The organism is Pseudomonas frederiksbergensis (assembly GCF_017114915.1).
In the GTDB taxonomy this organism is placed as follows: Bacteria; Pseudomonadota; Gammaproteobacteria; order Pseudomonadales; family Pseudomonadaceae; genus Aquipseudomonas; species Aquipseudomonas frederiksbergensis_I.
In genome coordinates, this window is sequence record NZ_JAAUOE010000001.1 from 1 (window position 1) to 53,592 (window position 53,592).

Sequence of the window (53,592 nt, forward strand, 5' to 3'; positions counted from 1 at the left end):
CTTGCGGCCGGTGTGGAAGTGCAGATCAGCCTCGGCTAAGACTCGGTCTTAGTCGTGTAACGCTCTGAAATGGGCGGCCATAGCGGGTGAAAGCCCCGTACACTCATGAGGTTTACAACATGACTATTGGTGTAGTCGGTCGTAAATGCGGTATGACCCGTATTTTCACCGAAGAAGGTGTCTCCATTCCGGTCACGGTCATTGAGATCGAGCCGAATCGCGTCACCCAGTTCAAAACTGAAGAGACCGATGGCTATCGTGCAGTGCAAGTCACTGTCGGCGAGCGTCGTGCTTCGCGTGTTACAGCTGCTCAGGCTGGTCACTTCGCCAAGGCGAACGTTGCCGCTGGTCGTACCGTAATGGAATTCCGTCTTGAAGAAGGCGAGTACCAGGCCGGCGATCTGATCAACGCTGAAATCTTCGCTGCTGGTCAACTGGTTGATGTAACCGGTCAGTCCAAAGGTAAAGGCTTCCAGGGTACGATCAAGCGTTGGAATTTCCGCGGGCAAGATAACACCCACGGTAACTCCGTATCCCACCGCGTTCCAGGCTCTATCGGCCAGTGCCAGACTCCTGGTCGTGTATTCAAGGGCAAAAAAATGTCCGGTCATATGGGCGCTGAGCGCGTGACCGTGCAGTCCCTCGAAGTAGTGCGCGTGGACGCTGAACGCAATCTGTTGTTGGTCAAGGGCGCTGTTCCTGGCGCTACTGGCGGCAACCTGGTTGTACGTCCAGCAGCCAAGGCTCGCGGTTAAGGGGAAGCTGACATGCAATTAAATGTAAATGACGCTCAAGCGATCGAAGTTTCCGAACTGACATTTGGCGGCGAATTCAACGAGACGCTGGTTCACCAAGCAGTCGTGGCCTACATGGCTGGCGGCCGTCAAGGTAGCAAGCAGCAAAAGACCCGTTCCGACGTTTCTGGTGGCGGTAAGCGCCCATGGCGTCAGAAAGGTACTGGCCGTGCTCGTGCCGGTACTATCCGTAGCCCAATCTGGCGCGGCGGCGGTACCACTTTCGCAGCTCGTCCTCAGGATCACTCCCAGAAGCTGAACAAGAAGATGTATCGCGCAGCAATGCGTTCCATCCTTGCTGAGCTGGTGCGTACTGATCGTCTGGTCGTGGTTCAGGATTTCGCTGTTGAAGCACCGAAAACCAAAGATCTGCTGAACAAGCTGAACGGCATGGGCCTGACTGACGTCCTGATCGTGTCTGACGCTGTTGATCAGAACCTGTACCTGGCTGCTCGTAACCTGCCACACGTTGATGTACGTGACGTGCAAGGTTCCGATCCAGTTAGTCTGATCGCATACGACAAGGTGTTGATCACCGTGTCGGCCGTGAAGAAATTCGAGGAGCTGCTGGGATGAACCAGGAACGCGTATTTAAAGTTCTGCTTGGCCCGCACGTTTCCGAGAAGGCTACGGTTCTGGCAGACAAGAAAGGCCAGTTCGTTTTCAAGGTTGCTACTGACGCAACCAAGCTGGAAATCAAGAAGGCCGTCGAAAGCCTGTTCAGCGTGAAAGTTGAGCGTGTTACTACCCTGAACGTTTTGGGTAAGAGCAAGCGCACCGCTCGCGGTCTGGGCAAGCGTAATGACTGGAAGAAGGCAGTTATCTCCCTTCAGCCAGGCCAAGATCTCGATTTCAGCAGCAGTGCTGAGTAAGGAAGGGGTGCATCATGGCAATCGTTAAATGCAAACCGACTTCCCCTGGCCGCCGTTTTGTGGTCAAGGTGGTCAACCAGGAGCTGCATAAAGGCGCTCCTCACGCACCGCTGCTCGAGAAAAAATCGAAGTCTGGTGGTCGTAACAACAATGGTCGTATTACCACTCGTCACATCGGTGGTGGCCATAAGCAGCACTATCGTCTGGTCGAGGCGTTGGACATCGCCCGTCAGACTCGCCACATCGCCCGTCAAGGCGTATTGGCCGGCATGGGCATGTCGGTGCTGGCCATGGGGGTAGCCGCCTTCGGCTACCTGCCGCCGCTGGTCGGTGCCGTGGTGCAGGAGGGCATCGACGTGGTGATCATCTTCAATGCCTTGCGTGCATTGGGNTCATCGCCCCTAAAGGCGTGAGCGCTGGCGACCAGCTGATCGCAGGTGCTCTGGCACCGATCAAGCCGGGTAACGCTCTGCAACTGCGTAACATTCCAGTTGGTAGCACCGTACACGGCATCGAATTGAAGCCAGGTAAAGGCGCACAGATCGCTCGTTCCGCTGGTGCTTCGGCTCAGCTGATCGCTCGTGAAGGTGTCTACGTGACCCTGCGTCTGCGTTCTGGTGAGATGCGTAAAGTGCTGGCTGAATGCCGCGCGACCCTGGGCGAAGTCTCGAACTCCGAGCACAGCCTGCGTTCGCTGGGTAAAGCTGGTGCCAAACGCTGGCGTGGCGTTCGCCCAACCGTTCGTGGTGTTGCCATGAACCCGGTTGACCACCCACATGGTGGTGGTGAAGGTCGTACCTCTGGTGGTCGTCATCCGGTATCGCCATGGGGCTTCCCGACTAAGGGCGCGAAGACTCGTGGTAATAAGCGTACCGACAAAATGATCGTCCGTCGTCGCAAGTAAATAGAGGGATACGACAGTGCCACGTTCTCTGAAAAAAGGTCCTTTTATTGATCTTCACCTACTGAAGAAGATCGAAGTGGCGGCGGAAAAGAACGATCGCAAACCAGTTAAGACCTGGTCGCGTCGTTCGATGATCCTGCCACAAATGGTCGGTCTGACCATTGCAGTGCATAACGGTCGTCAACATGTTCCAGTTCTCGTGAACGAAGACATGGTCGGCCACAAACTGGGCGAGTTTGCCGGTACCCGCACATATCGTGGGCACGTGGCAGACAAGAAAGCCAAGCGTTAAGGGGTAAGGAACGATGGAAGTAGCCGCTAAGTTGTCGGGCGCTCGAATCTCCGCCCAGAAAGCCCGCTTGGTCGCCGACCAGATCCGCGGGAAGAAGGTGGGCGAAGCGCTCAACCTGTTGGCTTTCAGCAGTAAGAAAGCCGCCGAGATCATGAAGAAAGTGCTGGAGTCGGCCGTAGCCAACGCCGAGCATAACGAAGGCGCGGACGTTGATGACCTGAAGGTCAGCACCGTTTTCGTCAACGAAGGGCGTTCGCTGAAGCGCATCATGCCACGTGCCAAAGGCCGTGCTGATCGCATCGTCAAGCGGTCTTGCCATATCACTGTCAAGGTTGCTGACAAGTAACGGAGTCGAAGAGATGGGTCAGAAAGTACATCCCATTGGCATTCGCCTGGGAATCGTCAAGGAGCACACCTCCGTCTGGTACGCAGACGGTCGGACTTATGCGGACTATTTGTTCGCTGATCTGAAGGTGCGTGAGTATCTCCAAGACAAACTAAAAAGCGCGTCCGTAAGCCGTATCGATATCCATCGTCCGGCTCAGACTGCACGCATCACCATCCACACCGCTCGTCCAGGTATCGTTATCGGGAAGAAAGGTGAAGATGTTGAGAAGCTGCGTCAGGACCTGACCAAGCAAATGGGTGTGCCTGTGCACATCAATATCGAAGAGATCCGCAAGCCGGAGCTCGACGGTATGCTGGTTGCGCAGAGCGTAGCTCAGCAGCTGGAGCGTCGCGTAATGTTCCGTCGCGCTATGAAGCGCGCTGTACAGAACGCCATGCGCATTGGTGCCAAAGGCATCAAAATCCAAGTGAGCGGTCGTCTCGGCGGTGCTGAAATCGCACGTACTGAATGGTATCGCGAAGGTCGTGTGCCACTGCACACCCTGCGTGCCGACATCGACTATGCCAACTACGAAGCTCACACCACTTATGGTGTGATCGGTGTAAAGGTTTGGATCTTCAAAGGCGAAGTAATTGGTGGTCGCCAAGAAGAGCTGAAACCACAAGCACCAGCGCCTCGTAAAAAAGCTGCTAAGTAAGGGGTACGCCAAATGTTGCAACCAAAGCGTACGAAGTTCCGCAAGCAAATGACTGGTCACAACCGTGGCCTGGCATTGCGCGGTAGCAAAGTCAGCTTCGGCGAGTTCGCGCTGAAGTCTGTAGCTCGTGGTCGTCTCACCGCTCGTCAGATCGAGTCAGCGCGTCGTGCACTGACCCGTCACGTTAAACGTGGCGGCAAGATCTGGATCCGTGTATTCCCGGACAAGCCTATTTCCAAAAAGCCACTCGAAGTTCGGATGGGTAAAGGTAAGGGTAACGTGGAGTACTGGGTTGCCCAGATTCAGCCAGGCAAAGTCCTGTATGAAATCGAGGGTGTTTCTGAAGAGCTGGCGCGTGAGGCTTTCGCCCTGGCTGCTGCAAAGCTGCCGCTCGCCACCTCCTTTGTTAAACGGACGGTGATGTGATGAAAGCGAATGAACTTCGTGAAAAATCCGCACAGCAGCTGAACGAGCAACTGCTCGGCCTGCTGCGCGACCAGTTCAATCTGCGTATGCAGAAAGCAACTGGCCAGTTGGGGCAGTCTCATCTGCTCTCGCAAGTTAAACGTGACATCGCTCGCGTGAAGACTGTGCTCAACCAGCAGGCAGGTAAGTAATCATGGCTGAAGCCGAAAAAACTGTCCGTACGCTGACTGGCCGTGTTGTCAGCGACAAGATGGACAAAACCATCACCGTTCTGATCGAGCGTCGCGTTAAGCACCCGATCTACGGTAAATACGTTAAGCGTTCGACTAAGCTGCACGCGCACGACGAAACCAATCAGTGCCACATCGGCGACAAAGTCACTATTCGTGAAACTCGTCCGATGGCCAAGACCAAGTCTTGGGCGCTGGTTGATGTTCTCGAACGCGCTGTGGAAGTCTAAGGGCTAGGGGTCGGAGAAATTATATGATTCAGACTCAATCCATGCTCGATGTGGCCGATAACAGCGGCGCTCGCCGTGTTATGTGCATCAAGGTGCTGGGTGGCTCCCATCGTCGTTACGCTGGTATCGGTGACATCATCAAAGTTACCGTGAAGGAAGCAATTCCTCGCGGTAAGGTAAAAAAGGGTCAAGTGATGACTGCTGTTGTAGTCCGCACTCGTCACGGCGTACGTCGTGCTGATGGCTCCATTATCCGCTTTGATGGCAACGCTGCTGTTCTTCTGAACAACAAGCAAGAGCCGATCGGCACCCGTATCTTTGGGCCAGTGACCCGTGAACTTCGTACTGAGAAGTTCATGAAGATCGTCTCGCTCGCCCCAGAAGTGCTGTAAGGAGATCCGACATGCAAAAGATTCGTCGTGACGACGAGATCATCGTGATCGCCGGCAAAGACAAAGGTAAGCGCGGTAAGGTGCTGAAGGTTCTCNTATGTCGGGCGTACAGGGCGGTATCGTCGAGAAAGAAGCGCCACTGCACGCTTCCAACGTCGCCATCTTCAACGGCGAAACCAACAAGGCTGACCGCGTTGGTTTCAAAGTAGAAGACGGTAAGAAAATTCGTGTCTTCAAGTCGACCCAAAAAGCGGTTGATGCTTGAACACTGCTAGGTAGATAAGACCATGGCACGACTACAAGAGATTTACCGGAAGGAAATCGCCCCCAAGCTTAAGGAAGAACTTAAGCTCGGGAACGTGATGGAAGTTCCGCGCGTTACCAAAATCACCCTGAACATGGGTCTGGGCGAAGCGATTGGTGACAAGAAAGTCATCGAGCACGCTGTTGCTGACCTGGAAAAGATCACCGGCCAGAAAGTCGTTGTGACCTACGCTCGTAAATCCATCGCAGGCTTTAAAGTCCGTGAAGGTTGGCCGATCGGCGTCAAAGTGACCCTGCGCCGTGAGCGTATGTATGAATTCCTGGATCGTCTGCTGTCGATCTCCCTGCCTCGGGTTCGCGACTTCCGCGGCCTGAATGCCAAGTCCTTCGATGGTCGTGGTAACTACAGCATGGGCGTGAAAGAGCAGATCATTTTCCCGGAAATTGATTACGACAAGATCGATGCTCTCCGCGGTCTGGACATTACCCTGACCACCACTGCCAAGAACGATGACGAAGGCCGCGCTCTGCTGCGTGCTTTCAAATTCCCGTTCCGCAACTGATTGGAGTAGGAAAATGGCCAAGAAGAGCATGAAAAACCGTGAGTTGAAGCGTCAGCTCACCGTTGCCAAGTACGCCACCAAGCGTGCAGCGCTGAAAGCTATCATCGTCGATCTGAACGCAAGTCCAGAAGCGCGTTGGGAAGCTACTGTAGCTCTGCAGAAGCAGCCACGTGATGCAAGCGCCTCGCGCATGCGTAACCGCTGCCGCCTGACTGGTCGTCCGCACGGCGTTTACCGCAAGTTCGGCCTGGGCCGTAACAAGCTGCGTGAAGCGGCAATGCGTGGTGACGTACCAGGTCTGGTTAAAGCCAGCTGGTAAGTACTGTCAAAGTCTCGATGTTCGGGGTCGCAAGATCCTGACCATCGGTGGCCTTGAATCTGAATCAAGCCCCTTTTGGGGCTTGATTCATTTCTGGGGTGTGTCTAGAATGACCGGCTCGCCTGAGCCCGTGTTTTTCATGCCCGGAGTTTCTCGGCGACAAGTAATAGCCGCAAGGCTAATTTTTTTGTATTAGGAGCGTCTAGCCCATGAGTATGCAGGACCCGTTAGCGGACATGCTAACTCGAATCCGTAATGCCCAGATGGCTGAAAAGTCCGTCGTAAGCATGCCGTCTTCCACGTTGAAGGTGGCTGTAGCAAAAGTCCTGAAGGACGAAGGTTACATCGCGGGTTATCAGATCAGCAGCGAAATCAAGCCACTGCTGTCCATCGAGCTGAAATACTTCGAAGGCCGTCCGGTCATCGAGGAAGTGAAGCGCGTTAGCCGTCCAGGCCTGCGTCAGTACAAGTCCGTCGAAGATCTGCCGAAAGTTCGTGGCGGTCTCGGTGTGTCTATCGTCTCCACCAACAAAGGTGTGATGACGGATCGTGCTGCGCGCGCTGCCGGTGTCGGCGGCGAAGTTCTTTGCACTGTGTTCTAAGGGGGGATAAGCATGTCTCGCGTCGCTAAGAACCCCGTTAAGCTGCCAGCCGGTGTCGAAGTAAAATTCGCAGGTCAACAGCTTTCGGTGAAGGGTGCCAAGGGTACTCTTGAACTGAACGTCCATTCGTCCGTTGAGATCGTTGAAGAAGCTGGTGAGCTGCGTTTTGCTGCTCGCAATGGCGATCAACAGACTCGCGCAATGGCCGGTACCACTCGTGCGTTGGTAAACAACATGGTCCAGGGCGTAAGCCAAGGCTTCGAGCGCAAGCTCCAGCTGGTCGGTGTTGGTTACAAAGCGCAAGCAAAAGGCACGGTGCTGAACCTGGCTCTTGGCTTCTCGCACCCAGTGGATTACGAACTGCCGGAAGGCATCACCGCTGAGACTCCTAGCCAAACCGATATCCTGATCAAGGGCATCGATAAGCAGCTAGTAGGTCAAGTGGCCGCCGAAATCCGCGACTTCCGTCCACCAGAGCCTTACAAAGGTAAAGGTGTGCGCTACGCGGACGAAGTCGTCCGTCGTAAAGAAGCCAAGAAGAAGTAGGGCATAGCAAATGACCGACAAAAAAGTTACTCGCCTGCGTCGCGCTCGCAAAGCACGCCTGAAAATGCACGAACTCGAAGTCGTGCGTCTCTGCGTGTTCCGCTCGTCGCAGCACATCTACGCCCAGGTCATTTCGGCCGACGGCAACAAAGTCCTGGCGAGCGCCTCGACTTTGGATAAAGAACTGCGTGATGGCGCCACTGGCAACATCGACGCGGCCACTAAGGTTGGCCAGCTGGTCGCTACGCGTGCTAAAGCCGCTGGCGTCTCGCAGGTGGCTTTCGACCGCTCTGGCTTCAAGTACCACGGCCGCGTCAAGGCGCTGGCTGATGCTGCTCGTGAAGCTGGGCTGGAGTTCTAAGTTATGTCAAATAACGACCAAAAGCGCGACGAAGGCTACATCGAGAAGCTGGTTCAAGTTAACCGCGTAGCCAAAACCGTTAAAGGCGGCCGTATCTTCACTTTCACCGCGTTGACCGTGGTAGGTGATGGTAAAGGGCGTGTTGGCTTCGGCCGTGGCAAGTCGCGTGAAGTGCCTGCTGCGATCCAGAAGGCAATGGAAGCTGCTCGCCGCAACATGATCCAGGTTGATCTGAACGGCACCACTCTGCAGTATGCAATGAAGTCCGCTCACGGCGCTTCGAAGGTGTACATGCAGCCTGCTTCTGAAGGTACCGGTATCATCGCTGGCGGCGCTATGCGTGCTGTCCTCGAGGTTGCTGGCGTTCAGAACGTTCTGGCCAAGTGCTACGGCTCGACTAACCCGGTAAACGTGGTTCACGCCACTTTCAAAGGTTTGAAGGCTATGCAGTCTCCTGAATCCATTGCCGCCAAGCGTGGCAAAAGCGTCAAGGAGATCTTCTGATCATGGCTACCGTTAAAGTTACGCTGATCAAAAGCATGACCGGCCGCATCCCTAACCACAAACTGTGCGTTAAGGGTCTGGGTCTGCGTCGCATCGGTCACACTGTAGAAGTCCAGGATACTCCCGAGAATCGCGGGATGATCAACAAGGCTTACTACATGCTGCGTGTCGAGGGTTAATCGATGAAACTCAATGATCTGAGTCCAGCGCCGGGTTCCCGCCGCGAAAAGCATCGTCCGGGCCGTGGTATCGGTAGTGGTTTGGGTAAGACTGGTGGCCGTGGTCACAAAGGTCAGACTTCCCGCTCCGGTGGCACCATTGCTCCAGGCTTTGAAGGCGGTCAACAGCCGCTGCATCGTCGCCTGCCGAAGTTCGGTTTCGTTTCCCTGAAAGCCATGGATCGCGCTGAAGTGCGTCTGTCCGAGCTGGCTAAAGTGGAAGGCGACATCGTCACCGTGCAGTCCCTGAAAGATGCCAACGTGATCAACGTCAACGTTCAGCGCGTGAAAATCATGCTGTCCGGCGAAGTTACTCGCGCTGTCACCATCGGAAAGGGAATCGGCGCCACCAAAGGTGCGCGTGCGGCTATCGAAGCAGCTGGCGGCAAGTTCGAGGAATAAATGGCTAAGCAAGGTGCTCTCTCTGCGCTCGGCAAAGGCGGTATGTCTGAACTCTGGGCTCGTCTGCGTTTTCTGTTCCTGGCGATTATCGTCTACCGAATAGGCGCACACATCCCGGTTCCAGGTATCAACCCAGACCGACTCGCGGACCTGTTTCGACAGAATGAGGGGACCATTCTTAGCTTGTTCAACATGTTTTCCGGCGGCGCGCTGGAGCGGATGAGCATCTTTGCACTGGGGATCATGCCGTACATTTCGGCATCGATCATCATGCAGCTGATGACCGCCGTCAGCCCGCAGCTGGAGCAGTTGAAGAAGGAAGGTGAAGCTGGCCGTCGCAAGATCAGCCAGTACACCCGCTACGGCACTGTCGTCCTCGCTCTCGTTCAGGCCATTGGCATGTCCATTGGTCTGGCGGGGCAGGGCGTTGCGTTCACTGGTGACTTTGGCTTCCATTTCGTCGCGGTATCCACTTTTGTGGCAGGTGCGATGTTCATGATGTGGCTGGGTGAGCAGATTACTGAGCGTGGTGTTGGCAACGGTATCTCGATGTTGATTTTTTCGGGTATCGTCGCCGGTCTTCCGAGAGCGATCGGGCAGTCTTTCGAGTCTGCGCGTCAGGGTGATATCAACATCTTCGCCCTGGTTGCCATCGGTTTGCTGGCAGTAGCGATTATCGGTTTCGTGGTGTTCATTGAGCGTGGTCAGCGTCGTATTGCTGTTCACTACGCCAAGCGTCAGCAGGGTCGTAAGGTCTTCGCTGCGCAGACCAGCCACTTGCCGCTGAAGGTGAACATGGCCGGTGTTATTCCGGCTATTTTCGCGAGCAGCATTTTGCTGTTCCCGGCTTCGTTGGGTGCCTGGTTCGGTCAGTCTGAAGGTATGGGCTGGTTGCAGGACATCTCGCAGTCGATCGCTCCTGGTCAGCCGTTGAATATTCTGCTGTTTAGTGCAGGGATTATTTTCTTCTGCTTCTTCTATACGGCGTTGATGTTCAATCCGAAAGACGTAGCGGAAAACCTGAAGAAGTCCGGTGCCTTTATTCCGGGCATCCGTCCAGGTGAGCAGTCTGCGCGCTACATTGATGGCGTTCTGACTCGCTTGACCATGTTCGGTGCTCTTTACATGACGGCCGTCTGCCTGTTGCCCCAGTTCCTGGTGGTTGCAGCAAACGTACCGTTCTACCTTGGCGGGACCTCGTTGCTGATCGTGGTCGTGGTTGTGATGGACTTCATGTCCCAAGTACAATCGCACCTCGTTTCGCACCAGTACGAATCCCTGATGAAGAAAGCCAACCTGAAGGGTTACGGCAGCGGCATGTTGCGCTGAGTACCCATAAGGTTCGAGGAGTTGGTGATGAAAGTTCGTGCATCGGTGAAAAAGCTGTGCCGTAACTGCAAGATTATTCGCCGCGAAGGTGTTGTTCGAGTAATTTGCAGCGCGGAACCGCGTCACAAACAGCGCCAAGGCTGAGTGTGATTGTGCTTCAAGCCCGGCAGCTAGTGCGCTGCCGGGTTGATTATTTGTTATTACAGCGATATTATCTCGCGCCCTATTTCTTGGCTTCCGGGGCGTAGGTAGCTGTCAATTGGAGTCCCACTGAATGGCCCGTATTGCAGGCGTTAACATTCCAGATAACAAGCATACTGTTATCTCGCTGACCTACATCTATGGTGTTGGTCGCACTACTGCACAGAAAATTTGTGCAGTGACTGGGGTCAACCCAGCGGCAAAGATCAAAGATCTGAGCGACGAGCAGATTGAACAGCTGCGTGGCGAAGTGGCGAAGTTCACCACTGAAGGTGACCTGCGTCGCGAAATCAACATGAAAATCAAGCGTTTGATGGACCTCGGTTGCTATCGCGGTCTGCGTCATCGTCGTGGTCTTCCAGTACGCGGTCAGCGTACCAAGACCAACGCGCGTACCCGTAAAGGTCCGCGTAAGCCGATCCGCAAGTAATCGCCCCAGCGAATCGACAGGAAATTAATCATGGCAAAACCTGCTGCTCGTCCTCGTAAAAAAGTTAAAAAGACAGTGGTTGATGGCATCGCCCACATCCATGCTTCTTTTAACAACACCATCGTGACCATTACCGACCGTCAAGGTAACGCTCTTTCCTGGGCTACCTCCGGTGGTTCGGGTTTCCGCGGTTCCCGCAAGTCCACCCCGTTCGCTGCTCAAGTAGCTGCTGAACGTGCTGGTCAAGCTGCGCTGGAATATGGCCTGAAAAACCTCGACGTTAACGTCAAAGGTCCAGGTCCAGGTCGTGAATCCGCAGTCCGCGCTTTGAACGGCTGTGGCTACAAGATCGCCAGCATCACCGACGTGACGCCAATCCCGCACAACGGGTGCCGTCCGCCGAAGAAGCGCCGCGTGTAATCCAGGAGATTGTAAAGAATGGCTCGTTACATTGGTCCAAAATGCAAACTCGCTCGTCGCGAAGGCACCGATCTCTTCCTGAAGAGCGGCGTGCGCGCGATCGAATCGAAGTGCAACATCGAAGCAGCACCTGGTATCCACGGCCAACGCCGCGGTCGCCAATCCGATTACGGCACCCAACTGCGTGAAAAGCAGAAGGTCCGTCGTATCTACGGCGTTCTCGAGCGTCAATTCAGCGGCTACTACAAAGAAGCTGCTGGCAAGAAAGGCGCAACTGGCGAAAACCTGTTGCAACTGCTCGAATGCCGTCTGGACAACGTTGTATACCGTATGGGTTTTGGCTCTACTCGTGCCGAATCCCGTCAGCTGGTATCGCACAAGTCGATCAGCGTTAACGGTCAGACCGTAAACGTTCCGTCTTACCAGGTTCGTGCTGGTGACGTGGTCGCAGTTCGCGAGAAAGCAAAGAACCAACTTCGCATTGTCCAAGCTCTCGATCTGTGTGCCCAACGTGGCCGCGTAGAATGGGTAGAAGTAGACACTGAGAAGAAGTCGGGCGTTTTCAAGAACGTTCCTGCTCGCAGTGATCTGTCCGCCGACATCAACGAAAGCCTGATTGTCGAGCTCTACTCCAAGTAAGGGCTAGAAAATAGGTGCATCCATGCAGATTTCGGTAAATGAGTTCCTGACACCCCGCCATATTGATGTGCAGGTTGTCAGTCCAACCCGCGCCAAGATCACTCTCGAGCCTCTCGAGCGTGGTTTCGGCCACACCCTGGGCAACGCGCTGCGCCGCATCCTGTTGTCCTCAATGCCCGGCTGTGCAGTAGTCGAGGCCGAGATTGACGGTGTGCTCCACGAGTACAGCGCCATCGAAGGTGTACAGGAAGACGTAATTGAAATCCTGTTGAACCTTAAAGGTCTGGCTATCAAGCTGCACGGTCGAGACGAAGTTACGCTGACCTTGTCGAAGAAGGGTTCGGGGGTGGTTACCGCTGCCGATATTCAGCTGGATCATGATGTCGAGATCGTTAACCCCGATCACGTAATCGCTAACCTGGCGTCTAACGGCGCCCTGAACATGAAGCTCACCGTAGCTCGTGGTCGTGGTTATGAACCGGCAGACTCGCGTCAGAGCGATGAAGACGAAAGCCGCAGCATCGGTCGCTTGCAGCTTGACTCTTCGTTCAGCCCGGTTCGCCGTATTGCATACGTGGTGGAAAACGCCCGTGTCGAACAGCGTACTAACCTGGACAAGCTGGTTATTGATCTGGAAACCAACGGTACCCTGGATCCTGAAGAGGCTATCCGCCGTGCTGCAACCATCCTGCAACAGCAGTTGGCTGCGTTCGTCGATCTCAAAGGTGACAGTGAGCCAGTGGTTGTCGAGCAGGAAGACGAGATCGATCCGATCCTGCTTCGCCCGGTTGACGATCTGGAACTGACTGTACGTTCGGCTAACTGCCTTAAGGCGGAAAACATCTACTACATCGGTGACCTGATTCAGCGTACCGAAGTAGAGCTGTTGAAGACTCCGAACCTGGGCAAGAAATCCTTGACTGAAATCAAGGACGTTCTGGCCTCCCGCGGTCTGTCCCTCGGCATGCGCCTCGACAACTGGCCGCCTGCAAGTCTTAAGAAGGACGACAAGGCGACAGCCTGATCGTCGTAATCACCGAACGTTGTGTTTGGTAAGGAATGAACCATGCGTCATCGTAAAAGTGGTCGTCACCTGAGCCGCACCAGCTCGCACCGCAAGGCCATGTTTCAAAACATGGCGGTGTCGCTGTTCGAGCACGAGCTGATCAAAACTACTCTGCCAAAAGCCAAAGAACTGCGCCGCGTTGCCGAGCCGCTGATCACTCTGGCCAAGACAGACAGCCTGGCTAACCGCCGTCTGGCTTTCGACCGTACTCGTTCGAAAGCTATCGTTGGTAAGCTCTTCAACGACCTGGGCAAGCGTTACGCTACCCGTGAGGGTGGCTACCTGCGCATCCTCAAGTGCGGTTTCCGCGCTGGCGACAACGCGCCTATGGCGTACGTCGAGTTGGTTGATCGTGCTGTCGGCGGTGAAGCTGTATCCGCTGAGTAAGACGTCAGTCTGAAACAAGGAACCGGGCCTAGTGCCCGGTTTTTTGTGCCTGTAAGAAATGCGCTGTACGTACAAGCTTCTAACCGTTTCCTGTCTGCACTATATGGGTGGATTGATCATTAGTAATTTTCTATTGGTGCCTGCAAATTAATGAATTTGAGGCTGTCATAGTGATGATCAATACTTCCCACCAAGCCGATTAGCCGGCAGTTCAAGACTGACAGAGGAAGAAGATCGCATGAGCCAGAACAAAACGCTTACGACCGCCAGTGGCGCTCCTGTTGCCGACAACCAGAACTCCCGCTCCGCCGGCCCTCGTGGCCCTTTGCTGCTCGACGACTTCCACCTGATCGAGAAGCTTGCCCACTTCAACCGTGAAAACATCCCTGAGCGCCGTGTACACGCCAAAGGCTCTGGTGCTTACGGCACGTTCACTGTGACTCGCGATATCACTCAATACACCAGTGCCAAGCTGTTTGAGTCCGTCGGCAAACAAACTCCGACCTTCCTGCGATTCTCCACCGTGGGCGGCGAACGCGGTTCGGCTGACACTGAACGCGATCCACGCGGTTTTGCCCTGAAGTTCTACACAGAAGAAGGCAACTGGGACATCGTCGGTAACAACACACCGGTGTTCTTCATTCGCGACCCGCTGAAATTCCCGGACTTTATCCACACCCAAAAGCGCCTTCCACAAAGCAATCTGAAAAGCGCGCAGATGATGTGGGATTTCTGGTCGCATTCGCCTGAGGCGTTGCACCAGGTCACTATCCTGTTCTCTGATCGCGGCATCCCTGACGGTTACCGTCACATGCATGGTTTCGGCAGCCACACCTACAGCTTGATCAACGCCAATGGCGAGCGTCACTGGGTGAAGTGGCACTACAAGACCAAACAAGGGATCAAGAACCTCGCTCCGGCAGAGGCCGCGCGCTTGGCCGGTACCGATCCGGATTACGCACAACGTGACCTGTTCGGCGCCATTGAGCGCGGTGACTTCCCGAAATGGAGTGTCAACATCCAGATCATGACCGAAGCCCAGGCTGCGGCTCACTACGAGAACCCGTTCGACGTGACCAAGACCTGGTCGCAGAAAGAGTTCCCGTTGATCGAGGTGGGCGAGCTTGAGCTCAACCGCAATCCGCTGAACTACTTCGCTGAAGTCGAGCAAGCAGCGTTCGGTCCGAGCAACATGGTCCCGGGTGTTGGCCTTTCGCCTGACCGCATGCTGCAAGGTCGCGTGTTCGCCTACGCCGATGCTCACCGCTACCGTGTGGGCACCAATCACCAGCAACTGCCGGTGAACGCACCTCGCAGCCCGGTCAACACTTACCAGCGCGACGGTTCGATGGCATTTGGCAGCAATGGTGGTGCGGCGCCGAACTATGAGCCGAACAGCTATGTGGAATCACCGAAACAGGCACCGCGCTATGCGGAGCCCGCATTGGCCTTGAGCGGCGCGGCCGATCGTTACGATCATCGCGAAGACACCGACTACTACAGTCACGCCGGTGCGCTGTTCCGTCTGATGAACGATGAGCAGAAAGCCCTGCTGATCAATAATATCGCCGGTGCGATGGCCGGGGTGTCCAGTGATGTAGTTGATCGTCAATTGCAGCATTTCTTCAGGGCTGACCCGGCTTATGGAGAAGGTATCGCAAAGGCGTTGGGCGTACAGCTTAACTAAGTCTAAACGATAAGCAGAACCGCCCTCATTTGGGCGGTTTTTGCGTTATTTAAACCGATTTTCTCAGAATATCTTCGCTTTTATCGCGTCGGGCGAGTGACCTTCCGGTCAGGTTGGTTCAAACTACAGACTTTCAAGCAGGGAGATGTAGGGCGATGCAAGGTCACCCAGACGTAATCGATTACCTCAACACATTGCTGACAGGCGAACTGGCCGCCCGTGATCAATATTTCATCCATTCGCGGATGTACGAGGACTGGGGGTTCACCGAGCTCTACGAACGTATCAACCACGAGATGGAAGAGGAGGCGCAACACGCTGACGCGCTGATGCGGCGGATCCTGATGCTCGAAGGTACGCCACGTATGCGTCCGGATGATCTTGATGTCGGCACCACTGTGCCGGACATGCTCGCCGCTGACCTGCGACTGGAATACAAAGTCCGCGCTGCCCTATGCAAGGGTATCGAGCTTTGCGAGCTGCACAAGGATTACGTCACTCGCGAGATCCTGCGCATTCAGCTGAACGACACTGAAGAAGATCACACCTACTGGCTGGAGAAGCAGCTGGGTTTGATCAAGTTGATCGGTCTGGAGAATTACCTGCAATCGCAGTTCTGATCTTTCATAAAAAGGCCCCTGTCACCGACAAAGTGACAGGGGCTTTTTCATGGGCCCGATTCAGGCCTTGTCGCGAGCCAACAGCGGTTTGAGATAGAAGCCAGTATGAGACTGCTTCATCTCGGATACTTCCTCCGGTGTACCGACGGCAATGATCTGCCCACCTTTGGAACCACCTTCCGGGCCCAGGTCCACCAACCAGTCGGCAGTCTTGATCACGTCCAGGTTGTGCTCGATCACCACCACGGTATTGCCGTGGTCGCGCAGACGATGCAGCACGTCGAGCAGTTGCTGGATATCGGCGAAGTGCAGACCGGTGGTGGGTTCGTCGAGGATATACAGTGTCTTGCCGGTATCGCGTTTGGACAGCTCGCGAGACAGTTTCACCCGTTGGGCTTCACCGCCCGACAGCGTCGTCGCCGATTGTCCCAGTTTGATGTAGGAAAGGCCTACGTCCATCAACGTCTGAAGCTTGCGGGCCAAGGCTGGAACCGCGTCGAAGAACACCCGCGCTTCCTCGATGGTCATCTCGAGGGTCTCGTGGATGCTCTTGCCCTTGTACTTGATCTCCAGTGTCTCACGGTTGTAGCGCTTGCTCTTGCAGACATCGCACGGGACATAAATGTCCGGCAGGAAGTGCATTTCCACCTTGATCAGGCCATCACCCTGACAGGCCTCGCAGCGTCCGCCCTTCACGTTGAAGGAGAAACGCCCCGGCCCGTAACCGCGGGAGCGGGATTCCGGCACGCCGGCGAACAACTCGCGAATCGGCGTGAACAGCCCGGTATAGGTCGCCGGGTTGGAGCGCGGCGTGCGACCGATCGGGCTCTGATCGATATCGACGACTTTATCCAGGTGCTCAAGGCCTTTGATGCTGTCGTGAGCCGCCGCTTCCAGAGTTGTTGCGCCATTGAGTGCGGTAGCGCTCAACGGGAACAGCGTGTTGTTGATCAGCGTCGATTTGCCTGAACCGGACACGCCGGTCACGCAGGTCAGCAGACCGATCGGAATCTCCAGATCGACGTTGCGCAAATTGTTGCCGCGAGCGCCCTTGAGAGACAACGCCAGCTTCTTGTTGCGCGGCGTGCGTTTGGCTGGAACTTCGATCTTCACTCGGCCCGACAAATACTTGCCGGTCAGCGAATCGGGGTGCGCCATGACCTCGGCCGGCGAACCTTCGGCGACGATATGCCCGCCATGAACACCCGCGCCCGGGCCGATATCCACCACATAGTCGGCCAGACGAATCGCGTCTTCATCGTGCTCGACGACGATCACCGTGTTGCCGATATCGCGCAGGTGCTTGAGGGTGCCCAATAACCGGTCGTTGTCCCGTTGGTGCAGGCCAATCGACGGTTCATCGAGGATGTACAGAACCCCTACCAGGCCGGCGCCAATCTGACTGGCCAGACGGATACGCTGGGCTTCACCGCCGGACAGTGTGTCGGCACTGCGATCCAGCGACAGGTAGTCGAGACCGACGTTGACCAGGAATTGCAGGCGTTCGCGGATTTCCTTGAGGATCTTGTCGGCAATTTCGCCACGGCGGCCGGTCAGTTTCAGCACGCCGAAGTATTCGCAGGCATCACCGATTGGCAAGTTGGTCACCGCCGGCAAGGTCTTCTCGCCAACCCACACATGTCGCGCCTCGCGACGCAGACGGGTGCCACGGCAATCCGGGCAGGGCTGGGTGCTGAGGAACTTGGCCAGTTCTTCCCGGACCGAAGCCGATTCGGTTTCGCGGTAGCGGCGTTCCAGGTTCGGCACGATGCCTTCGAACGGGTGCGAGCGTTTGACGATATCGCCACGGTCGTTCAAGTACTTGAAGTCGACATTCTGCGAGCCGCTGCCATGCAGGATGAATTTCTGCTGATCGACCGGCAGTTCGTTGAACGGCACTTCGAGGCTGAACTTGTAATGGGCGGCCAGTGAGCCAAGCATCTGGAAGTAATAGACGTTGCGCCTGTCCCAGCCGCGGATCGCGCCTTCGGCCAGGGTCAATTCACTGTTCACCAAGCGTTTGGTGTCGAAGAACTGTTTAACCCCCAGGCCGTCACAAGTCGGGCAGGCGCCGGCCGGGTTGTTGAAGGAAAACAGCTTGGGTTCCAGCTCGCTGATGGCGTGGCCGCAGATCGGACAGGCAAAACGCGCGGAGAAGATGATTTCTTCGCCGGGCTCGTCGTCCATTGGCGCCACCAGCGCAATACCGTCCGCCAGTTTCAGCGCGGTCTCGAACGATTCGGCCAGGCGCTGCTGCAGGTCGGCGCGGACCTTGAAGCGGTCGACCACGACATCGATCGAGTGCTTCTTCTGTTTATCCAGCTTGGGCAACTCGTCCAGCTCGCAGAGCTTGCCGTTGACCCGTGCCCGCACGAAACCCTGGGCGCGCAGTTCTTCGAACACCGAGAGATGCTCGCCCTTACGCTCACGAATCACTGGCGCCAGCAGCATCAATTTGCTGCCCTCCGGTTGCGCCAGCACCAGGTCGACCATCTGGCTGACGGTCTGGGCTTCCAGCGGAATATCGTGGTCCGGGCAGCGAGGAATACCGACGCGAGCGTAAAGCAGGCGCAGGTAGTCGTAGATTTCGGTGATGGTGCCGACCGTCGAGCGCGGGTTGTGCGAGGTCGACTTCTGTTCGATGGAAATCGCTGGCGACAGACCTTCGATGGTGTCGACGTCAGGTTTTTCCATCATCGACAGGAACTGCCGGGCGTAGGCCGACAGCGATTCGACATATCGGCGCTGGCCTTCGGCGTACAGCGTGTCGAAGGCCAGGGACGACTTGCCGGATCCGGACAGGCCGGTGATAACGATCAGTTTGTCCCGTGGCAGGGTCAGGTCGATGTTCTTCAGGTTGTGGGTTCGGGCCCCACGAATCAGGATCTTGTCCAAAGTGGCCTCGCTCGGCGGGCGTCGAAAACGTAGGAGTATACGGCCAAATACTGGATGGATGCACACTATCGAATGAGGGCGTCGCAGCCATACATGAAAGCTGCGCGTCAAAGCGTCGCGATGTACCCCGTCAATCGATGGGACTGGTAGAATCGCCGCCGGTTCACATGAGGTTTTTCCATGCACGATCCCCACAGCGAACGCATGAGTGGCAGTGAGACGCGCGCAGCAAGCGGTCTGGCCCTGGTGTTCGCCTTCCGTATGCTTGGCATGTTCATGGTGTTGCCGGTACTGGCGACCTATGGGATGGACCTGGCAGGCGCGACCCCGGCCCTCATCGGGTTGGCGATTGGCGCTTACGGCCTGACCCAGGCGATCTTTCAGATTCCTTTCGGCTTCATTTCCGACCGCATCGGTCGACGTCCGGTGATTTACCTGGGGCTGATTGTCTTTGCCCTGGGGAGCGTGCTGGCGGCCAATGCCGATTCGATCTGGGGCGTCATTGCCGGACGCATCCTGCAGGGCGCCGGGGCGATTTCCGCGGCGGTCATGGCGTTGCTGTCGGACCTGACCCGGGAGCAGCATCGGACCAAAGCCATGGCCATGATCGGCATGACGATCGGTCTGTCGTTCGCGGTCGCCATGGTTGCGGGACCGTTGCTGACCCGTGCCTTCGGCCTGTCCGGGTTGTTCTTCGCCACCGGCGGTATGGCGCTGGTCGGTATCGTCATCGTGATGTTCATGGTGCCGCGCGCCACCGGGCCGTTGCAGCACCGCGAGTCCGGCGTCGCGCGTCAGGCGCTGATACCGACGCTCAAGCACCCGGACCTGCTGCGCCTGGACCTGGGCATTTTTGTGTTGCACGCGATGTTGATGTCGAGCTTCGTGGCATTGCCCCTGGCCCTGGTCGAAAAAGCCGGTTTGCCCAAAGAGCAGCATTGGTGGGTGTACCTGACCGCGCTGCTGATTTCCTTCTTCGCCATGATCCCGTTCATTATCTACGGCGAGAAGCGACGCAAAATGAAACGAGTTTTACTCGGCTCCGTCGTGACGCTAATGCTCACTGAGCTATTCTTCTGGCAGTTCGGCGACAGCTTGCGGGCTCTGGTAATCGGCACGGTGGTGTTCTTCACCGCATTCAATCTGCTGGAAGCCTCCTTGCCATCGCTGATCAGTAAGGTTTCACCGGCAGGCGGCAAAGGCACGGCGATGGGGGTTTATTCCACCAGTCAGTTCCTCGGTTCGGCACTGGGCGGGATCCTCGGCGGCTGGCTGTTCCAGCACGGCGGTTTGTCGGTTGTGTTCCTGGGATGTGCCGGGCTGGCTGCACTTTGGCTGGCCTTTGCTGTTACCATGGGCGAACCACCTTACGTCACGAGCCTGCGCTTGCCGTTGTCGCCCGAAGCGATCCGCGAAGCGGGTCTGGTTGAGCGCCTGAAGGCCGTCGTAGGGGTAACAGATGCAGTGATCGTTGCTGATGAAGCGGCGATTTACATCAAATTGGACACCGAACTATTGGATCGCACAACCCTTGAGCGCCTGGTGAACAACCCGGCCGAGGCAGCGTGCGTAGCCTAGGAGAACGTTATGGCCCGTGGGGTTAACAAAGTCATATTGGTCGGCACTTGCGGCCAGGATCCCGAAGTTCGCTACTTGCCTAACGGTAACGCCGTGACCAACCTGAGTCTGGCGACCAGCGAACAGTGGACCGACAAGCAAACTGGTCAGAAGGTCGAGAAGACCGAATGGCACCGTGTGTCGATGTTCGGCAAGGTTGCGGAAATCGCCGGCGAATACCTGCGTAAAGGTTCGCAGGTCTACATCGAAGGCAAGCTGCAGACCCGCGAGTGGGAAAAAGACGGTATCAAGCGTTACACCACTGAAATCGTGGTCGACATGCAAGGCACCATGCAACTGCTGGGCGGCCGTCCACAACAGGGCGATCAACAAGGCGGGGGCAATAACTACCAGCAATCTGCTCCACGCCAACAGGCTCCGCGCCCGCAGCAGTCGGCGCCGCAACAGTCGCGTCCGGCTCCACCGCAGGCCGCACCGCAACCGGCTCCGGATTTCGACAGCTTTGATGACGATATTCCGTTCTAAGAAGCAGCTATCCAGTCAGTAATAAAAAAAGCGAAGCCATCTGGCTTCGCTTTTTTGTGGGCGCTGTTAACGGGATAAAGTAGTCATGCTGGCCCGCGCCATGTGCAGTTTTTTGTAGCTGTCGATCAGGCGCAGGTGTCTATCGAGCCCCTCCAGTTTCATGCTGGTCGGCGTCAAGCCATGGAAGCGCACGCTGCCGTCCACTGATCCGATCGCTGCATCCATTCGCTCGTTGCCAAACATCCGGCGGAAATTGGCCTCGTAATCCTCCAGTTCCAGGTCTTCGTCCAGTTTCATCTCCAGCACCACGTTCACGGCCTGATAGAACAAGCCACGTTCAACGGTGTTGTCGTTGTACTGCAGGAACATTTCCACCGCCTCTTTCGCCTCTTCAAATTGCTGCAAGGCGAGATAGATCAGCAGCTTCAACTCCAGGATCGTTAACTGACCCCAGGCCGTATTGTCGTCAAATTCGATGCCGATCAAGGTGGTGATGTCGGTGTAGTCATCCAGCTCACTTTCCACCAGACGCTCAACCAGCGATTGCAGTTCGTCCTCGTCCAGGCGATGCAGGTTCAGGATATCGGCACGGAAAAACAGCGCTTTGTTGGTGTTATCCCAGATCAGATCGTCTACCGGATAAATTTCCGAATAGTCCGGCACCAGGATGCGGCAGGCCGTTGCGCCGATATGCTCGTAGACTGCCATGTACACTTCCTTGCCCATGCCTTCGAGAATGCCGAACAAGGTTGCGGCTTCCTCGGCATTCGAGTTTTCACCCTGGCCGGAGAAGTCCCACTCCACGAACTCATAATCCGACTTGGCGCTGAAGAAGCGCCACGACACCACGCCGCTGGAGTCGATAAAGTGCTCGACGAAGTTATTGGGCTCGGTCACCGCATGGCCTTCAAAAGTCGGCAGGGGCAGGTCGTTGAGACCTTCGAAGCTGCGGCCCTGCAACAATTCGGTCAGGCTGCGTTCCAGCGCCACTTCCAGGCTCGGATGCGCGCCGAACGAGGCGAACACACCGCCGGTACGCGGGTTCATCAACGTGACGCACATCACCGGGAATTCACCCCCCAGGGACGCATCCTTCACCAACACGGGGAACCCCTGTTCTTCCAGCGCCTGAATACCGGCCAGTATCCCGGGGTACTTCGCCAGCACGTGAGCCGGCACATCCGGCAGGGCAAATTCACCTTCGATGATTTCGCGTTTTACCGCGCGCTCGAAGATTTCCGACAGGCATTGCACCTGGGCTTCGGCCAGCGTGTTACCGGCACTCATGCCGTTGCTCAGGAAAAGGTTTTCAATCAGGTTGGACGGGAAATACACCACTTCGCCGTCCGACTGGCGCACGTACGGCAGCGAGCAGATGCCGCGCTCTTCATTGCCCGAGTTGGTGTCGATCAGATGGGAACCACGCAGCTCGCCGTCGCGGTTGTAAATCTTCAGGCAGTACTCGTCGAGAATTTCGGCCGGCAGTGCATCTTTGCGGCCAGGCTTGAACCAGCGTTCGTCCGGGTAATGCACAAACGCTGCGTTGGCGATGTGTTCGCCCCAGAACTGGTCGTTGTAGAAGAAGTTGCAGTTGAGTCGCTCGATAAACTCGCCCAGCGCCGACGCCAGCGCGCCTTCCTTGGTCGCACCCTTGCCGTTGGTAAAGCACATCGGCGAGTGCGCATCGCGGATATGCAGCGACCACACATTGGGCACGATATTGCGCCACGAGGCGATTTCAATCTTCATGCCCAGGTCCGCCAGAATGGCCGACATATTGGCGATGGTTTGCTCCAGCGGCAGATCCTTGCCGGCGATATAGGTGCTCGCCTCTGAGTGGGAAGCAGGCATCAGCAAAGCCTGGGCATCGGCATCGAGGTTGTCCACTTCTTCGATCACAAACTCAGGCCCGGCTTGCACCACTTTTTTCACGGTGCAACGGTCGATGGAACGCAGGATGCCCTGGCGGTCCTTGTCGGAGAGGTCCGCCGGCAACTCGACCTGGATCTTGAAAATCTGGTTGTAGCGGTTTTCCGGGTCAACAATATTGTTCTGCGACAGGCGGATGTTATCCGTGGGGATATTGCGCGTGTTGCAGTACAACTTCACAAAATACGCTGCACACAGCGCCGACGAAGCCAGGAAGTAGTCGAACGGACCCGGTGCCGAGCCATCGCCCTTGTAGCGGATAGGTTGATCGGCCACCACCGTGAAGTCATCGAACTTGGCTTCAAGTCGAAGGTTGTCGAGAAAGTTGACCTTGATTTCCATGGGGGATTACCAGAATAACGGCTAAACGAATGGCCGCCATTATCCGGCATTTCAGCCGTAAGTCTTGTGGGTGTCTTGATATATGTCCGCATCGGCGATGGATGGGTCAATCGAGTATCAGGTGTGGCAAGAACCGGCTCGAATCCTTGGTGATCAGACTATTGTCTTCCCGCACGCCGATCCCCGCCGCCTGATCCCCGATTACCCAGGAGCCGATCAGCGTGTAGCTGTCGCCAAACTTCGGCAGCGGGGCAAACTCCTGAAGGATGAACGGCGCATCGGTGTAGGGGCCGTCCTCTTTTACGATCAGACCTTCAGCGGTTTGCAGCTCAATGTTGGCGCCTTCCCGTGAGAAAAATGGCTTGCGCACCCAACCCTTGGGCACGGCTTTGCCCGGGTCGGCATCCAGGTGCGCCGCGAGCAGGTTCGGGTGACCTTTGTTGAACTCCCACAACAACGGCAGGATACCCTTGTTGGAGATGATCGATTTCCAGGCCGGCTCGAAAAATTGTGTATCGCTCTGGGCAATCGCAGCGCCGAAGGGTTCGTGGAAGATGAACTCCCAGGCATGCAGCTTGAACAGGTGAGGGATCCAGCGATCTTCGAGGTCGACGAAACGTCCGTCACGGGTGAGGCCAATGTCCTCGATATCAATGTGCCGAGATTCGATGCCGACTTTTTCCGCGACCAGGCGCAGGTAATCGGTGGTGCCCTTGTCTTCGACCGAGTCTTTCATCGAAGCGAAATAGAAGGGCTGTTTGAGCTGCAGTTGGGCAAAGGTCTGATGCAGCTTGGTGTCGATGCTGTTGAACTGGTCGGCCTGCCTGGGCAGCAAGCCGCGTTCGATGCACTGCTCCAGCCAGCCCCACTGAAACGCCGCGGCCTCATACAGGCTGGTCGGCGTGTCGTAATTGAGTTCCAGCAGCTTGGCGGGCCCGGTGCCGTTGTAGGAGAAGTCCATGCGCCCATACAGGTGCGGGTGGCCTTCGAGCCATGATGTGCGAACCATGTCGTAGAACGGCGCGGGAATGCTCAGGCGATCCAGCAACTCCTCGCTCTGCACCACGCGGGCCACCAGGTCCATGCACATCTCATGAACCTCGGTGGTCGGGTCTTCGAGATCGTTCTCGATCTGCTTGAGCGTGAACTGGTAGTACGCGCTCTCGTCCCAATAGGGCTCATCGTCGATGGTATGGAACAGAAAGCCGAGGCTTTCGGCGGTCTGTTTCCAGTCATGACGTTCTGCGCAGAGGATTTTCTTCATGGCGCTCGTTCCTTAACTGCTCGATCGGCCAGCGCTGCTCGAACCGCCCCAACCGCTGCGGGCACTGGCTTTGCTGCCGAAGCCGCCACGGGAGGTGGATGAGTCCACGGACATCGGCTTGCTGGCGGAACGGATTGAATCGGCGTAGCTGCTGGTGCCGTACCTCACCTGATTGGACTTGGTAAAGGTTGAGCCCTTCGATATCCGCTGGTTAAGCGTTGAGGAGGCGTAGTTGCCGCGATCATCGCGGTAGCGGTAGACCGGTTCGGAGTAATAGCTGTTGCGGTTACTGCTCAGCATGTTGCCGATCAGCAGTCCGGTCAGCAGGCTGCCGGTGGAAAAGCCCGAACCGCCAGTGTTCGCTTCCGAGGCGGGCAATTGTGCCTTGGCGGCGTCCACCTGGGATTGCGTGACCTCGCCATCGGCGGTCAGTTCGAAACCACCCAGCTTGGGGATGAACTTGCCGGCGGAATCCTGCTGGCACCAGTCGGCGACAAAGTCGGCATCGCAATCGGCCTGGTTGTCGTACACCGGCGCGATGCGGCGATGCTGGGCCATGGCGGTCATGTAGGCGTCAGAGCAGACGTCCACCGGGAGCTTTTCATCGGCGCATTGCTGAACGGACTGGAAATTGTACTTCTTCTGCACCGGGTAGGTTTTTTCCGCCTGCCCGCAGCCTGATATCGCCATGGCGACCGACGCTGCCAGCGAGAGCTGAACGTACTTGCTTCGTTTCATCGCAATCTCCGTGGCGCAATCAGTTCTGGGAAGGGGTCATGCACGCGGCGTTCAACATGCCGACGCTGATGGCCACTGCCGCGATATAGATGCCCGCTGCGATTTCGCCTTGCTTGATGCGCTCAGAGGCGCCTTTGAGCACCAGGCTGGTCACCAGAAACGCCAGCAGTTGAACGAACGCGGCGATCACTGCCCAGACAACGAAATCCAGAATGCTGATCGAGTAGGCAATCACATTACTGGCCGGAATGGCGAAACCGATGATGGCGCCCCCCAGCGCGATTGCGGCGGCAACGTTGCCCGAACGGATCAGTTCGAACTCCCGGTGCGGTGTGATTCGGGTGTAGATGAACTGGAACAGCGCGAACAGCACGGCGGCGCCGAGGATGTACAAGACAAACCCGAGCACGGCGGCTTTGTTCAGGGAGATGGAGAGCGCTTCAAGCATGGACTTCTTCCTTTTTTAAAAAGTGTTCAGGTCAGTGGTGTACAGCGAAATGCCCAGCGAAGTGCTCAAACTGATGGTGCCTTCGGCGTCTTCTTCAACGGAAAACAGCAGGAATTCCCGGCGATCGGTCAGGCCGGTTTCGCGGGCGTACAGCATCGAACGGTGCTCGATACTGTAGGACTCATCCGGATTTTTCAGGTGTTCGCTCAACGCCACCAGTTCCGTCTGACCGTCTTCGGTGCCCCACTCGCGGGTGTATTCGACACCGTTGTGGGTGTAGGTCGGCAGGCCGATCAGGCTTTGAGGGCCGGCCAGCCGACGCAGCTCAGTTTCACTGTTGATGGTGATGTAGCTGAGGTAGTTGAACAGGATTACCGACTCGACTTGCCCGGCGATGTCGCCAGTGGTGTGCACTTGCAGCCAGTGGTCTTCGTCGTTCATGTAATAACGCGACAGCCAGGTCGACTGCCCGAGATCAATGGTGCCGACGCTCCATATTTGCTGAGAGCCCGGGATGACCACAGCGGTTTTTTCGTCGAGCAACAACTTCAGGGTTGTATCGAACATCACGCCCTTGCCCATTGCCAGGCCCAGCGGACCGATGACGGGCAGGGTTTCGTTGGCTGTCCACTTCGATTCCGTATTCGCTTTCGGGGCCTCAAGCCCCATCAACTGTTTAAACCATCCCATTGGAGATTTCCTTGAGGCGCGTGGAAGCGATGTAGAAGAGTTCGCCGCCCTTGACGCGAGTGGCGCCGGGCGGGTTGATCGAAGGTTGTCGGGCGCCTTTGGCGCGGTAGCCGATAAGGGTCGCGTTGTGCTGTTCTTTCATCTGAGCGTACAGATCGCCGAAGGTTGCTTCGAAGGTCTCGGGCAGCTTCATCAGGTATTGGGTGGCGCCTTGACCCACGCACAGCAATTCATTAATGACCGCTGACGAGCCCGGATCCTGAGAGGCGCGCACCAGCATCTCGATGGCCATGCTTGAGGTGCATTCCAGGCTGGGTGCGTAGGCGCTGGCGAGCGCCGCGATTTCACTTTCATTGAAGTGGGCGACCACATGCCCGGCAGGGCCCAGTTGATTGACCGCCAGCACAGTGGCCAGGGTCAGATCGTCTGAATGGGTTCGCACCAGGACGCGCTCGGCGCCGGGAACGCCGGCGCGCAGTAACAATGCACTGGAGGACAGGCTTTCGCCTTTGATAAAGGACGCTTTACCCGGCATGGGGTTTTCGTCGAGGTCGCAATCGCAAATGACGATCAGGTTGTCATTGGACGTTTCGTCCTGCAGCAACAACTCAATGACCCGCTCGCTGGACGCGCCTTCCCAGCCGATGAGAACTGTGTGGCCGACCTGGTCGGTGAAATCGCCTTTGCCCTTCATGCCTTTTCTCCATACATCGATGACGCTGCTGGTGGTTTTGCCGATGGCTGCCGTCAGCAGCGCAATGCCGCCGAGCATGACCCAGGTCGCCACGAAAATTCGTCCGGCTGCTGTCTGTGGCGCAAGATCGCCGTAGCCGACGGTGAGCGTAGTGGTGAGATAGAAGTAGGTAAACGTGGCGGGGGCGATGAGGTGTTGTTCGCCCAGAAGCACCAGGCCCAGCCAGGCTGTGGTCAGATGTACGCCCAACGCAATGGCCAGGCCTGCCCAGCCGAAGCGATGGAAGAACGACGAGACGTATGTGCGCAACAAAAGGAAAATCGACATGACATCCCTGACTCCGTGGGGGCTCGTTCCTGGCGACTGTGGCGAGGGAGCAAGCGCCCTCGCCACAGGTTCGATGCGCTTGACTGACTGGCATCAGGACAATAAATGCCCTTCCTTCTGCACGGTGACCAGGTTACTCAGCCGATTTTTTCTTCAGGCGTTCCAGGATCGCATTGGCGCTGCCTTCGTTCGGCGTGATGCCGGCTTCGCGCAGCTTGCGCTCCAGGTCGGTGCCGGTCGACGCGTCGGTCAGTTCGTCCTGGGCTTGCAGTTCAGCGGCGCGTTGCTGCTGCTTGGCCTGCAAACGATTCAGCGTACCGACGGCGGTTTCCAGCTTGCCGTTGGCGCCGCCACTGGCGATCGAAGCGCTGACCTGAGCTTTCTGCACGCTTTCACGGGCCTTGGCCATGTCCACTTGCTGGCGCAGGCTTTTGATGCGGTTTTCGGCTTTGGTGATGTCTTTGCGCATGTTGTCAGCATAACCGCCGAATTCGGTGGCCTGCTTTTGCTCGACATCCAGTTCATTGGTCAGGGTCGAAATGGCTTCGGCCACTTCCAGTGCCAGGTCTTCGCGGTTGGCCTGGATCGCGGCCAGGGCCTTGGATTCCAGGTCCTTGATCTTGGCGTTGTATTCGTTGACGCGGTCAGTCGACAGTTTGTGCTTGGCCATGATGGTGACCAGCTCACGCTTGGCGTTGGCCAGCGCGCTGTCAGCATCGCGAATTTCCTGGTCGAGGATGCGCAGGGCCTGTTGGTCGACGATCGATTCGCCGACTTCATTGGCACCGCCACGCAGCGCGGTGAACAATTTGCTCCAGATGGACTGAGTCATTGGATATTTCCTGTTCCCGAGAAATTAAATGAAGAAACGTTCGAAGGCTTCGCTGGCGCGCTGGACGTTGTCGACGAGGGTTTTGACCTCGGTCACGACGTTGGTCAGGCTGGAGTCTGCGCTCAGTGCGCCGAACATGTTGTAAACGATCTGCCCGTTAGGCATGGACTCGATACCGATCGAGGACAGCGGGAACATTTCCCGGCTGCGCAGAACGGCATCGTTGAAGGCCGGTACGTCGTTGATCGACTCGACATCGACCAGCACGGTATCGACGATGATCTGATCGCCAACCACTGCGATGTAAATCGGCAAGCCACCGAAGTCGTTCATTTCCAGCTTGATGCTGGACTCGGCGCCTTGAACGAGGGAGAGGGTGATTTCGTTCGCAACCACTTCGTCGAGGGCCTGAAGGGCGCTGTAGAGGCGATCGATGTTCCAGTTATTACCTGCGCTCATGTAATTCTCCGACATGAATGAGCCAGCCAGAATCGGTTGGCGTAGCTGTTTCTCCATCTGCTTGAGCAGGCTTCGATTTTCGGGAAGCACCCAAGTCTCGTGTTTCACATAACCGGCGGCACCCAGGCCCGCGCGCATCTGCTTCATGTAGAAGCTGGATGGTTTTTTCGCGGAGGGTTTCGAGCGCTCTCCCTTGCGGCTCGCTGAATCGGTAACAGACCCGGCAGGCGGATCTGATGGCGAGCTGCTTTGCATGGCACTGACCTCGTAGTGAAAAAAGCTCACGCGTGATAACACTACAGGCAATTTTTGCAGCCCTCAATAGCTCACGCGTGAGATTTTTTCGACTGTCGACCTGTGGGGGCGGGCAAGCCCGTTCCCACAGTTCCTCACCTTAACCAGCCAGAAAGTCGTCGGCAGACACCACGCTTGCATAAGCAAAACCCAACGCCGACATGAAGGCGGCGTGCACATGAGCTGCGGGAACCGTCAGACCATTGAACTCCAGGTCAAGGGTGGCGCAGGCATCGTGGACGACAGTGACGGTATAGCCCAGATCGGCCGCAGCGCGAGTGATGCCGTCGATGCACATGTGGCTCATGCTGCCGACGATCACCAGATGTTCGATGCCTTGCTGGTCGAGGATCGACTCCAGCTCTGTTTCACGGAACGAGTTGACGAAATGTTTGAGCACTACCGGTTCGTCGGCGCGGTTGAGGACTTTGGGGTGCAGCTTCGCGCCGTCGGAGCCCGGAGTGAAGAACGGTGCGGCATCGGAGGTGAATTCGTGACGGATGTGCACCACCGGATCACCGGCTTCGCGAAACGCCTGAATCAACCGTGCGGCGTTGTCCGCTGCGGCGTCGGCGCCCACCAGCGGCCACTTGCCCTGGGGGAAGTAATCGTTCTGGATGTCGACTACGATGAGTGCTTGCTTGGCCATGACTGTTTCCTTGAGTGTGTGTTGGTGTGGAATGCAGTATTGGCGCTGGCCCTCTGTTCGAGGATTGGCCGCACCGACAATAGAAGGGGGAAAACTGACAATGGGCGTGGAAAGGGCAGTCGCCGAACTGGGGGTGTTGATCTATCCCGGTGCGCAGATGGCGGCAGTGCATGGGTTGACGGATCTGTTCGGCGTGGCCAACCGGATCGCTGCCGAGCATCAGGCGGCACAGCTGCCGTTGCTGCGGGTCAGTCACTGGCAGGTCGACGGCGATCAAATGCCAGAGCGGGTCTACGACAGTCATCCTGGCCCGGTCGGCGCGCTGGTCGCGGTGTTGATCCCGCCGTCGATCGCCGGTTTTTCCGAGGGGCAGGCGCCCCAGGGCCTGATTCGCTGGATTCGTCAGCAACACGCCAACGGCGCGACCCTCGGCGGGGTTTGCGTGGGGTCTATTCTGTTGGCCGAAAGCGGCTTGCTCGACGGCCGTAGCGCCACTACTCACTGGACCTCGGCCAAGACCTTCGCCGAGCGTTACCCGGCGATCAGGCTCAAGGCCGACACGCCCATCGTCGACGACGGTGACCTGATCACCACCGCCGGGCTGATGGCCTGGTCAGCGCTGGGGTTACGGCTGGTGGACCGTTTGCTGGGGCCGAGTATCGCCACTGGCACGGCACGGTTTCTGGTGTTGGAACACAGCGACAGTGCGAGCGAGTGCGGCAGTAACTTTTCGCCGATTCTCAGCCACGGCGATGGGTCGATTCTCAAGGTTCAGCATTGGCTGCAAAGCACTGGGGCGGTCGATGTTTCGCTGGCGGCGATGGCCGAACGGGCGGGGCTGGAAGAACGCACCTTCCTGCGACGATTCCGCGCGGCGACCGGGTTGAAACCCACCGAGTACTGCCAGCACCTGCGCGTCGGCAAGGCGCGGGAGATGCTCGAGTTCACCAATAGCACCATCGATCACATTGCCTGGACCGTGGGCTATCAAGACCCGAGTGCGTTTCGCGCGACATTCAAAAAGATTACCGGGTTGGCGCCGAGTGACTATCGGGCACGGTTTGGGGGGACGCCAAACGCAGGCGTGGCTCGTTCATAAGCTCTATTCCACATGGAGCAGGTGACAGGTTTGAATCGTGCAAAATGCCGGAGGTCGTGCAGAATAAAACAGGCCTGGTGCCATCATGCATTTCGCAACCAGCTGATTTGAAAACCATTTCTCTCCGGTCATCGTTGGCCTGATCCCTGCACGCCTCCAGCTACATTTATCAAGCGCAGATTGAAGGGGAACGCATGACCCCAACAAACCGCAAGAAACTGGTACTCGCCCATTCGGTGCGACCCGATGCCCCGCTGCACGAAGTCGAAACCAATCGCGCGCTGGCCCGTTGGCTGGCGCGGATCGTCGGGCTTGAATACGGCGGCAGTTTCGATCCGCAACTGCATAGCGGCCGCGACCTTTATCTGTTGCCGACCCAGACGCTGGTGGGCGCCGCTGCCGCCCGGCAGCTGGGCGTCAAAGGACCGGAGGATTTGTGGGGCGGTTACGTCGACCACGCATTCATCTGCACCAAAGCCATCAGTCATGGGCTGTTGAACCGCTATGCGTTCGCGCCCGAAGGCTGGGCGCCGTTGTTTTCCGAACGGGTACGCAGTGTCGTGCTCGATGGCCTCAGCGTGTTCTCCCTGGACGATGCGCGCCCGGCAGCGGAGCACCTGCTCTACAGCGGCCCGATCCGCGTCAAGCCGATTCATGCCTGCGCCGGGCGCGGTCAGGAGGTGATCAAAAGCCTCGACCAGTTCGACGCTGTCCTCGCTCGCCCCGATGCCAAAACACTGTTCACCGAAGGCGTAGTACTGGAGCAGGACTTGACCGAGGTGATCACCCATAGCGTCGGCCAAAGCTTCATCGGCGACAAAGTGTTGAGTTATTGCGGTGATCAATACTTGACCGAAGACGGGGAGGGCGAGCAGGTTTATGGAGGGTCCAATCTGTTGGTGGTGCAGGGTTATTACGAGGACCTGCTGGCGCTGGCGCTGCCGGATGACGTGAGGCTGGCGATCCAGCAGGCGCAGGTGTTCGACAGCGCGGCGGATGAAGCCTACCCCGGTTTCTACGCCTCGCGGCGCAACTACGATATTGCCCAGGGGCTGGACTGCAACGGCCAACAACGCAGCGGCGTGCTCGAACAGTCCTGGCGTCTGGGCGGTGCCAGCAGTGCCGAAGTCGCGGCGCTGCAAAGCTTCGTCAACGACCCCGGACTGCGCGCGATTCGCGTGTCGTCGGTCGAAACCTATAGCGATCAACCGCTGCCGGAGAACGCCATCGAGATCTACCGTGGTCCGGCGCAACACAGTGACTTTCTTCTCAAGTACGTAACGGTCAACACCTATGACGGCTAGAAGCGAAACCATTCAGATCGACATCGACGATGAACAGATGAGCGGGACCTTTCTCAGCCCCAAATCGAAAGTCCCGGGTGTGCTTTTCGTCCACGGTTGGGGCGGTAGTCAGGAACGCGACCTGGAGCGCGCCAAAGGCATCGCCGGGTTGGGTTGTGTGTGCCTGACGTTCGACTTGCGCGGCCACACCGGCGGGACCGGTATTCCGTTGTCCCGGGTCACCCGCGAAGACAACCTGCGCGACCTGCTGGCGGCCTACGACCGCTTGCTCGCCCACCCGGCGCTCGACACGTCCGCGATCGCGGTGGTCGGCACCAGTTATGGCGGTTATCTGGCGGCGATTCTGACGACGTTGCGCCCGGTGCGTTGGCTGGCCTTGCGGGTGCCGGCGCTGTATCGCGACGATTTGTGGCACACGCCCAAGCGTGAACTGGACAAGGTCGATCTACGCGATTACCGCAATACGCGGGTCCGCGCCGACAGCAATCGCGCACTGCATGCCTGTTCGCAATTTACCGGGGATGTGTTGCTGGTCGAGTCCGAAACCGACGCCTATGTACCCCCACGCGACCATCATGAGTTACCGCGCCGCGTGTCAGCAGACCCACTCGCTGACCCACCGGATCATCGACGGTGCCGATCACGCCTTGAGCGACCCGGTCTCGCAACAGGCGTACACCTCGATCCTCGTGGGCTGGGTCACCGAGATGGTGGTGGGCGAGCGGTTGAGTCTTATTCAGTCATCGTAGAAAGATCGCATTTTAATCCCGAGGTTTTTTCGAGATCCGCAACGACTTGGCCCTGGCTTCCACCACCAGATACATGACTACGGTTATCAACAGCGGCAGGATGAAATAGATCGCCCGATAAGCAATCAACCCCGCCACCAGGCTTCCCCGGGAAACCTGGTGTTGCAGCAGCGCCACGAACACCGCCTCCAACACACCGAGCCCGGCCGGAATGTGGGTGAGGACCCCGGCAATGGCGCTGATCAGCAACACACCCAGCACCAGCGGATAGTCCAGTTTGCTCGGCAGCAACGTGAAGATCACCGCCGCCATCAGTGACCAGTTCAGCGCACCAAGGGCCAGTTGCAGGATCGCCATGCGCAGCGACGGCAGGTCGATTTCCACGCCGCGAATCGACCATTCCCGGCGCCTGGAAAACCGACAGGCCGCCAGGTACCCCGCGCTCAACAGCAGCAACAACACGCCCACGCCTTGCAGCGCGTCGCTGCTCAGTTTCCAGCCCGGCGGCATTCGCACCAGGCCGCTGCTGAACACCGCGCCGGCAATGACCATGTAGCCGAACCAGTTGGTCGCCAGGCTCAGCCCGAGGATTTTCGCGATGTTGCCTTTGCTCACGCCGAGCCGCGAATACAGCCGATAACGCATGGCGACGCCACCGACCCAGGCGCTCAGGTTGAGATTGAAGGCATAGCTGATGATCCCCACCGGGAGGATCTGCCGCCAGGACAGGTTTTGCCGGATGTAGGTGCGCCCGATCAGGTCAAAACAGGCGTAGACCAGAAAACTCGCCAGGGTCACTCCTGACGCGATGATCAGCGTGCGCACCTTGAAATCGGCCAGGGTATCGAACACTTCACCCCATTCGATGCGCTGGGCGAGCATCGTGAACAGCACGATCAACGCCAGGAAAAACAGCATCGTCAGCGGTCTTTTCCAGCGGCGCCAGTGGTGTTTGCCCGGCGTGTCGGAGTGCGGGGCAGGCTGCGCATCGGAATGGCTCATGCCTTGGCGCTCCCGGTCGGATGGGTGAAAGGTTTCAGACGCGCTTTGTGCGCGGGTAGCCAGCCGGCCCACGCCGGGAAATGCCGCAGGAAGTGAAACACCAGAAAGCCGATGGTCATGTCCCAGACGCGTCCGCGAGGGGCCGTGTCCGCTGACATGACCTTGCAGTGGTGGCTGCTCAACTCGTCGAGACGCTCGAACAGGTCACGGTTGAAGGCGCGGTCGCGGATCAACACGTTGGCCTCCAGGTTCAGCGACAGGCTCAGCGGGTCGAGATTGCTTGAGCCGACGGTGCTCCAGTCTTCGTCAACCAGGGCAACTTTGCCATGCAGCGGGCGGTCGCAATATTCGTAGATCACCACCCCGGCCCGCAGCAGGTAGTCGTAGGTCATGCGCGCGGCGAGTCTGGCCACCCGCAAATCCGGCTGCCCCTGAAGAATCAGGCGCACCTCGACCCCTCGGCGCGCCGCATTGCGGATCTCGCGCAGCAACCGATAGCCGGGAAAGAAGTAGGCGTTGGCGATCACCACGCGCCGCCGGGCACTGCGCAGTACCTGCAAATACGCTTCTTCGATATCGCTCTGGTGTTCTGCGTTGTCGCGATACACCAGCCGCACCTGACCATCGTGATCGTTGACCGCCAGTTCCGCGCGCCGTTGCCGACGGCGTTGCCACCAGTACTTGGCCCGGGCCGGGCGACCGCTTTGCCGTAGGGCGTAGTGATGAATGTCGGCCACCGCCGGGCCTTGCACTTCAACCGAGTAATCCTGTTTGGCCTCGGGGCCGAAGTCGGCCAAATGGTCGGCGGAAAAATTGATGCCGCCGAGGAACGCAATCGTGCCGTCGACCACCACAATCTTGCGGTGCAGACGGCGGAACCAGTTGGTGCGGATGCCAAAGTGACGCGGGGCGGGGTCGAATATTTGCAGGCGCACACCAGCACTGCTCAGGGCCGCGAGGAACTCGGTACTCAGTTCGCCACAGCCAAAGCCGTCGAGGCTGACGGTAATACGTACGCCACGTTGCGCAGCTTGAATCAGGATCTGTTGAAGTTCGTTGCCGACCTTGTCTTCGAAAACAATGAAGGTTTCCAGCAGGATTTCACTCTGGGCCTGGCGCAGCGCTTCGAACACCCTTGGAAAGTACGCCTCGCCGTTTTCCAGCAATTCGACCCGGTTGTTCCCGTGCCAGCCGTATTCGACGTCAGTCACCGCAGGCTCGCGCGCCGGGGGCGGTGAGGAAACCTGTTCGACCGTGGCTTTTTCCATCGATGGACTGTTCATAGCTCGATCTCCACCGATAGCGGGGCATGGTCGGAAAGGTGTGACCAGGGCCGTGCGGCCAGCACTTGAGGATGGCTGGCCTTGAGGTTGCGCACGTAGATACGGTCCAGGCGTAACGCCGGCCAACGCGCCGGGAAACTGCGCGCCGGTTTGCCATGCCGCTCGGCGAACACCTCACGCAAACCGCAGGGCTTGAGCAGTGCATCGGCGCGCTGGCGCCAGTCGTTGAAGTCGCCGGCGACGACCGCTGGGGCATCCTGCGGCAACGCTTCCAGACGTTGGGTCAGCAGCTTGAGTTGTGCCATCCGGTGGCTTTCGCGCAGCCCCAGATGGACGCAAATGGCATGCACTTCCCGGCCGTCGCCGGGCATGCGCAACACGCAGTGCAGGATTCCACGGTTTTCATGGCCGCTGATGGAAACGTCGAGGTTGTCGTGGCGGATGATCTGGAATTTCGACAACAGCGCATTGCCGTGATCGCCCGCCGGGTAGACCGCGTTGCGTCCGTAGGCGAATTGCGGCCACAGGGTATCGGCGAGGAATTCGTACTGGGGCATCGCCGGCCAGTTGTTGTAGCGCCGGGGATGATGCTCGTGGGTGCCGTGAACCTCCTGCAAAAACACCACATCGGCGGACACACTGCGCACCGCTTCGCGTAACTCGGGCAGGATGAAGCGCCGGTTGAGCGCGGTAAAACCCTTGTGGGTGTTGACCGTCAGCACGGTGAAACGGCTCACGGTGCTGATGATGGGTTGCTGTTCATCTGTCGTGCCGAGCGGATCGGGAATGCTCATGGCAATACTCCTTCGGCAGCCGGCTCGCCGAGGGCGGTGACAAGGTCTTTGTCGAGATGGAAACGCTCAAGCAGGCGGCGGGCATCGAAGGGCGCACGGACTTTGATGTCGTTATCGAAATAGCAGAACACTTCCCGGGATTTGCGTGCCTTGGGCTTTTGCCGGGGCGCGATCAGTTGCGGGTCCGCCGGCTGCTGGCCGTGATGCCAGGCGTCGATCCGCTCGCCCCAGCGTTTCAGCGCTTGCGGGGTGTAACCGCTGGCGTAGAGTTCTTCGGCGCCGTGCAGACGCAGGTAGACGAAATCACTGGTGAGGTCTTCGCGATACGGCCATTTGCCGGCGGTGTCGGCAATCACCAGCGCGGTGTTGTAGCGTTTGAGCAGGCGGACAAAGGCGGGATCGACGAAGCTCTCGTGGCGGATTTCCACGGCATGGCGTATTGGTTTTTTGCCGTAGGCCTTCAGGCTGGCGTGACCGTTCAGACGCGGTTCGTGCTGACGGGCGAGGGCGGCGGCCTGCTCAGTGTCGTGGGGCAGTTGTTCGAGAAAGCTTTCGAACAGCTCCGGGTCGAATTTGAAGCTGGGCGGAAACTGCCAAAGGATCGGGCCGAGTTTTTCCTTGAGCTCCAGCACCCCGGAGGCGAAGAAATTCGCCAGGGGTTTGTGGATGTCCCGCAAGCGCTTGATATGGGTGATAAAACGCGGCGCCTTGACGCTGAACACGAAGCCCGCCGGGGTTTCGGCGTACCACTGGGCGTAACGTTCGGGCCGTTGCAGGGCATAGAACGATCCATTGATTTCGATGCTGTTGACCGCCCGTGACGCGAATTGCAATTCGCGTTTGTGGGTCAGCCCCTTCGGGTAGAAATCCCCCCGCCAGGGCGTGTAGCGCCAGCCTGAAATTCCAATATGAATCGCCGCCATGTCGCCTCCCATCCTCGGACAACCCTGTCTTTTGATGACTGCGGGGCGAGCGGGAAAGTTTCGACGGGGCTACGGATGGTAAAACTCGACAAAAACACCACCGACCCACATTGGCCGGTGCTGTGTCAGGCATTTGATCGTTCCCACGCGCCGCGTGGGAATGCCTCACTGGACGCTCCGCGTCCGCTTTGGGACGCGGAGCGTCCCTGGCTGCATTCCCACGCAGAGCGTGGGAACGATCAGTGTCGGGTGAGTTTGTTGTGTAGCTCGGCACTGGCCTGCTGATCCTGCTCCAGCCAGAACTGCTGCTTGCCGGCGATCTCGGCGGCGGCTGGCACACCATCGCGATACACCAGTCGATTGCTCGCCAGTGCCGGCACTTTGGCGCCCGGCAACAGAGTGCCGGCGAGGTTCAGCGGATCCACCCCGCACACCGCGATCAAACTGCCGTCATGGGGGCGCCGCCTGACTTCGCGCAGCAATGGTATCGCCTCGGGCAGCGCAAACTGCTCACCGGCCAAACCACTGACAAACCGCCCGCCACGGATCTCACCCCGGGCCTCGAGCCGATGGAACGTGCGCAGCAATTCCCGCCAACTCGGCAACCAGTCCGCCTCACGCTCCAGCAAGCGCCAGAACACCACGCCGTAACGTCGCAGCAAGGTCATGGCGATGTGTTCCAGGGTTTCTATGGGCGTGGACGATGGGCGTTGTTTATCCACAAACGGCGCGGCAGAACCACGGCGTAGCAACGCCCAACGCCCGGCGTCGTCCATCCCGCCGACAAACGCGCCGCGCCCGCGTCGGCTACTGCGATTCTGGCGTTTGCTGGCCGGGGTGATCAGTGCCCGCAGCCCGGCGAAGCTGTCGGCGTTTACCAGCCCGGCACCGACCAGTTCCTGCAAGGCGATTTCCAGTTCCGAGCGCAGCAGATGGGCCTCGTGCATCAGCTCATCGAAAAACAGTGCGCCGTGCTGGCTCAGTGCTTCATGGACTTTTTGTGTCTTGGGCGATAGTTCGCTGACCGCTGTCTGTTCGGTCAAGCTGCTCCACAACCCGACCTGACTGCGCGGCAACAGCAGAATCGGCGTGCTGCGCAGCGCTGTGCTGGCGCTTTTGTTGCGGGCGGTCAGGCGGGTCCAGACCAGTTTGCCGCTGCGACATAGCTCGTCCAGCCAGGTCGCCGAATAGTCTTTGAGCCGCGCCGGCAGAATATCGCTGTCCCATGCCGAAGCGGCGGCGGGGTAGCCTTCGAACTGGCTGATGATCGCCGGCAACACTGCGCTGCCCTGGCCTCGGCTCGCGGTGGAAAGATGCTGCCAGTCGAACAGAAAACGCATGAAATCCTGCAACGCCACCGGCTCGATTTCCCGGCGCAGCCGTTTGACCGTGTAGCGATGAATCCGCGCCAGCAGATGCCGTTCGCACCACTCTTCTTCACTTGCGCGCGGGGTGAATTGCCCGCGCAGCACGTAACCTTCGCGTTCCAGTTGCGCCAGGGCCTGAGTGACTTGAAGCACCGGTAAACCAAGCGGTTCGGCAATCATCTTCAGCGGCAACGGACCAAACGCGCTGAGCCGCGCACGGATCACTTCCAGCACCGCTTCGTCCGGCTCCCAGGTTTCATTGAAGCCGGGTAACGGGTCCAGCGACGGAAACAACGTGGCCTGTGGATAAATCGCCCGCAGGCAGGTCAGTCGCTCCAGTGGCAGCCACAGCGATTGCTTGGCGTTGATCTGCAAACGGCTGGCGCGGCCACTGTTGGCCAGGGTGTTCAGCCAATCGAGCCAATTCGGGTTGGCCCGGGCCTCTGCGTCGGTGATGCATGCCAGGCTCATCAATGCTTCATGCATTTCATCGAGGCCGGTTGGCGTTGGCCAGGCTTCGTCGCGTACCGCGGCAATTGCGTCGGCATCCAGCGCACCGAGGTCGTCGGTGGACTGAGGATCGCTCCAGCGGCGGTTGAGTACCGCCTGAGTGCGCCGCTCTTCCAGCGGCGCATCGTCGAGAAAGGTGTAGGGGCGAGCGCTGAGGATTTCCGCCGCCAGCGGCGAAGGCGCAGGCAGATCGCGGCTGATCAGGCGGATGTCGCCCTGTTCCATGCGCCGCAACAACACCAGCCAGCCTTCGCTGTCCATGGCTTCGTGCAGGCAATCGTCGAGGGTTTGTTCCACCAGTGGATGATCGGGAATCTCGCGTTCACCGGCGAGGTTTTCCACGCAGGCGATCTGATCGGGAAACACGCTGGCGATCAGGTCTTCGCTTTTCATCCGCTGGATCTGCGGTGGTACTTTGCGCCCGCCGCTGTAGCGTGGCAGCGCCAGGGCGACCCCGGCGTTCCAGCGCCAGCGCACGCCGAACAGCGGGGCCTCGAGTACCGCTTGAGTCAGGATATGTTCGGCGCTGTTGCTGTGCAGGTAGCGCCAGACGTCGTCCAGTTCGAAGCTGTGGCTGGTGGACAGCGACAACACGATGGCGTCCTCGCTGGCGGCGGCCTGCAATTCGAAGTTGAAGGTGCGGCAGAAACGCTTGCGCAGGGCCAGGCCCCAGGCGCGGTTGATGCGGCTGCCGAATGGCGAGTGGATGATCAGTTGCGTGCCGCCGGACTCGTCGAAAAAACGCTCCATCACCAGTGTGTCCTGGGACGGCAAGGCGCCGAGGGTCAGGCGGGTCCGGGCCAGGTAATCGACCAGTTGCTCGGCGCTGGCGAGGTTCAGGCCAAGGGTGTCGGTCAGCCAGTCGACGGCTGGCTGCAAGTCGCCGGGTGTGGCGCCGAGCAACTCATCGAGTTGTGCTTGCAGGCGGGCCACGGCGAACGACAGTTCATCGCTGCGACCGGGTGCTTCGCCGAGCCAGAACGGAATGGTCGGCGGCTGACCCTGAGCGTCTTCGACCCGGACCTTGCCGGTTTCGACCCGCAGAATTCGATAGGACGTATTGCCCAGCTGAAAGATATCCCCGGCGATGCTTTCCACTGCGAAGTCTTCGTTGACGCTGCCGATATTCAGCCCCTGAGGCTCCAGCAACACGCTGTAGTCGGCGTTGTCCGGAATCGTCCCGCCGCTGGTCACGGCGGTCAGCTTGGCGCCCCGACGGCCGCGCAGGGTGTGACTTACGGCGTCCCGGTGCAGATACGCGCTACGCATGCCCTGACGACCGTTGTAGCCCTCGGCGAGCATGTGCAATAGCGCCTGATAGTGCTTTTCGTCGAGCTTGGCGTAAGGCGAGGCTTTACGCAGCATCTCCAGCAAGGTCTGCTCCTGCCATTCCTGGCAACTGACCTCGGCGATGATCTGCTGGGCCAGCACGTCCAGCGGTGCTTCGGGGATCTGCAAGGTGTCGAGTTCGCCACGGCGTACACAATCGAGCAGGGCGGCGCATTCGATCAGGTCGTCGCGGGTGGTGGCGAACAACCGGCCCTTGGGCGTGCCGCCGACCTGGTGCCCGGAGCGGCCGACCCGTTGCACAAACCCGGCAATCGAGCGCGGCGACGCGATCTGGCACACCAGGTCGACGTCGCCGATGTCGATCCCCAACTCCAGCGAGGCGGTGGCGATCAGCACTTGCAGCTCACCGCGCTTGAGCCGTTGCTCGGCGTCCAGGCGAAACTCCTTGGCCAGGCTGCCATGATGGGCGGCCACGGCGTCTTTGCCGAGGCGTTCGCTCAAGTGTCGGCTCAGGCGTTCGGCCAGGCGTCGGGTGTTGACGAAAATCAGCGTGGTCCGGTGTTCACGGGCGAGGGCGGCGAGGCGATCGTAGACCAGCTCCCATACGTCGTTGGCCATCACCGCCGATAACGGCACCGGCGGCACTTCTATACCGAGATCCCGTGGGCGGGCGTGGCCGATGTCGATGACTTCGCAGGCGCGATCGTGGCCAACCAAAAAGCGTGACACCGCTTCGATAGGTTTTTGCGTGGCAGACAGGCCGATCCGCACCAGCGGTTGCGCGCAGAGCGCCTGCAAGCGCTCCAGGCTCAGGGCCAGGTGACTGCCGCGCTTGCTGGCGGCGATGGCGTGGATTTCGTCGACGATCACCGTTTGCGTGGTGCCGAGCATCTGCCGGCCGGAATCGGAGCCGAGCAGCACGTAAAGGGATTCCGGGGTGGTCACCAGAATGTGTGGCGCGGTTTTGCGCATGGCCGAACGGTCTTTTTGCGGCGTATCGCCGGTGCGCACGGCGGTGCTGATCGGCACGTCGGGCAGCCCCATCACGCGCAACTGCTCGGTGATGCCGGCCAGCGGGGTTTGCAGGTTGATCCGGATGTCGTTGGACAGGGCCTTGAGCGGCGAAACGTAGACCACCAGGGTTTCGTCCGGCAGGCCATCCGGGTTCTCCAGGCCGCGATGGACCAGATCGTCGAGCACCGCCAGAAACGCGGTCAGGGTTTTGCCGGAGCCGGTGGGCGCGGCGATCAGGGTCGAGCGGCGCTGGCGGATCAACGGCCACGCCCGGGCCTGGGCGGCGGTGGCCGTCGCGAAAGTGTTGCTGAACCAGGCGCTGACGGCGGGGTGAAAACCGTTCAGAGCGCTGTCTGCGGGGATGGGCAGGTTCATGAAGCAATTTATGCGGGTGGGGGCGGGAAGTTGCAAGTACCGCTCAGGATTTGCGTCGGTACTGAGGGGGCCATCGCGAGCAGCACTACAAATCCCCGGGAACTACACTTTACGGATGACGGTTGCGCACTAAACCCGCAAAATGCAACGATTCCGGCAATTATTGAGGACATCGCCTGCGGGCGCTGTCGATAAAGCCATCGTTCCAATCAGACTGGGCCTGCTGACTCTATGCGAATGCGCCTTATGTTACTGGGCGGCGGAAATGCCCTTGGGCAGGCGCTGATTCGCCTCGGTGCGGAGGAAGACATCGGTTTCCTCGCCCCCCGCCCACCACAAGACGGCTGGGACGCCGCGAGCCTGACGCAACTGCTCGACGATACCCGTCCGGATGCGTTGATCAACCTCGCCTACTATTTCGACTGGTTCCAGGCGGAGACCGTCAACGAGCAGCGTCTGGCCGCGCAGGAGCGCGCCGTCGAGCGGCTGGCCGAGCTGTGCCAGCATCACAACATCGTGCTGCTGCAACCGTCCAGCTATCGCGTGTTCGATGGCTCCCGGGCGACCGCTTACAGTGAAAAAGACGAACCGGTGCCGCTGGGCCTGCGCGGTCAGGCCTTGTGGCGCATCGAGCAAAGCGTGCGCGCCACCTGTCCGCAGCATGTATTGTTGCGTTTCGGCTGGCTGCTCGATGACAGCCCCGACGGCATCCTCGGGCGATTCCTGGCCCGGGCCGAGAAAGCCGAAGAACTGCTGATGGCCGATGATCGTCGCGGTAATCCGACGCCGGTGGACGATGCCGCCCGGGTGATCATTTCGGTGCTCAAGCAACTCGATTGCGCGGCGCCGCTGTGGGGCACTTACCACTACGCCGGGCATGAGGCGACCACGCCGCTGGCGCTGGGGCAGGCGATCCTCAGCGAAGCTCGCGCCCTGCACCCGCTGGCCATCGAAGCGCCGACCGCCCAGGCCCATGCCGCGCGGCCCGACGCCGCCGAAGAACCGCAACACGCGGTGCTGGCCTGCAAGAAAATTCTGCACACTTTCGGGATCAAGCCCCGCGCCTGGCGCGCGGCACTCCCGGGCTTACTGGATAGGTTTTATCGCCATGGCTGACGGCCCTGTTTTAATCACCGGCGGCGCCGGTTTCATCGGTTCGCACCTGACCGACGCCTTGCTCGCCAAAGGGCACTCGGTGCGGATTCTTGATGACCTGTCCACCGGCAAACGCAGCAATCTGCCGATGGACAATCCCCTCGTTGAACTGATTGAAGGCGATGTCGCTGATGCCGCCCTGGTGGCGCAGGTGATGGTCGGTTGCAGCGCTGTGGCTCACTTGGCCGCGGTGGCTTCGGTGCAGGCTTCGGTGGATGATCCGGTGAAAACTCACCAGAGCAATTTCATCGGCTCGCTCAATGTCTGCGAAGCCATGCGCCAGGCCGGCGTCAAACGGGTGCTGTACGCGTCCAGCGCGGCGGTCTATGGCAATAATGGCGAAGGCGAGTCGATTGACGAAGACACGCCCAAGGCACCGTTGACGCCGTACGCGGCGGACAAATTGGCGAGCGAGCATTACTTCGATTTCTATCGCCGCCAGCATGATCTGGAACCGGTGATTTTCCGCTTCTTCAACATCTTCGGCCCGCGTCAGGATCCGTCCTCGCCGTACTCCGGGGTGATCAGCATTTTCAGCGAGCGCGCGCAGAAAGGCCTGCCGATCACCGTGTTCGGCGATGGCGAGCAGACGCGCGATTTTGTTTATGTCGAGGACCTGGTGGACGTGCTGGTGCAAGCCATCGAGAAGCCCCAGGTTGAGGTCGGCGCGGTGAATGTCGGCTGGAATCAGGCCACCACCCTCAAGCAAATGCTCGAAGCCCTTGAAGCGGTGGTGGGCAAGCTGCCGCCCGTGAGCTACGGCCCGGCGCGTTCCGGTGACATCCGCCATTCACGAGCGAACAACCGGCGTTTGCTGGAGCGGTTTACCTACCCGGAACAGACGCCGATGAGCGTCGGCCTGGCGCGGTTGTTGGGGCGATAAATCGTTCCCATGCTCCGCGTGGGAATGCAGCCAGGGATGCTCCGCGTCCCAAGAGCGGACGCGGAGCGTCCAGTGAGGCATTCCCACGCGGAGCGTGGGAGCGATCAATGAAAAAGGCGCCTGTCGAGGCGCCTTTTTTGCAGCCGGATTAGAACTTGTAACCCAAACCAACCATGTAGATGAACGGGTCCACATCAACGTCGACCTTGGCCCGGGTGCCCGGCGCGACGGCGTTGTTTTCCACGGTCGCGGTGGTGTCGATGTCAATGTAGCGCACCTGGGCGTTGATCATCACGTTGTCGGTCAGCATGTAATCGGCACCGACCTGCCAGGCCAGGCCCCAGGAGTTTTCCGCCTTGAAGTTGCTGAAGCCGTTGGCGGCGGCGTCGCTGCCGACGTGCTCGTCGTAGATCCAGGTGTAGTTGATGCCGCCACCGATGTACGGCTGGAACGCCGACTTGGCGTCCAGCGGGTAGTAGACCAGGCTCAGGGTCGGCGGCAGGTGTTTCAGGGTGCCGAGTTTGCCGTTGGCGGCGCCGAGCGCGGTGCCTTTGAGCTTTACCTCATGCTCGAACGGCGAAGCTGCCAACAGTTCGATCCCCAGGTTGTTGGTGATCATGTAGGCGAAGTTCAGGCCCAGTTGCGTGTCACTGCTCATGGTGGCCTTGCCACCCAGGTCGGCGCCCCTCAGCGGGCCTTGATCGACCTTGACGCTGGAGCTGTCAGCTTCAGGGTTGACGGTGATCGCACCGGCCCGAAGGATGATGTCGCCGGCGGTGTGGGCATGGGCGAGCGGGGCTGCGAGCGCGAGGGCGAACAGCGAAGCGCTGAGCATGGACTTGTGCATGAGGGCTCCAAAGGACGTTAAAAATATTCGATGTCCAATGGTAGGGATCCAACTGATACGGTCTTTTGATTCAGCTCAATGAAACCGTGATGGGCTGAATTTTGCGGAGTTTCTGAGGGTCTTGACGGATAACTGCCGGATTCACTCCGGCAGTTCATACACATAAATCTTGTCCGCCTCCATCTGATACCCGGCATCGGCCAACTCGCTGGTGGACGCCTTGACCTGCAACGCACCTTCGATCCAGTACGGCTGATACAGCTCATCGAGCTTCACGCCGACTTCGCTTTTGACGTGCACGATCTGGTTCGACGGCGGAGGCGGTACGTGGATGCAGGCGCCGAAATACGGCACCAGCAGAAAATCGGTGGTGCGGCCTTCTTCACTGACTTCCAGCGGTACGATGTACCCCGGCAAGCGAATGTTCTGGCCATCGAGGCTTTTCACCACCGGCGCATTTGGCATGTCCTGCTTGGCGGCCGGGGCCGATTCTGCGGACAACGCGTCGCTCATCTTCGACAGGTCGTGCAGCGGCGTCATGTTCGGCACTTCCGGCGGGGCATCCGGCGGGATCATTTCCGACCAGGTCAGGTCTTTCGGCTCGGCCGCCCACAGCGGCAGAGCGACCAGCATTAACAGCGCAAGCAGCACGCGGGGCATGTTCAACGTCCTCATAAGCGGATCGACAGGCCATCGGCCAAGGATTGGCGATAGGCGCGCCAGGCCGGCACGCTGCCCATCAGCAGCGCGGCGATCAGGATGCCACCGAGCAGCGTCCATTCATACTCACTCGGCCAGGCCAGCGGCAGGTATAAGCCGTAATTCGACTGCACGTAACCCTGCGCCACGGCGATGCCCACATACAGCAGTGCCACGCCGGCAATCACCCCCGACAGTGCCAGGGCAAACGCTTCCAGCACCAGCAAGGTCGCGATGTGCCACGGTCGCGCACCCACCGAGCGCAGAATCGCCATCTCCCGGCGTCGCTCATTGAGGCTGGTGAGGATCGCCGTGAGCATGCCGATCAACCCGGTCAGCACCACGAACAGCGAGACGACGAACAAAGCTTTTTCCGCCGTGCTCATCAAACTCCACAACTCCTGCAACGCCACACCCGGCAGGATCGCCAGCATCGGTTCGCCACGGAATTCGTTGATGTCACGTTGCAGCGCGAACGTCGAAATCTTGCTGTTGAGGCCGAGCATGAACGCGGTGATCGCTTGCGGCGTCAGGTCCATGTTGCGCGCCTGATCAGCGCTGATGCGGCCGTTACCGCGCGCGGGCACGCCGTTGTGCCAGTCGATGTGGATCGCTTCCATGCCGCCGAGGCTGATGTGCAGCGTGCGGTCCACCGGGGTACCGGTGCGTTTGAGGATGCCGACCACGGTGAACGGTTTGTCGTCGTGCTTGACCAGGCTGATCGCCGCCACGCCGTGGGCCAGCACCAGTTTGTCGCCGAGTGTGTAGTGCAGCGCATCGGCCACTTCGGCACCGAGCACCACTTCGAACGGATCGCTGGCGAAGGCGCGGCCGTCAGCCAGTGCCAGGTGCTGTTGATGGCCGTACTGGTAATGCTCGAAGTACGCCTCGGTGGTGCCCATCACCCGATAACCACGATGGGAATCGCCGAGGGACATCGGGATCGCCCACTTCACTTTCGGGTTGTTGGCGAAGTGCTCGAAGCTGTCCCAGCGGATGTTGTTAGTGGCGTTGCCGATGCGGAACACCGAATACAGCAGCAGGTTCACCGAGCCGGAGCGCGCGCCGACGATCAGGTCGGTGCCGCTGATGGTACTGGCGAAACTGGCCTTGGCCTCGGTGCGCACCCGTTCCACCGCCAGCAACAGGCAGACCGACAGGGCGATGGCGAACGCAGTGAGGATCGCGGTGAAGCGACGGTTAGCCAGGCTGGCCATGGCTAGTCGAAACAAATACATCTCAAACCTCGGACGGGGTAGCGGCGCGATTGAGATCGGCCAGCGACAGGTGGCGATCGAACAGCGGCGCCAGGCTCTGGTCATGGCTGACGAACAGCAGGCTCGACCCGGCTTCGCGGCATTCGGCGAACAGCAGGCGAATGAAGTTCTCGCGGGCGTCGTAGTCCAGGGCCGAGGTCGGTTCGTCGGCGATGACCAGTTCCGGCTGACCGATCAACGCACGCGCGGCGGCGACCCGTTGTTGCTGGCCGATGGACAACGAATCGGCACGGCGGCCCAGAATGTTTTCATCCTTCAGGCCCAGATGGGCGAGCAGGGTCGCTGCTGCCTGATCAACGCTGCCGTGGCGCTGTTTCGCCCGTTCGGCGCGCAGCTTGGAGAAGTGGCAGGGCAGTTCGACGTTCTCCCGTACCGATAGAAATGGCAGCAAGTTGAACTGCTGGAAAATGTAGCCGGTGTGATCGACGCGGAAGTGGTCGCGGGCACCGGCCGATAGTTCGGTCAATTCCTGGCCGAGCAGGCGAATGCTGCCGCGATCAGGCTTTTGCACGCCGCCGAGCAGGCCGAGCAGGGTGGTCTTGCCGCTGCCGCTGGGCCCCTTGAGGAACAGGGTTTCACCGGGTTCCAGGCGAAACGCCGGAATGTCCAGCAGCGGCGGATGACCGGGCCAGCTGAAGCCCAGGTTGGACAGTTCGATGAGTGCTTGGGTCATGGCGCCGATTTCATGGGTTTTGGGTACTTGTCTCGACTTCACATTCAACACCACCCCCAACCCCTGTAGGAGCGAGGCTTGCCCGCGAAAGCGATCTGACAGTCGACATCACTGTTGAATCTAATGGCCCCTTCGCGGGCAGGCCTCGCTCCTACGGGATTGGTGTCGGATCAGAATTTCAGGGCAGCGGCCTTGGCCGTCACTTCAACCCCTTGCTGCCCGCTCGGGCTGATCAGTTGTACCTGAATCTTCTGGGTGGCCGGGAATGTGTTAAAGAGAGTCGCCAGATCCAGGCTCTTCAGCGCGCCCGGGGCCGAGCAGCTGAATTGGTAATGGGCGTGGATTTCGCTGTGGTCATGGTGGTGTTCATGACCGTCCTTGGCAGCTTCGTGATCATCTTCGTCATGATCGTCGGCATCCGGCTTGTCACCGAACAGCGGGCTTTCCAGTTCCTGGGTCGCGATCACACAACCGGCGGCCTTTGGCAGGTTGAACAGCGCCAGCGGTTTTTCCAGCTGGGCACGGGCGGCGGTGACTTTGGCCTTGTCGGCATCGGTGGTGGCGGCGTGTTCGAAACCCACCAGATTCATTGCGGGGCTTTCCAGTTCCAGCTCCAGAGTCTGGCCGTCCAGCGCCGCATTCAGGCGACCGACGCCATGCTCGTGGGCACCGAGGCTGCCGTGTTCAGCGTGATCATGATCATGCTCGACAGCTGCATGGGCGACAGCCAGCGGCAACAAGGCAAACGGCAAAGCGAACAGCAGACGGCGCATGGCGGGTCTCCGGAAAGTAAAGTGAAGAGTTTGTTATGTAATCTTATAACGAAAGTGCCGAGAGTTTGACCGTCTGCTTGGCGTTGCGCAAGACCCATGGGAGCATGCGTGTCAGGTATGGGCAGGAGCAGACTCATGTTGCGAATACGCGGAAGCATCGGCGACTGGCCGGTGGATTTGACCCTGGAACTGGATGAGGGCGACTGGGCGCAGCTGGGGGCACAGTTACAGGCTGCCAAGCCCGAGACGAGTGTTGCGCCCGCCAAGCCGGTGAATCAGGACGAGGCGCTGTGGCAGATCGCCAAAGAACTGCTGCGCAAGGCCGGGCAATTGAGCGGGCCGGATTTGCTGGAGCAACTGGAAGGGCTGACCGGCAGCGCAGCAGCGGGCAAGCGCTTGTTGGTGCGCTTGCGCCACTGTGCAGACGTCAAAGTGGTGAGCGGCGGGGATACACCGCTCTACAGCTGGATCGAGTAAGCCGCAAAAAAGAGCTTAATAGAGCGCGGCAAACAGCTTGCGACGGTACGTGGTCACTAGCGGGTGATCGTTGCCCAGCAGCTCGAACACTTGCAGCAAGGTCTTGTGTGGCAAGCCTTCGCTGTAGCTGCGGTTGCGGATGAACAGTTTCAGCAAGGCATCCAGCGCCGCGTCGTATTGCTGACGGGCCAGTTGCTGGATCGCCAATTGATAGACCGCCTCATCGTCCTGCGGATTTTTCGCCAGACGCGCTTTCAGGTCTGCCGCATCGGGCAAATCCCTGGCCTGGCCGAGAAACTGGATCTGCGCCTTGGCACCGGCCAGCGCGGCCTTGTGCTCATCGGTCTTGACCGCGTCGAGTACGGTTTGCGCTTCACTCAGTTCGCCGCGCTCGGTGAGGCAGCGGGCGTAGAGGATCAGGGCCCTGGCATTGGTGTTGTCTTCAGTCAGCAAGACTTTGAGCGTGGCTTCGGCGTCGGCGAAACGGCCCTCGTCGAACAGCGCCTGAGCCTGTTCAAACGGGTCGGCGGCGGCTGGAGGCGGCATTTGCACGTGGGGTTCGAGCATCGTGCGCACGGCCGATTCCGGTTGCGCACCGGCAAAACCGTCCACCGGCTGACCGTCCTTGAACAGCACCACGGTCGGCAGGCTGCGAATGCCGAAGCGCGCAACAATATCCTGCTCGATGTCGCAGTTGACCTTGGCCAGCAGCAACTCGCCCTGATAGCTCTCGGCGATGGTTTGCAGCATCGGCATCAAGGCCTTGCACGGCGCACACCATTCGGCCCAGAAATCCACCAGCACCGGTTTGTGGAAGGAGTTCTCGATCACCGACTGGTCGAAATCGGCAGTCGTGGCGTCGAAAATGTACGGCGTTTCCTGACTCATGGGGGATCTCGTAAAAGCATGGATGTGGTCACTATAAGGCTTGGTGGGGGGCGGCCGGAAGTCAGAGTACTGATCATTCCCACGCTCTGCGTGGGAATGCCTCCAGTGACGCTCTGCGTCACGCCATACGAAGGGACGCGGAGCGTCCCGGGCTGCATTCCCACGCTGGAGCGTGGGAACGATCATGTCCGGAGGGCGTGGTAAAGGCTCACATGCCGAAACTCTTCGGGTTCGGCCAGGTCCGGCAAGGTCATCGCCTCCAGCATCTCGATGCGTCGATACAACGGATGGCGAAAATCGCGCACCCGTGAATCCGCCACCAACGCTTCCCGGCCCCGGCTGAGAAACGCGTCGAGCAACGGCAGGTTCGCCCGGTCGTACAGCACATCGGCCACCAGAATCAGATCAAACCGATCGGCCTCGGCGAAAAAGTCCGTTGAATAGCTGAGCGGCACATCATTGAGTTCGGCATTCGCCCGACACGCGGCAATCGCCAGCGGGTCCAGGTCACAGGCCACCACTTCCAGCGCCCCGGCTTTCACCGCCGCAATGCCCGCCACCCCGGAACCGGCGCCGAAGTCCAGCACCCGCTTACCTTCGACCCAGTGTGGATGCTCGGCGAGATAGCGGGCCACCGCCAGCCCACTGGCCCAGCAGAAACTCCAGTACGGCGGCTCGTGGAGAATCCGCCGGGTTTCTTCGGGGCTGAAGGCACGGTCCATGTTGTCGCCGTCGATCAGCCAGAGTTTCAGCTCGGTGCCCGGTAACTCGCAGGCTACAAGCTGTGCATCGCCGAGCAGTTCACCCAACGGCTGTTGCAGGTCTTGCGGGGCTCTCATGGCGCTTTGACGAATTGCAGCTGACCCAGGGCCTGGGTGGTTGGCTGTGTGATGATTTGCGCCGGCAAATGCAGAATCAATTGCCCGGACTGGCTGGCGCGGCCGCGCAGTTCAACGCGAGCGCCGGCTGGGAAGGATTCGGGGTTGAAACGCAGGCGAAACGGCAACATCTGATTGGTGCCGATCAGGTTGGCACTGGCAAGCAATTGTTGCGGGCGATCCTTGTCGTCGATCACCAGCAGCGCCAGTTCGACTTCGGCCCCGGCCGGCACGCCCTGCAGGGTGCCGCTGATTTCACGTTGGTAAGCCGGCAGCGGACCGAGCTCGACAGACGCCTTGGCTTTCTTCTGCGCCTGTTGCGGTGCCGGGCCGGGCGTCGGTGGCTGGGGCTTGGGCGCATCGCTGCCACAGGCCACCAGCAGGCTGAAAAGACTGAGCAAAACGAGCGGTCGTAACGGCATTGGCGGCTCCAGCAAGGTGAAAACAGGTATAGCCCGTCTGTATACCGCAAACCCTATGGCTTGTCTTGCCACGGGGATGCGCTACCATGGCCCTCCCATTTTTTGTTGCCTGCCACCATGCACTGTCCCTTCTGCGGTGCCAACGACACCAAGGTCATCGACTCGCGTCTGGTCGCCGAGGGCGAACAGGTGCGCCGCCGGCGTGAATGCCTGGCCTGCGGCGAACGTTTCACGACGTTCGAAACCGCTGAACTGGTGTTGCCGCGCCTGATCAAAACCGACGGCAGTCGCCAGCCGTTCGACGAAGAAAAACTCCGTGCCGGCATGCAGCGGGCGCTGGAGAAGCGCCCGGTGAGTGTCGAGCGCCTGGAATCGTCGCTGGTGCACATCAAACACAAGCTGCGCGCCACCGGCGAACGCGAGGTCAAATCCCTTGTGGTCGGCGAGCTGGTGATGGCCGAACTGAAAAAGCTTGATGAAGTCGCCTATATCCGCTTCGCTTCGGTGTATCGACGCTTCCAGGACCTCAACGAGTTCCGCGAAGAGATCGATCGCCTCGCCCGTGAACCGGTGAAAGAATGACCAGCTCCCCGGAACAAGCCATCCTCGATGCGCATTACATGGCCCGCGCCCTGGAACTGGCGCGCAAAGGTCATTACACGACGCACCCCAACCCGCGGGTTGGCTGCGTGGTGGTGCGCGACGGGCAGATAGTCGGCGAAGGCTGGCATGTGCGTGCCGGCGAGCCCCATGCCGAAGTCCACGCCTTGCGCGCCGCTGGCGACAAGGCGCGAGGCGCCACGGCTTACGTGACCCTCGAACCCTGCAGCCACCACGGCCGGACGCCGCCCTGCGCCGATGCACTGGTGAATGCCGGCGTGGCGCGCGTCGTGGCGGCGATGCAGGACCCGAACCCGGAAGTCGCCGGTCGCGGTCTGCAACGCCTGGCCCAGGCCGGCATCGCCACTGAAAGCGGCGTGCTGGAAGGCGAGGCGCGCAAGCTCAATGAAGGCTTCCTCAAACGCATGGAACACGGCTTGCCGTTCGTGCGGGTCAAGTTGGCCATGAGCCTCGACGGTCGCACGGCGATGGAAAGCGGCGAGAGCCAATGGATTACCGGCCCGGCGGCGCGCTCGGCGGTACAACGGCTGCGCGCGCAGGCCAGCGTGGTGCTGACCGGCGCCGACACGGTGCTGGCGGACAATGCCCGCTTGACCGTGCGTGCCGATGAATTGGGCCTGGATCCCGAACAAACGGCCTTGGCCATGAGCCGTCCACCACTTCGCGTGCTGATCGACGGTCGCTTGCGGGTGCCGCTGGACGCGCCGTTCTTCAAGGCCGGCCCGGCACTGGTCGCGACCTGCATGGCGATCGAAGAGCAATATGCCAACGGTCCGGAATGCCTGATCGTGGCGGGCGACGATGGCCAGGTCGACCTGCGCAAGTTGTTGGTTGAACTGGCTGCCCGTGACGTCAACGAGGTACTGGTCGAAGCCGGTCCGCGTCTGGCCGGGGCGTTTGCTCAGCAAGGGTTGGTGGACGAGTTCCAGATCTTCATTGCCGGCAAGTTCCTCGGCTCCACCGCGCGACCGTTGCTGGACTGGCCGCTGGCGCAGATGAAAGATGCGCCCGAGCTCAAAATTACCGAAATCCGCGCGGTGGGCGATGACTGGCGAGTCATTGCCATACCTGTCCCAACGGTCAGCGTATAATTCCCGGCTGCAGCCCAGAAGGCCCTGTTCTCGAGGAGGACTCCATGTTTACCGGCATCATCGAATCCATCGGCAGTATTCGTGCATTGACCCCAAAAGGCGGAGATGTGCGGGTTTACGTAGAAACCGGCAAGCTCGACCTGAGCGACGTCAAACTGGGCGACAGCATTGCCGTCAACGGCGTGTGCCTGACGGCGGTTGAACTGCCGGGTAATGGCTTTGCCGCGGACGTGAGTCGCGAAACCCTCGACTGCACCGCCATGAATGACCTCAAAAGCGGCAGCCCGGTCAACCTGGAAAAAGCCCTGACCCCGACCACTCGCCTGGGTGGACACCTGGTCAGCGGCCACGTCGACGGTGTCGGCGAAGTGGTTTCGCGCACCGACAATGCTCGCGCTGTGGAATTTCGCATCCGCGCGCCAAAAGAACTGGCCAAGTACATCGCCCATAAAGGCTCGATCACCGTCGACGGCACCAGCCTGACGGTGAACGCGGTCGATGGCGCCGAATTCCTGCTGACGATCATTCCGCACACCCTGAGCGAAACCATCATGGCTTCCTACAAGCCGGGTCGCCGGGTGAACCTGGAAGTCGACTTGCTGGCGCGTTATCTGGAGCGCCTGCTTCTAGGCGACAAGGCCGCCGAGCCTTCTGCCGGTAACATCACCGAAAGCTTTCTGGCCGCCAACGGCTATCTCAAATCCTGAAGCTCAAATTTCGAAAGAAGGGGGGTGCCTTGTGGCGCTCAATAGCATCGAAGAACTGGTTGAAGACATCCGCCAAGGCAAGATGGTCATCCTCATGGATGACGAAGACCGCGAGAACGAAGGCGACCTGATCATGGCCGCCGAGTGCTGCCAGCCTGAGCACATCAACTTCATGGCCAAGCACGCCCGCGGCCTGATCTGCATGCCGATGAGCCGCGAGCGCTGCGAACTGCTCAAGCTGCCGTTGATGGCGCCACGCAACGGTTCCGGTTTCGGCACCAAGTTCACCGTGTCCATTGAAGCCGCCGAGGGTGTGACCACCGGTATCTCCGCAGCCGACCGTGCTCGTACCGTGCAAGCCGCTGCCGCCAAAGACGCCAAGGCTGAAGACATCGTCAGCCCCGGCCACATCTTCCCGCTGATGGCCCAGGCTGGCGGCACCCTCGCTCGCGCCGGCCACACCGAAGCGGCCTGCGACCTGGCGCGCATGGCCGGTTTCGAACCGAGCGGCGTGATCTGCGAAGTGATGAACGACGACGGCACCATGTCCCGTCGCGCCGAACTCGAAGCGTTTGCCGCCGAACACAACATCAAGATCGGCACCATTGCCGACCTGATTCACTACCGGATGATCCACGAACGTACCGTTCAGCGGATTGCCGAGCAGCCGCTGGACAGCGAATTGGGCCAGTTCAACCTGGTGACCTATCGTGATTCGGTGGAAGGCGACGTGCACATGGCCCTGACCCTGGGCACCGTGTGCGCCGAAGAACCGACCCTGGTTCGGGTGCACAACATGGACCCACTGCGTGACCTGCTGATGGTCAAGCAACCGGGCCGCTGGAGCCTGCGGGCCGCCATGGCCGCGGTTGCCGAGGCTGGCAGCGGCGTGGTGCTGTTGCTCGGTCACCCGCTCGATGGCGACGTGTTGCTGGCGCACATCCGCGAAACCGCCGACCACAGCGCCGTGAAAAAACCGACCACCTATAGCATCGTCGGTGCCGGTTCGCAGATCCTTCGGGACCTGGGCGTGCGTAAAATGCGCCTGATGTCTGCGCCGATGAAATTTAATGCGATATCCGG

At 59.3% G+C, this 53,592-nt stretch carries 61 protein-coding genes and 5 pseudogenes (1 of these 66 only partly in view); 43 read left to right on the forward strand and 23 right to left on the reverse strand.

Going from position 1 to position 53,592, the window contains the following annotated elements; genetic code table 11:
• The first annotated feature begins 119 nt into the window (after positions 1-119).
• The 31 genes and pseudogenes from rplC (at position 120) to bfr (ending at position 15,744) form a co-directional block, all read left to right on the forward strand.
• Positions 120-755, forward strand: coding sequence for a 50S ribosomal protein L3 (gene rplC / locus HCU66_RS00005; RefSeq protein WP_003186059.1), 636 nt, complete (start codon positions 120-122; stop codon positions 753-755).
• 12 nt (positions 756-767) lie between these two features.
• Positions 768-1,370 carry a 50S ribosomal protein L4 gene (gene rplD / locus HCU66_RS00010; RefSeq protein ID WP_003186057.1) on the forward strand — a complete coding sequence of 201 codons (603 nt, stop codon included), beginning with the start codon at positions 768-770 and terminating at the stop codon, positions 1,368-1,370.
• Positions 1,367-1,666 (forward strand): 50S ribosomal protein L23, encoded by a 300-nt coding sequence (gene rplW, locus HCU66_RS00015; protein WP_002555488.1) that lies wholly within the window; start codon positions 1,367-1,369, stop codon positions 1,664-1,666. Before rplD ends, rplW begins: the two co-directional genes overlap by 4 nt.
• Positions 1,667-1,680: 14 nt before the next feature.
• A pseudogene (locus tag HCU66_RS27655) lies at positions 1,681-1,878 on the forward strand (50S ribosomal protein L2); the annotation flags it as partial.
• Positions 1,867-2,055: pseudogene (locus tag HCU66_RS27660) on the forward strand (hypothetical protein); the annotation flags it as partial. The pseudogenes HCU66_RS27655 and HCU66_RS27660, both read left to right, overlap by 12 nt.
• A gap of 3 nt (positions 2,056-2,058) precedes the next feature.
• Positions 2,059-2,570: pseudogene (gene rplB / locus HCU66_RS27665) on the forward strand (50S ribosomal protein L2); the annotation flags it as partial.
• A 16-nt stretch (positions 2,571-2,586) separates the two neighbouring features.
• Positions 2,587-2,862 carry a 30S ribosomal protein S19 gene (gene rpsS, locus HCU66_RS00035; RefSeq protein WP_002555486.1) on the forward strand — a complete coding sequence of 92 codons (276 nt, stop codon included), beginning with the start codon at positions 2,587-2,589 and terminating at the stop codon, positions 2,860-2,862.
• Positions 2,863-2,875: 13 nt separating this feature from the next.
• Positions 2,876-3,208 carry a 50S ribosomal protein L22 gene (rplV, locus tag HCU66_RS00040; RefSeq protein WP_003103908.1) on the forward strand — a complete coding sequence of 111 codons (333 nt, stop codon included), beginning with the start codon at positions 2,876-2,878 and terminating at the stop codon, positions 3,206-3,208.
• Positions 3,209-3,221: 13 nt separating this feature from the next.
• Positions 3,222-3,908 carry a 30S ribosomal protein S3 gene (rpsC, locus tag HCU66_RS00045; protein ID WP_003176422.1) on the forward strand — a complete coding sequence of 229 codons (687 nt, stop codon included), beginning with the start codon at positions 3,222-3,224 and terminating at the stop codon, positions 3,906-3,908.
• Between the two features lie 12 nt (positions 3,909-3,920).
• Positions 3,921-4,334, forward strand: a complete 414-nt coding sequence (rplP, locus tag HCU66_RS00050) for a 50S ribosomal protein L16 (protein WP_003228729.1) — start codon at positions 3,921-3,923, stop codon at positions 4,332-4,334.
• On the forward strand, positions 4,334-4,525 hold the full coding sequence (gene rpmC / locus HCU66_RS00055) for a 50S ribosomal protein L29 (RefSeq protein WP_002555481.1): 192 nt from the start codon (positions 4,334-4,336) through the stop codon (positions 4,523-4,525). The genes rplP and rpmC overlap by 1 nt, the downstream gene beginning before the upstream one ends.
• A 2-nt stretch (positions 4,526-4,527) precedes the next feature.
• Positions 4,528-4,794 carry a 30S ribosomal protein S17 gene (gene rpsQ, locus HCU66_RS00060; protein WP_003194644.1) on the forward strand — a complete coding sequence of 89 codons (267 nt, stop codon included), beginning with the start codon at positions 4,528-4,530 and terminating at the stop codon, positions 4,792-4,794.
• A 23-nt stretch (positions 4,795-4,817) separates the two neighbouring features.
• Positions 4,818-5,186 carry a 50S ribosomal protein L14 gene (rplN, locus tag HCU66_RS00065; protein ID WP_002555479.1) on the forward strand — a complete coding sequence of 123 codons (369 nt, stop codon included), beginning with the start codon at positions 4,818-4,820 and terminating at the stop codon, positions 5,184-5,186.
• 11 nt (positions 5,187-5,197) lie between these two features.
• A pseudogene (gene rplX, locus HCU66_RS00070) lies at positions 5,198-5,451 on the forward strand (50S ribosomal protein L24).
• Between the two features lie 22 nt (positions 5,452-5,473).
• Positions 5,474-6,013: a 50S ribosomal protein L5 gene (gene rplE / locus HCU66_RS00075; RefSeq protein ID WP_003194642.1), complete on the forward strand. Its 540-nt coding sequence runs from the start codon at positions 5,474-5,476 to the stop codon at positions 6,011-6,013.
• Between the two features lie 13 nt (positions 6,014-6,026).
• Positions 6,027-6,332 carry a 30S ribosomal protein S14 gene (gene rpsN / locus HCU66_RS00080; RefSeq protein WP_003228726.1) on the forward strand — a complete coding sequence of 102 codons (306 nt, stop codon included), beginning with the start codon at positions 6,027-6,029 and terminating at the stop codon, positions 6,330-6,332.
• A gap of 209 nt (positions 6,333-6,541) precedes the next feature.
• Entirely contained in the window at positions 6,542-6,934 is a 393-nt protein-coding gene (rpsH, locus tag HCU66_RS00085) for a 30S ribosomal protein S8 (RefSeq protein WP_017848802.1), read from the forward strand.
• Between the two features lie 12 nt (positions 6,935-6,946).
• Entirely contained in the window at positions 6,947-7,480 is a 534-nt protein-coding gene (gene rplF, locus HCU66_RS00090; RefSeq protein ID WP_025129400.1) for a 50S ribosomal protein L6, read from the forward strand.
• Between the two features lie 10 nt (positions 7,481-7,490).
• Positions 7,491-7,841 (forward strand): 50S ribosomal protein L18, encoded by a 351-nt coding sequence (gene rplR / locus HCU66_RS00095; protein WP_003186037.1) that lies wholly within the window; start codon positions 7,491-7,493, stop codon positions 7,839-7,841.
• 3 nt (positions 7,842-7,844) lie between these two features.
• The gene (gene rpsE, locus HCU66_RS00100; protein WP_003186035.1) at positions 7,845-8,345 is read left to right on the forward strand and encodes a 30S ribosomal protein S5; all 501 of its coding nucleotides are present in this window, start codon (positions 7,845-7,847) and stop codon (positions 8,343-8,345) included.
• Positions 8,346-8,347: 2 nt separating this feature from the next.
• A complete protein-coding gene (gene rpmD, locus HCU66_RS00105; protein ID WP_003176408.1) occupies positions 8,348-8,524 on the forward strand; it encodes a 50S ribosomal protein L30 in 177 nt (58 codons plus the stop codon).
• Between the two features lie 3 nt (positions 8,525-8,527).
• On the forward strand, positions 8,528-8,965 hold the full coding sequence (rplO, locus tag HCU66_RS00110; protein WP_003228720.1) for a 50S ribosomal protein L15: 438 nt from the start codon (positions 8,528-8,530) through the stop codon (positions 8,963-8,965).
• The gene (gene secY, locus HCU66_RS00115) at positions 8,966-10,294 is read left to right on the forward strand and encodes a preprotein translocase subunit SecY (protein ID WP_003228718.1); all 1,329 of its coding nucleotides are present in this window, start codon (positions 8,966-8,968) and stop codon (positions 10,292-10,294) included.
• A 27-nt stretch (positions 10,295-10,321) separates the two neighbouring features.
• Entirely contained in the window at positions 10,322-10,438 is a 117-nt protein-coding gene (rpmJ, locus tag HCU66_RS00120) for a 50S ribosomal protein L36 (RefSeq protein WP_002555468.1), read from the forward strand.
• A gap of 130 nt (positions 10,439-10,568) precedes the next feature.
• Positions 10,569-10,925: a 30S ribosomal protein S13 gene (gene rpsM, locus HCU66_RS00125; RefSeq protein ID WP_003186020.1), complete on the forward strand. Its 357-nt coding sequence runs from the start codon at positions 10,569-10,571 to the stop codon at positions 10,923-10,925.
• A 30-nt stretch (positions 10,926-10,955) separates the two neighbouring features.
• The gene (gene rpsK / locus HCU66_RS00130) at positions 10,956-11,345 is read left to right on the forward strand and encodes a 30S ribosomal protein S11 (protein ID WP_002555466.1); all 390 of its coding nucleotides are present in this window, start codon (positions 10,956-10,958) and stop codon (positions 11,343-11,345) included.
• Positions 11,346-11,363: 18 nt separating this feature from the next.
• Positions 11,364-11,984: a 30S ribosomal protein S4 gene (gene rpsD, locus HCU66_RS00135; RefSeq protein WP_003176404.1), complete on the forward strand. Its 621-nt coding sequence runs from the start codon at positions 11,364-11,366 to the stop codon at positions 11,982-11,984.
• 22 nt (positions 11,985-12,006) lie between these two features.
• Positions 12,007-13,008, forward strand: coding sequence for a DNA-directed RNA polymerase subunit alpha (locus HCU66_RS00140; RefSeq protein WP_003186012.1), 1,002 nt, complete (start codon positions 12,007-12,009; stop codon positions 13,006-13,008).
• Positions 13,009-13,050: 42 nt separating this feature from the next.
• Positions 13,051-13,437, forward strand: a complete 387-nt coding sequence (gene rplQ / locus HCU66_RS00145) for a 50S ribosomal protein L17 (protein WP_007924175.1) — start codon at positions 13,051-13,053, stop codon at positions 13,435-13,437.
• A 238-nt stretch (positions 13,438-13,675) separates the two neighbouring features.
• Complete coding sequence (locus HCU66_RS00150; RefSeq protein ID WP_205886466.1) at positions 13,676-15,124, forward strand: catalase; 1,449 nt, start codon at positions 13,676-13,678, stop codon at positions 15,122-15,124.
• Between the two features lie 155 nt (positions 15,125-15,279).
• Positions 15,280-15,744, forward strand: a complete 465-nt coding sequence (bfr, locus tag HCU66_RS00155; protein WP_019581411.1) for a bacterioferritin — start codon at positions 15,280-15,282, stop codon at positions 15,742-15,744.
• A gap of 60 nt (positions 15,745-15,804) precedes the next feature.
• On the opposite strand, the gene uvrA is transcribed toward bfr, so the two are convergent.
• On the reverse strand, positions 15,805-18,639 hold the full coding sequence (uvrA, locus tag HCU66_RS00160; RefSeq protein WP_205886467.1) for an excinuclease ABC subunit UvrA: 2,835 nt from the start codon (positions 18,637-18,639) through the stop codon (positions 15,805-15,807).
• Positions 18,640-18,819: 180 nt separating this feature from the next.
• Between uvrA and HCU66_RS00165 the strand changes: the two genes are divergently transcribed.
• Together HCU66_RS00165 and HCU66_RS00170 are read left to right on the forward strand one after the other, a co-directional pair.
• Positions 18,820-20,217 carry an MFS transporter gene (locus HCU66_RS00165; protein ID WP_205886468.1) on the forward strand — a complete coding sequence of 466 codons (1,398 nt, stop codon included), beginning with the start codon at positions 18,820-18,822 and terminating at the stop codon, positions 20,215-20,217.
• A gap of 9 nt (positions 20,218-20,226) precedes the next feature.
• Complete coding sequence (locus HCU66_RS00170; protein WP_205886469.1) at positions 20,227-20,742, forward strand: single-stranded DNA-binding protein; 516 nt, start codon at positions 20,227-20,229, stop codon at positions 20,740-20,742.
• Positions 20,743-20,808: 66 nt separating this feature from the next.
• Here the strand turns inward: HCU66_RS00170 and HCU66_RS00175 are convergent, their stop codons facing one another.
• The 9 genes from HCU66_RS00175 to HCU66_RS00215 form a co-directional block, all read right to left on the reverse strand.
• Positions 20,809-23,013: an OsmC domain/YcaO domain-containing protein gene (locus HCU66_RS00175; protein ID WP_205886470.1), complete on the reverse strand. Its 2,205-nt coding sequence runs from the start codon at positions 23,011-23,013 to the stop codon at positions 20,809-20,811.
• Positions 23,014-23,119: 106 nt separating this feature from the next.
• Entirely contained in the window at positions 23,120-24,277 is a 1,158-nt protein-coding gene (locus HCU66_RS00180; protein ID WP_205886471.1) for a glutathionylspermidine synthase family protein, read from the reverse strand.
• A gap of 12 nt (positions 24,278-24,289) precedes the next feature.
• Positions 24,290-25,015, reverse strand: a complete 726-nt coding sequence (locus tag HCU66_RS00185) for a DUF1190 domain-containing protein (protein WP_205886472.1) — start codon at positions 25,013-25,015, stop codon at positions 24,290-24,292.
• A 19-nt stretch (positions 25,016-25,034) separates the two neighbouring features.
• Positions 25,035-25,463 (reverse strand): DUF350 domain-containing protein, encoded by a 429-nt coding sequence (locus HCU66_RS00190; RefSeq protein ID WP_205886473.1) that lies wholly within the window; start codon positions 25,461-25,463, stop codon positions 25,035-25,037.
• Between the two features lie 15 nt (positions 25,464-25,478).
• On the reverse strand, positions 25,479-26,153 hold the full coding sequence (locus tag HCU66_RS00195; RefSeq protein WP_205886474.1) for a DUF2491 family protein: 675 nt from the start codon (positions 26,151-26,153) through the stop codon (positions 25,479-25,481).
• On the reverse strand, positions 26,140-27,174 hold the full coding sequence (locus HCU66_RS00200; protein WP_205886475.1) for a potassium channel family protein: 1,035 nt from the start codon (positions 27,172-27,174) through the stop codon (positions 26,140-26,142). The genes HCU66_RS00195 and HCU66_RS00200 overlap by 14 nt, the downstream gene beginning before the upstream one ends.
• A gap of 133 nt (positions 27,175-27,307) precedes the next feature.
• The gene (locus HCU66_RS00205; protein WP_205886476.1) at positions 27,308-28,006 is read right to left on the reverse strand and encodes a PspA/IM30 family protein; all 699 of its coding nucleotides are present in this window, start codon (positions 28,004-28,006) and stop codon (positions 27,308-27,310) included.
• Between the two features lie 24 nt (positions 28,007-28,030).
• Complete coding sequence (locus HCU66_RS00210; RefSeq protein ID WP_205886477.1) at positions 28,031-28,612, reverse strand: YjfI family protein; 582 nt, start codon at positions 28,610-28,612, stop codon at positions 28,031-28,033.
• Between the two features lie 247 nt (positions 28,613-28,859).
• Entirely contained in the window at positions 28,860-29,408 is a 549-nt protein-coding gene (locus HCU66_RS00215) for a cysteine hydrolase family protein (protein ID WP_205886478.1), read from the reverse strand.
• Positions 29,409-29,508: 100 nt separating this feature from the next.
• On the opposite strand from HCU66_RS00215, the gene HCU66_RS00220 reads away from it, so the two are divergent.
• The 3 genes and pseudogenes from HCU66_RS00220 to HCU66_RS00230 all read left to right on the forward strand — a co-directional run bounded on the left by HCU66_RS00220 (position 29,509) and on the right by HCU66_RS00230 (position 32,560).
• Positions 29,509-30,507 carry a GlxA family transcriptional regulator gene (locus tag HCU66_RS00220; protein WP_205886479.1) on the forward strand — a complete coding sequence of 333 codons (999 nt, stop codon included), beginning with the start codon at positions 29,509-29,511 and terminating at the stop codon, positions 30,505-30,507.
• 194 nt (positions 30,508-30,701) lie between these two features.
• Positions 30,702-31,811: a DUF3182 family protein gene (locus HCU66_RS00225; protein WP_205886480.1), complete on the forward strand. Its 1,110-nt coding sequence runs from the start codon at positions 30,702-30,704 to the stop codon at positions 31,809-31,811.
• A pseudogene (locus HCU66_RS00230) lies at positions 31,801-32,560 on the forward strand (alpha/beta hydrolase family protein). The gene HCU66_RS00225 and the pseudogene HCU66_RS00230 overlap by 11 nt, the downstream one beginning before the upstream one ends.
• A 12-nt stretch (positions 32,561-32,572) precedes the next feature.
• Here HCU66_RS00230 and HCU66_RS00235 read toward each other — a convergent pair.
• From HCU66_RS00235 to HCU66_RS00255, 5 genes are all read right to left on the reverse strand, one after another.
• The gene (locus HCU66_RS00235) at positions 32,573-33,562 is read right to left on the reverse strand and encodes a lysylphosphatidylglycerol synthase domain-containing protein (protein ID WP_205886481.1); all 990 of its coding nucleotides are present in this window, start codon (positions 33,560-33,562) and stop codon (positions 32,573-32,575) included.
• Positions 33,559-34,845: a cardiolipin synthase ClsB gene (gene clsB, locus HCU66_RS00240; protein WP_205886482.1), complete on the reverse strand. Its 1,287-nt coding sequence runs from the start codon at positions 34,843-34,845 to the stop codon at positions 33,559-33,561. The genes HCU66_RS00235 and clsB overlap by 4 nt, the downstream gene beginning before the upstream one ends.
• Positions 34,842-35,639, reverse strand: coding sequence for an endonuclease/exonuclease/phosphatase family protein (locus tag HCU66_RS00245; protein ID WP_205886483.1), 798 nt, complete (start codon positions 35,637-35,639; stop codon positions 34,842-34,844). The genes clsB and HCU66_RS00245 overlap by 4 nt, the downstream gene beginning before the upstream one ends.
• The gene (locus tag HCU66_RS00250; protein WP_205886484.1) at positions 35,636-36,562 is read right to left on the reverse strand and encodes a DUF72 domain-containing protein; all 927 of its coding nucleotides are present in this window, start codon (positions 36,560-36,562) and stop codon (positions 35,636-35,638) included. Before HCU66_RS00250 ends, HCU66_RS00245 begins: the two co-directional genes overlap by 4 nt.
• A 239-nt stretch (positions 36,563-36,801) precedes the next feature.
• Entirely contained in the window at positions 36,802-41,118 is a 4,317-nt protein-coding gene (locus HCU66_RS00255; RefSeq protein ID WP_205886485.1) for a DEAD/DEAH box helicase, read from the reverse strand.
• A gap of 231 nt (positions 41,119-41,349) precedes the next feature.
• Here HCU66_RS00255 and HCU66_RS00260 point away from each other — a divergent pair, with 231 nt between their 5' ends.
• Both HCU66_RS00260 and HCU66_RS00265 read left to right on the forward strand, forming a co-directional pair.
• Positions 41,350-42,234 carry a sugar nucleotide-binding protein gene (locus HCU66_RS00260; RefSeq protein WP_205886486.1) on the forward strand — a complete coding sequence of 295 codons (885 nt, stop codon included), beginning with the start codon at positions 41,350-41,352 and terminating at the stop codon, positions 42,232-42,234.
• Positions 42,227-43,156 (forward strand): NAD-dependent epimerase/dehydratase family protein, encoded by a 930-nt coding sequence (locus tag HCU66_RS00265; RefSeq protein ID WP_205886487.1) that lies wholly within the window; start codon positions 42,227-42,229, stop codon positions 43,154-43,156. Before HCU66_RS00260 ends, HCU66_RS00265 begins: the two co-directional genes overlap by 8 nt.
• A gap of 148 nt (positions 43,157-43,304) precedes the next feature.
• Here HCU66_RS00265 and HCU66_RS00270 read toward each other — a convergent pair whose 3' ends face one another.
• The 5 genes from HCU66_RS00270 to HCU66_RS00290 all read right to left on the reverse strand — a co-directional run bounded on the left by HCU66_RS00270 (position 43,305) and on the right by HCU66_RS00290 (position 47,425).
• Entirely contained in the window at positions 43,305-44,003 is a 699-nt protein-coding gene (locus HCU66_RS00270) for an OmpW/AlkL family protein (RefSeq protein WP_205886488.1), read from the reverse strand.
• A gap of 141 nt (positions 44,004-44,144) precedes the next feature.
• Positions 44,145-44,663 (reverse strand): DUF3299 domain-containing protein, encoded by a 519-nt coding sequence (locus HCU66_RS00275; protein ID WP_205886489.1) that lies wholly within the window; start codon positions 44,661-44,663, stop codon positions 44,145-44,147.
• Between the two features lie 11 nt (positions 44,664-44,674).
• Positions 44,675-45,940, reverse strand: a complete 1,266-nt coding sequence (locus HCU66_RS00280) for an ABC transporter permease (protein WP_205886490.1) — start codon at positions 45,938-45,940, stop codon at positions 44,675-44,677.
• 1 nt (position 45,941) lies between these two features.
• Positions 45,942-46,652 (reverse strand): ABC transporter ATP-binding protein, encoded by a 711-nt coding sequence (locus HCU66_RS00285; RefSeq protein WP_205886491.1) that lies wholly within the window; start codon positions 46,650-46,652, stop codon positions 45,942-45,944.
• A 170-nt stretch (positions 46,653-46,822) separates the two neighbouring features.
• Complete coding sequence (locus tag HCU66_RS00290; protein ID WP_205886492.1) at positions 46,823-47,425, reverse strand: DUF2796 domain-containing protein; 603 nt, start codon at positions 47,423-47,425, stop codon at positions 46,823-46,825.
• 135 nt (positions 47,426-47,560) lie between these two features.
• Between HCU66_RS00290 and HCU66_RS00295 the strand changes: the two genes are divergently transcribed.
• Positions 47,561-47,902, forward strand: coding sequence for a hypothetical protein (locus tag HCU66_RS00295; RefSeq protein WP_205886493.1), 342 nt, complete (start codon positions 47,561-47,563; stop codon positions 47,900-47,902).
• Between the two features lie 15 nt (positions 47,903-47,917).
• On the opposite strand, the gene trxA is transcribed toward HCU66_RS00295, so the two are convergent.
• From trxA to HCU66_RS00310, 3 genes are all read right to left on the reverse strand, one after another.
• A complete protein-coding gene (gene trxA / locus HCU66_RS00300) occupies positions 47,918-48,790 on the reverse strand; it encodes a thioredoxin (RefSeq protein ID WP_205886494.1) in 873 nt (290 codons plus the stop codon).
• A gap of 182 nt (positions 48,791-48,972) precedes the next feature.
• On the reverse strand, positions 48,973-49,629 hold the full coding sequence (locus tag HCU66_RS00305) for a class I SAM-dependent methyltransferase (RefSeq protein WP_205886495.1): 657 nt from the start codon (positions 49,627-49,629) through the stop codon (positions 48,973-48,975).
• Positions 49,626-50,090 carry a YbaY family lipoprotein gene (locus tag HCU66_RS00310; RefSeq protein WP_205886496.1) on the reverse strand — a complete coding sequence of 155 codons (465 nt, stop codon included), beginning with the start codon at positions 50,088-50,090 and terminating at the stop codon, positions 49,626-49,628. Before HCU66_RS00310 ends, HCU66_RS00305 begins: the two co-directional genes overlap by 4 nt.
• Before the next feature lie 117 nt (positions 50,091-50,207).
• On the opposite strand from HCU66_RS00310, the gene nrdR reads away from it, so the two are divergent.
• The 4 genes in view from nrdR to ribBA are tightly spaced (at most 44 nt apart) and all read left to right on the forward strand, a layout consistent with a single transcriptional unit that may run on beyond the window.
• A complete protein-coding gene (nrdR, locus tag HCU66_RS00315; protein ID WP_007906838.1) occupies positions 50,208-50,672 on the forward strand; it encodes a transcriptional regulator NrdR in 465 nt (154 codons plus the stop codon).
• Positions 50,669-51,802 (forward strand): bifunctional diaminohydroxyphosphoribosylaminopyrimidine deaminase/5-amino-6-(5-phosphoribosylamino)uracil reductase RibD, encoded by a 1,134-nt coding sequence (gene ribD / locus HCU66_RS00320; RefSeq protein ID WP_205886497.1) that lies wholly within the window; start codon positions 50,669-50,671, stop codon positions 51,800-51,802. Before nrdR ends, ribD begins: the two co-directional genes overlap by 4 nt.
• A 44-nt stretch (positions 51,803-51,846) precedes the next feature.
• Positions 51,847-52,509 (forward strand): riboflavin synthase, encoded by a 663-nt coding sequence (locus tag HCU66_RS00325; protein WP_205886498.1) that lies wholly within the window; start codon positions 51,847-51,849, stop codon positions 52,507-52,509.
• A 31-nt stretch (positions 52,510-52,540) separates the two neighbouring features.
• Positions 52,541-53,592: the 5' portion of a bifunctional 3,4-dihydroxy-2-butanone-4-phosphate synthase/GTP cyclohydrolase II gene (gene ribBA / locus HCU66_RS00330; protein ID WP_007906834.1), read on the forward strand. The gene runs 40 nt beyond the window's last position; the window shows 1,052 of its 1,092 coding nt (coding positions 1-1,052); it begins with the start codon at positions 52,541-52,543; the stop codon falls past the right edge of the window.

Excerpts from the sequence above, each read along its gene's own strand:
- rplC (WP_003186059.1), top strand. The coding sequence starts at position 120 with ATGACTATTGGTGTAGTCGGTCGTAAATGCGGTATGACCCGTATTTTC.
- rplD (WP_003186057.1), top strand. The coding sequence starts at position 768 with ATGCAATTAAATGTAAATGACGCTCAAGCGATCGAAGTTTCCGAACTG.
- rplW (WP_002555488.1), top strand. The coding sequence starts at position 1,367 with ATGAACCAGGAACGCGTATTTAAAGTTCTGCTTGGCCCGCACGTTTCC.
- rplV (WP_003103908.1), top strand. The coding sequence starts at position 2,876 with ATGGAAGTAGCCGCTAAGTTGTCGGGCGCTCGAATCTCCGCCCAGAAA.
- rpsC (WP_003176422.1), top strand. The coding sequence starts at position 3,222 with ATGGGTCAGAAAGTACATCCCATTGGCATTCGCCTGGGAATCGTCAAG.
- rplP (WP_003228729.1), top strand. The coding sequence starts at position 3,921 with ATGTTGCAACCAAAGCGTACGAAGTTCCGCAAGCAAATGACTGGTCAC.
- rpmC (WP_002555481.1), top strand. The coding sequence starts at position 4,334 with ATGAAAGCGAATGAACTTCGTGAAAAATCCGCACAGCAGCTGAACGAG.
- rpsQ (WP_003194644.1), top strand. The coding sequence starts at position 4,528 with ATGGCTGAAGCCGAAAAAACTGTCCGTACGCTGACTGGCCGTGTTGTC.
- rplN (WP_002555479.1), top strand. The coding sequence starts at position 4,818 with ATGATTCAGACTCAATCCATGCTCGATGTGGCCGATAACAGCGGCGCT.
- rplE (WP_003194642.1), top strand. The coding sequence starts at position 5,474 with ATGGCACGACTACAAGAGATTTACCGGAAGGAAATCGCCCCCAAGCTT.
- rpsN (WP_003228726.1), top strand. The coding sequence starts at position 6,027 with ATGGCCAAGAAGAGCATGAAAAACCGTGAGTTGAAGCGTCAGCTCACC.
- rpsH (WP_017848802.1), top strand. The coding sequence starts at position 6,542 with ATGAGTATGCAGGACCCGTTAGCGGACATGCTAACTCGAATCCGTAAT.
- rplF (WP_025129400.1), top strand. The coding sequence starts at position 6,947 with ATGTCTCGCGTCGCTAAGAACCCCGTTAAGCTGCCAGCCGGTGTCGAA.
- rplR (WP_003186037.1), top strand. The coding sequence starts at position 7,491 with ATGACCGACAAAAAAGTTACTCGCCTGCGTCGCGCTCGCAAAGCACGC.
- rpsE (WP_003186035.1), top strand. The coding sequence starts at position 7,845 with ATGTCAAATAACGACCAAAAGCGCGACGAAGGCTACATCGAGAAGCTG.
- rpmD (WP_003176408.1), top strand. The coding sequence starts at position 8,348 with ATGGCTACCGTTAAAGTTACGCTGATCAAAAGCATGACCGGCCGCATC.
- rplO (WP_003228720.1), top strand. The coding sequence starts at position 8,528 with ATGAAACTCAATGATCTGAGTCCAGCGCCGGGTTCCCGCCGCGAAAAG.
- secY (WP_003228718.1), top strand. The coding sequence starts at position 8,966 with ATGGCTAAGCAAGGTGCTCTCTCTGCGCTCGGCAAAGGCGGTATGTCT.
- rpmJ (WP_002555468.1), top strand. The coding sequence starts at position 10,322 with ATGAAAGTTCGTGCATCGGTGAAAAAGCTGTGCCGTAACTGCAAGATT.
- rpsM (WP_003186020.1), top strand. The coding sequence starts at position 10,569 with ATGGCCCGTATTGCAGGCGTTAACATTCCAGATAACAAGCATACTGTT.
- rpsK (WP_002555466.1), top strand. The coding sequence starts at position 10,956 with ATGGCAAAACCTGCTGCTCGTCCTCGTAAAAAAGTTAAAAAGACAGTG.
- rpsD (WP_003176404.1), top strand. The coding sequence starts at position 11,364 with ATGGCTCGTTACATTGGTCCAAAATGCAAACTCGCTCGTCGCGAAGGC.
- HCU66_RS00140 (WP_003186012.1), top strand. The coding sequence starts at position 12,007 with ATGCAGATTTCGGTAAATGAGTTCCTGACACCCCGCCATATTGATGTG.
- rplQ (WP_007924175.1), top strand. The coding sequence starts at position 13,051 with ATGCGTCATCGTAAAAGTGGTCGTCACCTGAGCCGCACCAGCTCGCAC.
- HCU66_RS00150 (WP_205886466.1), top strand. The coding sequence starts at position 13,676 with ATGAGCCAGAACAAAACGCTTACGACCGCCAGTGGCGCTCCTGTTGCC.
- bfr (WP_019581411.1), top strand. The coding sequence starts at position 15,280 with ATGCAAGGTCACCCAGACGTAATCGATTACCTCAACACATTGCTGACA.
- HCU66_RS00165 (WP_205886468.1), top strand. The coding sequence starts at position 18,820 with ATGCACGATCCCCACAGCGAACGCATGAGTGGCAGTGAGACGCGCGCA.
- HCU66_RS00170 (WP_205886469.1), top strand. The coding sequence starts at position 20,227 with ATGGCCCGTGGGGTTAACAAAGTCATATTGGTCGGCACTTGCGGCCAG.
- HCU66_RS00175 (WP_205886470.1), bottom strand. The coding sequence starts at position 23,013 with ATGGAAATCAAGGTCAACTTTCTCGACAACCTTCGACTTGAAGCCAAG.
- HCU66_RS00180 (WP_205886471.1), bottom strand. The coding sequence starts at position 24,277 with ATGAAGAAAATCCTCTGCGCAGAACGTCATGACTGGAAACAGACCGCC.
- HCU66_RS00185 (WP_205886472.1), bottom strand. The coding sequence starts at position 25,015 with ATGAAACGAAGCAAGTACGTTCAGCTCTCGCTGGCAGCGTCGGTCGCC.
- HCU66_RS00190 (WP_205886473.1), bottom strand. The coding sequence starts at position 25,463 with ATGCTTGAAGCGCTCTCCATCTCCCTGAACAAAGCCGCCGTGCTCGGG.
- HCU66_RS00195 (WP_205886474.1), bottom strand. The coding sequence starts at position 26,153 with ATGGGATGGTTTAAACAGTTGATGGGGCTTGAGGCCCCGAAAGCGAAT.
- HCU66_RS00200 (WP_205886475.1), bottom strand. The coding sequence starts at position 27,174 with ATGTCGATTTTCCTTTTGTTGCGCACATACGTCTCGTCGTTCTTCCAT.
- HCU66_RS00205 (WP_205886476.1), bottom strand. The coding sequence starts at position 28,006 with ATGACTCAGTCCATCTGGAGCAAATTGTTCACCGCGCTGCGTGGCGGT.
- HCU66_RS00210 (WP_205886477.1), bottom strand. The coding sequence starts at position 28,612 with ATGAAGCAGATGCGCGCGGGCCTGGGTGCCGCCGGTTATGTGAAACAC.
- HCU66_RS00215 (WP_205886478.1), bottom strand. The coding sequence starts at position 29,408 with ATGGCCAAGCAAGCACTCATCGTAGTCGACATCCAGAACGATTACTTC.
- HCU66_RS00220 (WP_205886479.1), top strand. The coding sequence starts at position 29,509 with ATGGGCGTGGAAAGGGCAGTCGCCGAACTGGGGGTGTTGATCTATCCC.
- HCU66_RS00225 (WP_205886480.1), top strand. The coding sequence starts at position 30,702 with ATGACCCCAACAAACCGCAAGAAACTGGTACTCGCCCATTCGGTGCGA.
- HCU66_RS00235 (WP_205886481.1), bottom strand. The coding sequence starts at position 33,562 with ATGAGCCATTCCGATGCGCAGCCTGCCCCGCACTCCGACACGCCGGGC.
- clsB (WP_205886482.1), bottom strand. The coding sequence starts at position 34,845 with ATGAACAGTCCATCGATGGAAAAAGCCACGGTCGAACAGGTTTCCTCA.
- HCU66_RS00245 (WP_205886483.1), bottom strand. The coding sequence starts at position 35,639 with ATGAGCATTCCCGATCCGCTCGGCACGACAGATGAACAGCAACCCATC.
- HCU66_RS00250 (WP_205886484.1), bottom strand. The coding sequence starts at position 36,562 with ATGGCGGCGATTCATATTGGAATTTCAGGCTGGCGCTACACGCCCTGG.
- HCU66_RS00255 (WP_205886485.1), bottom strand. The coding sequence starts at position 41,118 with ATGAACCTGCCCATCCCCGCAGACAGCGCTCTGAACGGTTTTCACCCC.
- HCU66_RS00260 (WP_205886486.1), top strand. The coding sequence starts at position 41,350 with ATGCGAATGCGCCTTATGTTACTGGGCGGCGGAAATGCCCTTGGGCAG.
- HCU66_RS00265 (WP_205886487.1), top strand. The coding sequence starts at position 42,227 with ATGGCTGACGGCCCTGTTTTAATCACCGGCGGCGCCGGTTTCATCGGT.
- HCU66_RS00270 (WP_205886488.1), bottom strand. The coding sequence starts at position 44,003 with ATGCACAAGTCCATGCTCAGCGCTTCGCTGTTCGCCCTCGCGCTCGCA.
- HCU66_RS00275 (WP_205886489.1), bottom strand. The coding sequence starts at position 44,663 with ATGCCCCGCGTGCTGCTTGCGCTGTTAATGCTGGTCGCTCTGCCGCTG.
- HCU66_RS00280 (WP_205886490.1), bottom strand. The coding sequence starts at position 45,940 with ATGTATTTGTTTCGACTAGCCATGGCCAGCCTGGCTAACCGTCGCTTC.
- HCU66_RS00285 (WP_205886491.1), bottom strand. The coding sequence starts at position 46,652 with ATGACCCAAGCACTCATCGAACTGTCCAACCTGGGCTTCAGCTGGCCC.
- HCU66_RS00290 (WP_205886492.1), bottom strand. The coding sequence starts at position 47,425 with ATGCGCCGTCTGCTGTTCGCTTTGCCGTTTGCCTTGTTGCCGCTGGCT.
- HCU66_RS00295 (WP_205886493.1), top strand. The coding sequence starts at position 47,561 with ATGTTGCGAATACGCGGAAGCATCGGCGACTGGCCGGTGGATTTGACC.
- trxA (WP_205886494.1), bottom strand. The coding sequence starts at position 48,790 with ATGAGTCAGGAAACGCCGTACATTTTCGACGCCACGACTGCCGATTTC.
- HCU66_RS00305 (WP_205886495.1), bottom strand. The coding sequence starts at position 49,629 with ATGAGAGCCCCGCAAGACCTGCAACAGCCGTTGGGTGAACTGCTCGGC.
- HCU66_RS00310 (WP_205886496.1), bottom strand. The coding sequence starts at position 50,090 with ATGCCGTTACGACCGCTCGTTTTGCTCAGTCTTTTCAGCCTGCTGGTG.
- nrdR (WP_007906838.1), top strand. The coding sequence starts at position 50,208 with ATGCACTGTCCCTTCTGCGGTGCCAACGACACCAAGGTCATCGACTCG.
- ribD (WP_205886497.1), top strand. The coding sequence starts at position 50,669 with ATGACCAGCTCCCCGGAACAAGCCATCCTCGATGCGCATTACATGGCC.
- HCU66_RS00325 (WP_205886498.1), top strand. The coding sequence starts at position 51,847 with ATGTTTACCGGCATCATCGAATCCATCGGCAGTATTCGTGCATTGACC.